The sequence below is a fragment of the Streptomyces sp. NPDC002779 genome (assembly GCF_042888685.1).
GTDB lineage: Bacteria > Actinomycetota > Actinomycetes > Streptomycetales > Streptomycetaceae > Streptomyces.
The window spans coordinates 167,015-223,420 of record NZ_JBIAQC010000010.1 but is presented as its reverse complement, the minus strand read 5'-3'; the positions used below and the strand labels follow the sequence as shown (position 1 = coordinate 223,420).

Annotated in this window: 54 protein-coding genes and 2 pseudogenes (2 of these 56 only partly in view); 25 read left to right on the top strand and 31 right to left on the bottom strand. The window is 70.9% G+C overall.

Translation table 11 applies throughout. The features are described 5' to 3' along the window. Together ACFYW5_RS27285 and ACFYW5_RS27280 are read left to right on the top strand one after the other, a co-directional pair. On the top strand, nt 1–86 hold the 3' portion of the coding sequence (locus ACFYW5_RS27285; RefSeq protein ID WP_389419727.1) for an extracellular solute-binding protein. The gene continues 1,276 nt to the left of window position 1, outside the view; 86 of the gene's 1,362 nt are visible here — the last part of the coding sequence; its start codon lies beyond the left edge, outside the window; the stop codon is at nt 84–86. A gap of 107 nt (nt 87–193) precedes the next feature. Further along, a complete protein-coding gene (locus tag ACFYW5_RS27280; protein ID WP_389419726.1) occupies nt 194–1,534 on the top strand; it encodes an ADP-ribosylglycohydrolase family protein in 1,341 nt (446 codons plus the stop codon). A gap of 11 nt (nt 1,535–1,545) precedes the next feature. Here ACFYW5_RS27280 and ACFYW5_RS27275 read toward each other — a convergent pair whose 3' ends face one another. Continuing rightward, nucleotides 1,546–2,100: a TetR family transcriptional regulator gene (locus ACFYW5_RS27275; protein ID WP_389419725.1), complete on the bottom strand. Its 555-nt coding sequence runs from the start codon at nt 2,098–2,100 to the stop codon at nt 1,546–1,548. A gap of 120 nt (nt 2,101–2,220) precedes the next feature. Next, complete coding sequence (locus ACFYW5_RS27270) at nt 2,221–3,141, bottom strand: phytanoyl-CoA dioxygenase family protein (protein WP_389419724.1); 921 nt, start codon at nt 3,139–3,141, stop codon at nt 2,221–2,223. A gap of 121 nt (nt 3,142–3,262) precedes the next feature. On the opposite strand from ACFYW5_RS27270, the gene ACFYW5_RS27265 reads away from it, so the two are divergent. Then, the gene (locus tag ACFYW5_RS27265; RefSeq protein WP_389419723.1) at nt 3,263–4,096 is read left to right on the top strand and encodes a helix-turn-helix domain-containing protein; all 834 of its coding nucleotides are present in this window, start codon (nt 3,263–3,265) and stop codon (nt 4,094–4,096) included. A gap of 263 nt (nt 4,097–4,359) precedes the next feature. Continuing rightward, nucleotides 4,360–4,908: a DUF1062 domain-containing protein gene (locus ACFYW5_RS27260; protein WP_389419722.1), complete on the top strand. Its 549-nt coding sequence runs from the start codon at nt 4,360–4,362 to the stop codon at nt 4,906–4,908. 45 nt (nt 4,909–4,953) lie between these two features. On the opposite strand, the gene ACFYW5_RS27255 is transcribed toward ACFYW5_RS27260, so the two are convergent. After that, nucleotides 4,954–5,178, bottom strand: a complete 225-nt coding sequence (locus ACFYW5_RS27255; RefSeq protein ID WP_389419721.1) for a LexA family protein — start codon at nt 5,176–5,178, stop codon at nt 4,954–4,956. A gap of 45 nt (nt 5,179–5,223) precedes the next feature. Between ACFYW5_RS27255 and ACFYW5_RS27250 the strand changes: the two genes are divergently transcribed. Next, on the top strand, nt 5,224–5,559 hold the full coding sequence (locus tag ACFYW5_RS27250; RefSeq protein WP_389419720.1) for a DUF6233 domain-containing protein: 336 nt from the start codon (nt 5,224–5,226) through the stop codon (nt 5,557–5,559). A gap of 20 nt (nt 5,560–5,579) precedes the next feature. On the opposite strand, the gene ACFYW5_RS27245 is transcribed toward ACFYW5_RS27250, so the two are convergent. Then, on the bottom strand, nt 5,580–6,203 hold the full coding sequence (locus ACFYW5_RS27245; protein WP_389419719.1) for a TetR/AcrR family transcriptional regulator: 624 nt from the start codon (nt 6,201–6,203) through the stop codon (nt 5,580–5,582). Between the two features lie 104 nt (nt 6,204–6,307). Between ACFYW5_RS27245 and ACFYW5_RS27240 the strand changes: the two genes are divergently transcribed. Next, nucleotides 6,308–7,705, top strand: coding sequence for an MFS transporter (locus ACFYW5_RS27240; RefSeq protein ID WP_389419718.1), 1,398 nt, complete (start codon nt 6,308–6,310; stop codon nt 7,703–7,705). A gap of 59 nt (nt 7,706–7,764) precedes the next feature. Then, entirely contained in the window at nt 7,765–8,217 is a 453-nt protein-coding gene (locus ACFYW5_RS27235; RefSeq protein WP_389419717.1) for a GNAT family N-acetyltransferase, read from the top strand. Between the two features lie 10 nt (nt 8,218–8,227). On the opposite strand, the gene ACFYW5_RS27230 is transcribed toward ACFYW5_RS27235, so the two are convergent. Then, complete coding sequence (locus ACFYW5_RS27230) at nt 8,228–8,713, bottom strand: Lrp/AsnC family transcriptional regulator (RefSeq protein ID WP_389419716.1); 486 nt, start codon at nt 8,711–8,713, stop codon at nt 8,228–8,230. A gap of 92 nt (nt 8,714–8,805) precedes the next feature. Between ACFYW5_RS27230 and ACFYW5_RS27225 the strand changes: the two genes are divergently transcribed. The 3 genes from ACFYW5_RS27225 to ACFYW5_RS27215 all read left to right on the top strand — a co-directional run bounded on the left by ACFYW5_RS27225 (nt 8,806) and on the right by ACFYW5_RS27215 (nt 10,843). Then, entirely contained in the window at nt 8,806–9,363 is a 558-nt protein-coding gene (locus ACFYW5_RS27225; RefSeq protein ID WP_389419715.1) for an RBBP9/YdeN family alpha/beta hydrolase, read from the top strand. A 33-nt stretch (nt 9,364–9,396) separates the two neighbouring features. Then, entirely contained in the window at nt 9,397–10,125 is a 729-nt protein-coding gene (locus ACFYW5_RS27220; RefSeq protein WP_389419714.1) for a TSUP family transporter, read from the top strand. A 91-nt stretch (nt 10,126–10,216) separates the two neighbouring features. Then, entirely contained in the window at nt 10,217–10,843 is a 627-nt protein-coding gene (locus ACFYW5_RS27215) for a class I SAM-dependent methyltransferase (protein WP_389419713.1), read from the top strand. Nucleotides 10,844–10,977: 134 nt separating this feature from the next. On the opposite strand, the gene ACFYW5_RS27210 is transcribed toward ACFYW5_RS27215, so the two are convergent. From ACFYW5_RS27210 to ACFYW5_RS27185, 6 genes are all read right to left on the bottom strand, one after another. Next, the gene (locus ACFYW5_RS27210) at nt 10,978–12,558 is read right to left on the bottom strand and encodes a cation acetate symporter (RefSeq protein WP_389419712.1); all 1,581 of its coding nucleotides are present in this window, start codon (nt 12,556–12,558) and stop codon (nt 10,978–10,980) included. 360 nt (nt 12,559–12,918) lie between these two features. Beyond that, complete coding sequence (locus ACFYW5_RS27205) at nt 12,919–14,346, bottom strand: cellulose binding domain-containing protein (RefSeq protein WP_389419711.1); 1,428 nt, start codon at nt 14,344–14,346, stop codon at nt 12,919–12,921. Between the two features lie 382 nt (nt 14,347–14,728). Continuing rightward, nucleotides 14,729–16,291, bottom strand: a complete 1,563-nt coding sequence (locus ACFYW5_RS27200; protein ID WP_389419710.1) for a beta-N-acetylhexosaminidase — start codon at nt 16,289–16,291, stop codon at nt 14,729–14,731. Between the two features lie 51 nt (nt 16,292–16,342). After that, on the bottom strand, nt 16,343–17,200 hold the full coding sequence (locus ACFYW5_RS27195; RefSeq protein WP_389419709.1) for a carbohydrate ABC transporter permease: 858 nt from the start codon (nt 17,198–17,200) through the stop codon (nt 16,343–16,345). Beyond that, a complete protein-coding gene (locus ACFYW5_RS27190) occupies nt 17,197–18,123 on the bottom strand; it encodes a carbohydrate ABC transporter permease (RefSeq protein ID WP_389419708.1) in 927 nt (308 codons plus the stop codon). Before ACFYW5_RS27190 ends, ACFYW5_RS27195 begins: the two co-directional genes overlap by 4 nt. Before the next feature lie 3 nt (nt 18,124–18,126). Further along, nucleotides 18,127–19,389, bottom strand: coding sequence for an extracellular solute-binding protein (locus tag ACFYW5_RS27185; RefSeq protein ID WP_389419707.1), 1,263 nt, complete (start codon nt 19,387–19,389; stop codon nt 18,127–18,129). A gap of 282 nt (nt 19,390–19,671) precedes the next feature. Here ACFYW5_RS27185 and ACFYW5_RS27180 point away from each other — a divergent pair, with 282 nt between their 5' ends. Then, the gene (locus ACFYW5_RS27180) at nt 19,672–20,517 is read left to right on the top strand and encodes a GntR family transcriptional regulator (RefSeq protein ID WP_389419706.1); all 846 of its coding nucleotides are present in this window, start codon (nt 19,672–19,674) and stop codon (nt 20,515–20,517) included. Nucleotides 20,518–20,543: 26 nt separating this feature from the next. On the opposite strand, the gene ACFYW5_RS27175 is transcribed toward ACFYW5_RS27180, so the two are convergent. Then, the gene (locus ACFYW5_RS27175) at nt 20,544–21,143 is read right to left on the bottom strand and encodes a TetR/AcrR family transcriptional regulator (protein WP_389419705.1); all 600 of its coding nucleotides are present in this window, start codon (nt 21,141–21,143) and stop codon (nt 20,544–20,546) included. Nucleotides 21,144–21,247: 104 nt separating this feature from the next. Here ACFYW5_RS27175 and ACFYW5_RS27170 point away from each other — a divergent pair, with 104 nt between their 5' ends. Then, nucleotides 21,248–22,129 (top strand): NAD(P)-dependent oxidoreductase, encoded by an 882-nt coding sequence (locus ACFYW5_RS27170; protein ID WP_389419704.1) that lies wholly within the window; start codon nt 21,248–21,250, stop codon nt 22,127–22,129. Between the two features lie 138 nt (nt 22,130–22,267). On the opposite strand, the gene ACFYW5_RS27165 is transcribed toward ACFYW5_RS27170, so the two are convergent. Together ACFYW5_RS27165 and ACFYW5_RS27160 are read right to left on the bottom strand one after the other, a co-directional pair. Beyond that, nucleotides 22,268–23,521, bottom strand: coding sequence for a hypothetical protein (locus ACFYW5_RS27165; RefSeq protein ID WP_389419703.1), 1,254 nt, complete (start codon nt 23,519–23,521; stop codon nt 22,268–22,270). A 505-nt stretch (nt 23,522–24,026) separates the two neighbouring features. Then, nucleotides 24,027–24,749 (bottom strand): alpha/beta fold hydrolase, encoded by a 723-nt coding sequence (locus tag ACFYW5_RS27160; protein ID WP_389419702.1) that lies wholly within the window; start codon nt 24,747–24,749, stop codon nt 24,027–24,029. 235 nt (nt 24,750–24,984) lie between these two features. Between ACFYW5_RS27160 and ligA the strand changes: the two genes are divergently transcribed. Beyond that, the gene (gene ligA / locus ACFYW5_RS27155) at nt 24,985–27,072 is read left to right on the top strand and encodes an NAD-dependent DNA ligase LigA (RefSeq protein WP_389419701.1); all 2,088 of its coding nucleotides are present in this window, start codon (nt 24,985–24,987) and stop codon (nt 27,070–27,072) included. Nucleotides 27,073–27,185: 113 nt separating this feature from the next. Here the strand turns inward: ligA and ACFYW5_RS27150 are convergent, their stop codons facing one another. Next, the gene (locus tag ACFYW5_RS27150) at nt 27,186–27,779 is read right to left on the bottom strand and encodes a hypothetical protein (protein WP_389419700.1); all 594 of its coding nucleotides are present in this window, start codon (nt 27,777–27,779) and stop codon (nt 27,186–27,188) included. A gap of 314 nt (nt 27,780–28,093) precedes the next feature. Here ACFYW5_RS27150 and ACFYW5_RS27145 point away from each other — a divergent pair, with 314 nt between their 5' ends. Further along, nucleotides 28,094–29,740 (top strand): hypothetical protein, encoded by a 1,647-nt coding sequence (locus ACFYW5_RS27145; protein WP_389419699.1) that lies wholly within the window; start codon nt 28,094–28,096, stop codon nt 29,738–29,740. 266 nt (nt 29,741–30,006) lie between these two features. Then, a complete protein-coding gene (locus ACFYW5_RS27140; protein ID WP_389419698.1) occupies nt 30,007–30,264 on the top strand; it encodes a hypothetical protein in 258 nt (85 codons plus the stop codon). 176 nt (nt 30,265–30,440) lie between these two features. Here the strand turns inward: ACFYW5_RS27140 and rph are convergent, their stop codons facing one another. Continuing rightward, nucleotides 30,441–33,083 carry a rifamycin-inactivating phosphotransferase gene (gene rph, locus ACFYW5_RS27135; protein WP_389419697.1) on the bottom strand — a complete coding sequence of 881 codons (2,643 nt, stop codon included), beginning with the start codon at nt 33,081–33,083 and terminating at the stop codon, nt 30,441–30,443. A 382-nt stretch (nt 33,084–33,465) separates the two neighbouring features. On the opposite strand from rph, the pseudogene ACFYW5_RS27130 reads away from it, so the two are divergent. The 4 genes and pseudogenes from ACFYW5_RS27130 to ACFYW5_RS27115 all read left to right on the top strand — a co-directional run. Then, nucleotides 33,466–33,897 (top strand): annotated as a pseudogene (locus tag ACFYW5_RS27130) (SRPBCC family protein); the annotation flags it as partial. Between the two features lie 114 nt (nt 33,898–34,011). Beyond that, on the top strand, nt 34,012–35,616 hold the full coding sequence (locus tag ACFYW5_RS27125; RefSeq protein ID WP_389419835.1) for a phytoene desaturase family protein: 1,605 nt from the start codon (nt 34,012–34,014) through the stop codon (nt 35,614–35,616). Nucleotides 35,617–35,673: 57 nt separating this feature from the next. After that, the gene (locus ACFYW5_RS27120) at nt 35,674–36,150 is read left to right on the top strand and encodes a hypothetical protein (protein ID WP_389419696.1); all 477 of its coding nucleotides are present in this window, start codon (nt 35,674–35,676) and stop codon (nt 36,148–36,150) included. A gap of 17 nt (nt 36,151–36,167) precedes the next feature. Then, nucleotides 36,168–36,635, top strand: coding sequence for an MSMEG_6728 family protein (locus ACFYW5_RS27115; RefSeq protein ID WP_389419695.1), 468 nt, complete (start codon nt 36,168–36,170; stop codon nt 36,633–36,635). Nucleotides 36,636–36,648: 13 nt separating this feature from the next. On the opposite strand, the gene ACFYW5_RS27110 is transcribed toward ACFYW5_RS27115, so the two are convergent. Further along, nucleotides 36,649–37,914, bottom strand: a complete 1,266-nt coding sequence (locus ACFYW5_RS27110; protein ID WP_389419694.1) for an SH3 domain-containing protein — start codon at nt 37,912–37,914, stop codon at nt 36,649–36,651. A gap of 167 nt (nt 37,915–38,081) precedes the next feature. On the opposite strand from ACFYW5_RS27110, the gene ACFYW5_RS27105 reads away from it, so the two are divergent. Next, nucleotides 38,082–38,879 (top strand): peptidoglycan DD-metalloendopeptidase family protein, encoded by a 798-nt coding sequence (locus ACFYW5_RS27105; protein ID WP_389419693.1) that lies wholly within the window; start codon nt 38,082–38,084, stop codon nt 38,877–38,879. Between the two features lie 52 nt (nt 38,880–38,931). On the opposite strand, the gene ACFYW5_RS27100 is transcribed toward ACFYW5_RS27105, so the two are convergent. From ACFYW5_RS27100 to ACFYW5_RS27090, 3 genes are all read right to left on the bottom strand, one after another. Then, complete coding sequence (locus ACFYW5_RS27100; RefSeq protein WP_389419692.1) at nt 38,932–40,296, bottom strand: serine/threonine-protein kinase; 1,365 nt, start codon at nt 40,294–40,296, stop codon at nt 38,932–38,934. 104 nt (nt 40,297–40,400) lie between these two features. Beyond that, nucleotides 40,401–41,201, bottom strand: coding sequence for a serine/threonine protein kinase (locus ACFYW5_RS27095; protein WP_389419691.1), 801 nt, complete (start codon nt 41,199–41,201; stop codon nt 40,401–40,403). A 214-nt stretch (nt 41,202–41,415) separates the two neighbouring features. Beyond that, the gene (locus ACFYW5_RS27090; protein WP_389419834.1) at nt 41,416–42,531 is read right to left on the bottom strand and encodes a hypothetical protein; all 1,116 of its coding nucleotides are present in this window, start codon (nt 42,529–42,531) and stop codon (nt 41,416–41,418) included. A gap of 562 nt (nt 42,532–43,093) precedes the next feature. On the opposite strand from ACFYW5_RS27090, the gene ACFYW5_RS27085 reads away from it, so the two are divergent. Both ACFYW5_RS27085 and ACFYW5_RS27080 read left to right on the top strand, forming a co-directional pair. Then, nucleotides 43,094–44,011 (top strand): hypothetical protein, encoded by a 918-nt coding sequence (locus ACFYW5_RS27085; RefSeq protein ID WP_389419690.1) that lies wholly within the window; start codon nt 43,094–43,096, stop codon nt 44,009–44,011. A 65-nt stretch (nt 44,012–44,076) separates the two neighbouring features. Continuing rightward, nucleotides 44,077–44,499, top strand: coding sequence for a peptidase inhibitor family I36 protein (locus tag ACFYW5_RS27080; RefSeq protein WP_389419689.1), 423 nt, complete (start codon nt 44,077–44,079; stop codon nt 44,497–44,499). A 58-nt stretch (nt 44,500–44,557) separates the two neighbouring features. Here ACFYW5_RS27080 and ACFYW5_RS27075 read toward each other — a convergent pair whose 3' ends face one another. The 3 genes and pseudogenes from ACFYW5_RS27075 to ACFYW5_RS27065 all read right to left on the bottom strand — a co-directional run bounded on the left by ACFYW5_RS27075 (nt 44,558) and on the right by ACFYW5_RS27065 (nt 47,686). Then, nucleotides 44,558–44,908, bottom strand: coding sequence for an antibiotic biosynthesis monooxygenase family protein (locus ACFYW5_RS27075; RefSeq protein WP_389419688.1), 351 nt, complete (start codon nt 44,906–44,908; stop codon nt 44,558–44,560). Between the two features lie 53 nt (nt 44,909–44,961). Continuing rightward, a pseudogene (locus ACFYW5_RS27070) lies at nt 44,962–46,424 on the bottom strand (serine hydrolase domain-containing protein). 242 nt (nt 46,425–46,666) lie between these two features. Then, nucleotides 46,667–47,686: a DUF389 domain-containing protein gene (locus ACFYW5_RS27065; protein ID WP_389419687.1), complete on the bottom strand. Its 1,020-nt coding sequence runs from the start codon at nt 47,684–47,686 to the stop codon at nt 46,667–46,669. Nucleotides 47,687–47,852: 166 nt separating this feature from the next. Between ACFYW5_RS27065 and ACFYW5_RS27060 the strand changes: the two genes are divergently transcribed. After that, a complete protein-coding gene (locus ACFYW5_RS27060; RefSeq protein ID WP_389419686.1) occupies nt 47,853–48,314 on the top strand; it encodes a contact-dependent growth inhibition system immunity protein in 462 nt (153 codons plus the stop codon). Nucleotides 48,315–48,406: 92 nt separating this feature from the next. Beyond that, the gene (locus ACFYW5_RS27055) at nt 48,407–49,816 is read left to right on the top strand and encodes a DEAD/DEAH box helicase (RefSeq protein ID WP_389419685.1); all 1,410 of its coding nucleotides are present in this window, start codon (nt 48,407–48,409) and stop codon (nt 49,814–49,816) included. 16 nt (nt 49,817–49,832) lie between these two features. Here the strand turns inward: ACFYW5_RS27055 and ACFYW5_RS27050 are convergent, their stop codons facing one another. Together ACFYW5_RS27050 and ACFYW5_RS27045 are read right to left on the bottom strand one after the other, a co-directional pair. Then, nucleotides 49,833–50,666 (bottom strand): dienelactone hydrolase family protein, encoded by an 834-nt coding sequence (locus tag ACFYW5_RS27050; protein ID WP_389419684.1) that lies wholly within the window; start codon nt 50,664–50,666, stop codon nt 49,833–49,835. A 106-nt stretch (nt 50,667–50,772) separates the two neighbouring features. Continuing rightward, nucleotides 50,773–51,183: a BlaI/MecI/CopY family transcriptional regulator gene (locus ACFYW5_RS27045; RefSeq protein WP_389419683.1), complete on the bottom strand. Its 411-nt coding sequence runs from the start codon at nt 51,181–51,183 to the stop codon at nt 50,773–50,775. Between the two features lie 133 nt (nt 51,184–51,316). Here ACFYW5_RS27045 and ACFYW5_RS27040 point away from each other — a divergent pair, with 133 nt between their 5' ends. Beyond that, the gene (locus tag ACFYW5_RS27040; RefSeq protein ID WP_383308546.1) at nt 51,317–51,892 is read left to right on the top strand and encodes a TerD family protein; all 576 of its coding nucleotides are present in this window, start codon (nt 51,317–51,319) and stop codon (nt 51,890–51,892) included. Between the two features lie 37 nt (nt 51,893–51,929). Here the strand turns inward: ACFYW5_RS27040 and ACFYW5_RS27035 are convergent, their stop codons facing one another. The 6 genes from ACFYW5_RS27035 to ACFYW5_RS27010 all read right to left on the bottom strand — a co-directional run. Beyond that, on the bottom strand, nt 51,930–53,351 hold the full coding sequence (locus ACFYW5_RS27035; RefSeq protein WP_389419833.1) for a family 43 glycosylhydrolase: 1,422 nt from the start codon (nt 53,349–53,351) through the stop codon (nt 51,930–51,932). 212 nt (nt 53,352–53,563) lie between these two features. Next, nucleotides 53,564–54,034 (bottom strand): DUF3618 domain-containing protein, encoded by a 471-nt coding sequence (locus tag ACFYW5_RS27030; protein WP_389419682.1) that lies wholly within the window; start codon nt 54,032–54,034, stop codon nt 53,564–53,566. Next, nucleotides 54,031–54,450 (bottom strand): phage holin family protein, encoded by a 420-nt coding sequence (locus tag ACFYW5_RS27025; RefSeq protein WP_389419681.1) that lies wholly within the window; start codon nt 54,448–54,450, stop codon nt 54,031–54,033. Before ACFYW5_RS27025 ends, ACFYW5_RS27030 begins: the two co-directional genes overlap by 4 nt. Before the next feature lie 134 nt (nt 54,451–54,584). Beyond that, nucleotides 54,585–55,133, bottom strand: coding sequence for a phosphatase PAP2 family protein (locus tag ACFYW5_RS27020; protein ID WP_389419680.1), 549 nt, complete (start codon nt 55,131–55,133; stop codon nt 54,585–54,587). Between the two features lie 109 nt (nt 55,134–55,242). Further along, nucleotides 55,243–56,304: a YihY/virulence factor BrkB family protein gene (locus tag ACFYW5_RS27015; RefSeq protein WP_389419679.1), complete on the bottom strand. Its 1,062-nt coding sequence runs from the start codon at nt 56,302–56,304 to the stop codon at nt 55,243–55,245. Between the two features lie 52 nt (nt 56,305–56,356). Then, on the bottom strand, nt 56,357–56,406 hold the final stretch of the coding sequence (locus ACFYW5_RS27010) for a TetR family transcriptional regulator (protein WP_389419678.1). The gene runs 499 nt beyond the window's last position; the window shows 50 of its 549 coding nt (coding positions 500–549); its start codon lies off the right edge, out of view — the gene reads right to left on this strand; the stop codon is at nt 56,357–56,359.

Sequence of the window (56,406 nt, the reverse complement as noted above, 5' to 3'; positions counted from 1 at the left end):
AGGACATCTATGCCAACGGAAAGCCCGTATCGGGCCTGGACCGTACGAACGACCAGATCAATCTGCTCTTCGAGCAGGGCGGATAGGTCCGTCCCGCGAGGCGGGAGTTCCCCCTGTCTGACGGGCCGTCCCGGCGCACATGTGCCGGCCGACGTCCGCCGCTCACCCGACACCGTTCCATGCCGGAGGGTCCATGTTCGCACCGTTCCCCGTGCTCCACCGCCAACTGCAGGCCATGCTGCGGGACAAGGAGGAACAGGGCAGGGACGTCACCGGGATCGCCGCGCGGCTGGCACACCTCCCGGACGACTACCAGGCCGTCGCGGACCTCGCGGCCGCCATCGACACGGCACCGATGCGCGAGGGGTGGCCGTACGTCGAACCGAGTGACCTGGACGGCATCCGGGCGGAGCAGGCCCCAGTCACCGAGGACCCTCCCGCACCCCTTCCGCCCGGGGCGGGTGAGCGGGCACGCGCCGGGTTCCTCGGCTCGGTGGCCGGCTGCATCCTGGGCAAGCCGGTGGAGGTCATGCCGACCCTCGACGAACTTCGCGACGCATTGCGGCGGTTGGGCGAGTGGCCGTTGCGAGACTACATCCCCTCGCGGCTGTGCTCGGAGGGAGGATTTCGCGCGTTCCATCCCGACTGGCCCGAGACGGTACGGGAGAACATCACCCGGGTCGCTCCGGATGACGACATCAACTACACCCTGCTGGGCATGATGGCGCTGGAGCGGCACGGAGCCGGCTTCACCAAATCCGACCTGTGCCGCCTGTGGCTCGACAATGTCCCGCTGGGTTACACCTGGGGCCCCGAACGCACCTTCCTGACCCGGCAGGGGCTGGCGATGGGCATGGACGACTGGCCGATGCCGGACGAGGAGGCGCTGGCGGCGGCGCGGCTCAACCCCGGCGACGAGCGATGCGGCGCCATGATCCGTGCCGACGCCTACGGGTACGCCTGCCCGGGCCGCCCCGGCCTTGCCGCCGAACTCGCCTGGCGCGACGCGTCGTTGACGCACCGGGGCAACGGCATCTACGGCGCGATGTTCGCCGCCGCCGCCATCTCCGCCGCCTTCACCGCCACCGGCCCACTGGAGATCTTCACCACCGCGTTGCGGTACGTACCGCAACGTAGCCGCTTCTTCGCCGTCGTCAGCGACTCGCTGGAACTGGTGGCCGGGGCCCCCGACTGGCTGGAGGGCTACCGCGCCATCCATGGCCGGTACGCCCAGTACGGCCACTGCCGCGTCTTCCAGGAGAGCGGAACGCTGATCAACACCCTGCGCTTCGCCACGGACGTCGGCGACGGCATCTGCAAGCAGGTCAGCCAGGGCAATGACACCGACAGCTACGGTGCCACGGCGGGCGCCATCCTGGGCGTGTACTTCGGCCCCGGCCACCTGGAGGAACGCTGGATCACCCCCTTTCGTGACGTCCTGCACACGCGACTGGCCGGCTTCCACGAGTTGTCCCTGGCCAGGACCGCCGACCGCATTGCCGCGCTCCCGGCCCGCGTCCTGGGACACAGCTGAGGAGGGGCCGTTCAGGCCTCCCCCAGGACCCTGAACGCGCTGCGGGACAGGAGGCTCGCGGCCACCTCCGGCGGCCATGCAGGCAGGACGAGATGGCTGACGACCATCCGCACCACGAGGTCGGCCGCCACGTCGACGTCCTCCTCCCCCCGCGCGGGAAAGCGACCGGCCAGCCAGGCGCGGAGCAGACTCCGGGCCGCATCGAAGAGCGGATCGGGGCGCGCCGTGAGGTAGGGCAGCAGACTGTCCGAGCCTCGGCGTGCGGCGGTGACGACGGAGCGCAGCAGAGGGTTGCGCTCGGCCGCCGTGAGAACGAGGAGCAACGCGGTCTCCAGAGCGGCCAGGGGGTGCCGGTCCGTGGCGGCCAGTGCCTCGGCGACGTCATCGAGGAGCTGCCGGGTCTCACGGGTCACCAGCGCGTGCCCGAGATGGGCGCGGCTGCCGAACTCCTTGTACACGGTGGGGCGGGACACCTGAGCCAGGAACGCAACGGCCGAAAGGCTCGCCCGGTCCCAGCCGTCAGCACAGGTCAGCTCGTGCGCCGCATCCAGAACCCGCTCGCGCATGTCCTTGCGCCATGCGACACGAGGCGGATCGGGTAACGCCTCGACCGAACCGTCAGCTTCTCGCATGCAAGGGCGGCCTTTCGAATGTCTCGGATGTCACCGGGCGCCGGGCTGCAGAGGTCACCGGGTCCTCTCGGGAACATCTCCCGCGCTGCAGAAGGACCCGGGGGTGTGGACGTCGTGCACCAGCCGCAGTTCCGTTTCCTGGTCCCCCAGCGGCCGGGGCCGCAGGGACTCCTCGATGCGCCACACGAAGCCGGATCCCCCGGGGTGAGCGGCTTGGTACTGCCGCAGGGCGAGCGGAAGCAGGCGCAGGCGCGCGTCGATCCATGCCGCGTCCCACGGGCCCTGCTCCAGGATCTGCTCCGCCGCACGGAACTCGTAGTACAAGGTGCGCCGCAACCGGTTGCCCTGGACTGGTTCGGAGCCGTGCACGAGCATCACGTCGTGGATGAGGACGTCCCCGGGCTCCATCTCCACCGTCACCGCGCCGGGGATGTCCCACCCGTGCCGCTCGGTGAGCTCGCACACGTCCGCCTTCCGGCGCTGCGAACCGGGCACGACACGCAGCGCGCCCTCGCCGTCGCGGGAGGCGTCGAGGTAGACGTCGACATTGAAGATGCGGTGGTCACGGGGGTGGACTGCGTCCTGGTGCCAGGGGACGGGGGCGCCGTCGCCCTCGTTCTTGAACACCAGCGACTCGTAGGTGGGGACGAAGTTGGGCCCGGCCAGACTCTCCGCGATCCCGAGCACTTCGGGGGAGCCGAGCAGTTCCAGGGACGCGGCGTCCCCCTTGGCGTGCACGTAGTCGACGCGGAACAGGACGCGCCCGCTGGGGCGGTCGGCGAAGTGATAGTCCTCGCTGTGCCGCATGGGCCCGTCCCCGGCGGCGATCCAGTGGTCCGCCGCTCGCTGCAGGCGGCGCAGCATGTCGCCCCGAACCCGGTCACGAAGGACGAGGTAGCCGTTCTCGTCGAAGAACGCCACTTCCTCGGACGTCAGGTGGAAAGGGGACACGGCGTTCTCGGTGAAACCGTTCACAAGTGGGTTCTCCTCAGCTCGGACAGGCGCGATCCTGCTGGCAGGATCGGACGACTTCACGGAACCACTTCCGGGAAGCCCGTTCCTCCGCCCTGCTCGCCTCTCTTTCCTGGATCGTCACTTGCTGCAGTCCCACGAACCTCGAAGCGACGACTTCGGCCTCGCCTGCTGGCAGGGCCGGGTCTCCGTGATGAACCACGCGCACCGGCACGACGACATAGAGATCAACTTCGCCGGTGACACCGACCTGGTGTACCTGTTCCGCGGGCAAAGGACCGTGCTCCGGCGCGGCGGGATCGCCGCTTTCTGGGCAGCCGTCCCGCACCAGCTGGTCTCCGCGACACCGAACAGCACGATGCGCTGGCTGACCGTGCCGTGCGAAATCTTCCTCGGCTGGCGCATGCCCGACCCGGTGGTCAGGAATCTGCTGCGGGGAGTGCCGCTGCTGGAGAGCGTGCCGGGCCCCCAGGACGCCGACCACGCGCTGTTCAGCCGGTGGTCGGAGGACCTGGCCCACCGAGACGAGGAGCCGCGCCGCATCGCCCTGCTGGAGATCGAGGCACGACTGCGCAGGCTCGCCCTGGCCACCGCAGGGGAACACCACGGGGCGCCCGCCCTGCCGAGGGACGGTGCCGTCGAGCACGCGGCCCGGATGGCGCACTTCATCACGGTGCACTTCCGCGAGCCCCTCACCGTCGAACGCGTGGCGGCCTCGGTTCCCCTGCACCCGCACTATGCGATGCGCGTGTTCAAGGAGGTCATCGGCACCACCCTGCACGCCTATCTGGCCGAGTGCCGGATGGCCGAGGCGCGGCGCCTGCTGACGGCCACGGACGTGCCCCTCACGGACGTCGCCCTCACCGCGGGGTTCGGCTCCCAGAGCAGTTTCTACTCCCGCTTCACGGCCGCGAACGCGCTGACGCCCGGCAAGTACCGTCGGCTGCACCGCGCCTAGCAGGGGCCTGCCGGGCGTGGTGCAGCGGCGGGTTCTGCCGGAGGCCGGATCCAACCTGGCCCCAACTGCTTCAGAACCCGCCGCCGAAATCCGGTGGAAGGCGCCACCGTACGCCATTACCGTCCTGCAGAACCGAGTTGCCCAGGCAAGGACGTGCCCTTGTACACCCTGTGAGACCTCCCGAGCGCTGATTCGTCGCGCGTCGCGCACCTGCGCCGCGCCCCTTTCTGCTGCGGATTTCTCACTGAAACCGGTGTATCTCTGTGCTCAACACCTGGGTGGTCATGCCCACCTGCCTGCCGCTCGTTCGCCGCCACTGCCACACATGCGGGTCCGACCGCTTCCGGGCGAGCGGCAAGTTTCGCGTCAACGCACACCACAAACTCATCGATGCCTGGCTGCTCGCCCTCTGCACCCACTGCGGGGAAACGGCGAAGCTGCCGGTCCTGGAGCGGGCGAATGTGCGCTCCGTACGACCTGAGCTGCTGGGCCTGCTGCATGACAACGACCCTGGCCTGACAGCGGAACTGCTCCAGGATCCGAACCTGCTGCGCCGTCATCGCATCGCCCTCGACTGGGACCGTGCCTGGCGCCTCGACACCGGCGGATCGGATCACCTGGACCGCAAGGTGATCGACGTATCGGTCCGCTTCGCGGCGCGTATCCCGGTCCGGCCGGTGCGACTGATCGCCGCAGGGTGCGGCCTTTCGCGTGCCGAGGTGGAGCGACTGATCACGGAAGGGAAAGTCGTCTCGGCAGCCCGGATGAGCGGAAAAGTGTCCGGCGACTTCAGCTTCATACTCAAGCGCTGACCACTCCTCGGCGCCATGGGCGCGGCCGGGACGGGCAGGCCCGCTTCAGGCGAGCCGGATCCCGCGCGCTCGGCCGGCCTCGCGCACGATGGCGCCCTTCTTCTCGATCTGCGCCAGCTGGTAGTGGACCGAAGCGCTGCTGCGGTAGCCGAACCGGTCCCGGATCTCCTTCACCGTCGGCGCCTCGCCACGGTCGGTGATGGCCTCGCGGATGCACTGCAGGATCTGCTCCTGTCGCGGTGTGAGGTAGGGGACTCCGTGATTGACCATGCCCCGACTAGAGCACGTGTTCGATTTTTGGGGCAAGCTGAGAGGGTGACCGATCTGCCGCCCGACCTGCCCCGACTCCGGATCCTGGAGACGTGGCTCGCCCTCACGCTGGACCGGGTGCGGCGGCGGATCGCCGAGGAGGAGCGGCGTGCGGCCGAACGGCAGCGGGGCATCGCGGCCCGGCCGCCGGCTCCGGACTGGCTGGTCGAGCAGAGCCTCAACCGGGACGTGCCGCCGGTGTACGTACACGTCGGCGGCTGCCATATGGCCGGCAACCGGTCCCGGGGCGTCGACCGCGGCCAGGCGATCCGGGCGCTGGCCGACGGCGTCGACGCCTGTCCCCACTGCCGGCCCGACACCGAGCTAGGGGTGCTCGACTGAGGGCTGCGTGGTCCGACGGATCACAGCCGCGGACGTTCACCGCCGGTCTCGGGTACCGGCTGGCCGGGGGGCGTGAAGGCGGCCAGCACCGTGGCCGTGATGTGGTCGGCGGCGTGCTCGGAGGCGAGTCGGCCGGCGCGGATCTCCTCGGCCGCGCTGTGCATGACGGCGTGCAGGACGTTGACCATCCAGGCGATCGGCAGGTCCGTACGGAAGACCCCCTCCGCTCGGCCGCGGGCGACCAGCGCCTCGACGCGGGCGGCGGGTCCGGCGTGCAGTTCGAGGATGCGCCCCGGCGAAAGCTCCCGTTGCGCGGCGGCGAGCAGGGCCCGCGCCTGGTCCACCAGGTGCCATCCGGCGTCGATGTACCGGGCCAGGGCGAGCCTCGGATCCCCGGTCAGGTCGATCGTGTCCAGGACCTGGTTGCCCTGGTCGATGGCGCGGCTCATCGCCGCGTCGACGACCTCCGCCCGGGAGGAGAAGTGCGCGTACAGCGTCACCCGGCCCACACCCGCGGCGCGCGCGATCTCGCTCAGGCTCGCCTCCGGGTTCTGCCCGAGGCATTCGGCGGCGGCCTGCACGATCGCCTCGATGCTGCGCAGCGCGTCGGCGCGCTTGGTGGCCGTGGAGTTCTTGCTGCCCATGCGCCCACGGTACCTCAGTAAGTCGTACAGCAGTGTTTGCCTTGCGCCCCCGAGCCGTATAACTTGAACAGCCTTGTACGACTTATCAGTGAGGGGCGTACGTCATGAGCGACACGGAGACCACCACCACCCGCGCACCCGACGCACCGCATCCGCTGCGCTGGCAGGCCTTGGGGCTGCTGGGGCTGGCCCAGCTGATGCTGATCCTCGACATCACCGTCGTCGCGATCGCCCTGCCGGACATGGGTGCCGAGCTGGGACTGGACCGCGCGGCGCTGACCTGGGTGGTCAGCGGCTACGCCCTCACCTTCGGGAGCCTGATCCTGCTCGGCGGCCGGGCCGCGGACCTGTTCGGTCCCAAGCGGGTCGTGCTGGCCGGGCTCGCCGTGTTCACCGCCGCGTCCCTGGCCGCCGGGTTTGCCAGCGGTGCCCCGTTGCTGCTCACCGCACGCATCGCCCAAGGGGCGGGTGCCGCGATGCTCTCACCCGCCGCGTTGTCGGTGGTGGTACGGCTGTTCGACGGCGACGAGCGCAACCGCGCGCTGGGCATCTGGTCGGCACTCGGCGGTGGAGGCGCCGCCCTCGGCGTCCTGCTCGGCGGACTGATCACGGCAGGCCCCGGGTGGGCCTGGGTCTTCTTCGTCAACGTCCCCGTCGGCCTGCTCGTCCTCGCCCTGCTCGCCCGGGTCCTGCCCCGCCTGCCCCGCGCGGCCACCGGCTCCCTCGACATACCCGGCGCCGTCCTGGTCGCCGCCGCCACCGGCGCCCTCATCTACGCCCTGATCCGGGCCGGCGACCACGGCTGGCTCGACCTCCTCACCCTGGCCCTGGTCGCCACCGCGGCCGCTGCCTACGCGGCGTTCGCCTTCTGGCAGCGCCGGACGGCGGCGCCGCTGATGGACCTGCGCCTGCTGGGCCGCCGCCCGGTGGTGGCGGGCGTCTTCGTCATCGCTGTCGCTACGGCGCTGATGGTGGGGGCCTTCTTCCTCGGCTCCTTCTACCTCCAGAACCAGCAGGGCCACGGTGCCCTCATGACCGGCGTACTGTTCCTGCCGGTGGCCCTGCTGACCATGGTCGCCGCCGCAGCGGCCGGCCGGGTGATCGGGCAGCTGGGAGCCCGGCTCATGGCGGTCATCGCCCTCACCGTGGCCGCCGTCGGGTTCCTCGTGCCGGTGCTGGTGTCCGGCACCGCCGCGATGGTCATCGGCCTGAGCGTGGCCGCGGCGGGCCTGGGTGCCCTGTTCGTGGTCGCCTCCGCCACCGCCCTCGCCGGTGTCGCGCCCCATGAGGCCGGCGTGACGTCGGGGATCGTGAGCACGTGCCACGAGTTCGGCGCCTCGGCCGGTGCCGCCGCCGTCTCCAGCGCCGCCGCAGCCGGCATCACCGCCCACACCGGCGCCCGGGCCGCCTCCGGCTTCGACGACGCGTTCCTCTTCGCCACGGGCCTGGCCGCGGTCTCGGTAGCCATCGTCCTGTGGCTGCTCCCCGCCAAGCAGGAGTAGGTCACGGACCGACGGGGAGAAGGCCCTGCTCGGGCATCGCACGATGGGAAGTGGACTGCATGAACAACCCGTACGAGTTGAGCGTGGGCGTGCCCTCCGTCGAGGTCTTCCGCCGCCTGCGCACCGACGCCGGACTCTCGGACAAGGACCCCGCCGCGGTGGCGCTCGCCCTCCCCCACACCTGGCACGGAGTGCTCCTCCACCACGAGGGGGAACCCATCGGCATGGGCCGGATCATCGGCGACGGCGGCACCGCGTTCCAGATCGTCGACGTGTGCGTACACCCCGCACACCAGGGCCGCGGCTTGGGCCGTCGCATCATGGCCGCGCTCACCGAGGAACTGGAGCGCCGCGCACCCGCCACCGCCTACGTCTCCCTGATCGCGGACGGCCCCGCCCGCTTCCTCTACGAGAAGTTCGGCTTCACCGACACCGCAGCCCACGACTCGATCGGCATGTACCGCGTCATGGGCGCAGACGGTGAGGTCAGCGCACCTCAGGCGCAGCCCTAGCGGTCACGGCTCAGGAGTTTGCTGACGTGGCGTCGGTCAGCGGCTTGGCGGGGTAGTCGCGGAGTACGAGTGAGGTGGTGACGGGGCCGTAGCGGGCGAGCGCGTCGACGACTTCTTCGAGGCGTCCTGCCTGGGGACAGTAGACGTCGAAGATGAGGCAGTCTTCCCCGGTGACTCTGCGGGTGGCGACGACTTCGGGGGTCCGGGCAGCGCATTCCAGGGCACGGGAGAGCTGGGCGTGCGTGGTGCGCAGCCGGATGACCGCGTGGATGTTCAGACCGAGTGCCGCGGGGTCGACCACGGCTCGGTAGCCGGTGATGACGCCGTTCTTCTCCAGCCGTTGGATGCGCGCGCCGGCCGCGGGCTGCGAGAGTCCGACGCGGCGCCCCACCTCCGCACCGCTCAACCGACCGTCGCTCTGCAGCAGCGCGAGGATGTCACGGTCCAACCGGTCGAGTGATTCCATCGTCGTCCGCACCACTTTCTTTGCGATCACTTGCACCACCCCCACCTCGCCGACGCATCCCACAGAATCTCGGCGAGGTGTCCCCCAGGATCGCAGGGGGCGACGAGTGAAACGGTGGTGCGGTGGTCGCGTACGTCATCATCCCGGGTATCGACGGCTCGGACGGACAGCACTGGCAGACCTTGTGGGAGCGAGGGTGGGGCACCTCAGCGGTGCGGATCTCCCCTGGCTCGTGGTCCGCCCCCGAGCTGGATGACTGGGTCGAGTCCGTCCAGGAGGCGTACGACGTGGCTTCCCGGCGGGACAGCCGAGTGGTGCTGGTGGCTCACAGCCTGGGTTGCTGGGCCGCGGCCACCTGGCTCAACAGGAACCCCTCGACCTCGGCGGACGGCGCGTTCCTGGTCGCGCCGCCCGACCCGGACGGGCCGGCGTTCCCACGCCGGGCGGCCGCGACGTTCATGGAGGTGTCGGCACAGCCGTTGCCGTGCCCCGCCCTGGCGGTGGGCAGCGGCGACGATCCGTACTGCGCCCCCGAGGCGGCCGTCGGCTTCGCGGAGGGGTGGGGTGCGCGATGGCATCTGACGGACGGGGGCGGGCACCTCAACTCCGCAAGCGGCTTGGGGCAGTGGCGGCAGGGCCGTGAACTCCTGGACTTGCTGATCCAGCGGCGATCACCCTGATACTGGCCCTGCGCACGACGGGCGGAGGCCGCGGTGGACTGGACGCTGGTGGGTGGGCTGGTCGCCGGGCTGCTGATCGCGACCGTGACCGCTCCCGTCGGTGTGTCCGGCGCGGTGTTCCTCCTGCCGGTCCAGCTGAGTGTCCTCGGCGTGCCGAACCCGGCGGTCACACCGACCAACCTGCTGTACAACGTGGTCGCCGGACCCGGCGCGCTGTGGCGCTACCGCCATGACGGCGCCTTGCGCGGCGGCCTCGCGCGGCGCCTGGTGCTGGGCACGCTGCCCGGCGTCGTCCTCGGCAGCGTCGTCCGCGTCTTCGTCCTCCCGGGCCCGGACGTCTTCCGGCTGCTGATCGCCACCCTGCTGCTGCCGCTGGGCGTGTGGCTGTGCCTGCGCACTGTCACTCCCGGCCGCCATCAGCCGTCGCCCGCAGGCGACTTGTCCGAACCCGCTCTCACCGGCCTCGCCCTGGCGGTCGGCGTCATCGGCGGGATCTACGGCATCGGCGGCGGCTCCATCCTCGGCCCGGTCCTCGTCGGCCGCGGCATGCCCGTCGACCGACCTGCCGGTCGAGGAGGTCGCCCGCGCAGTCGGGTACGGCAGCGCCGCCGTGCTGCGCGAGCGGTTCGTACGCCGCCGGGGAGTTCCCCCACGCTCGTACCGCCGCGCCTTCAACCGCACCGCTCCGCCCGCGGGTTGAGCCGTACAGCACGGGTGACGCCACGACCGGCCGCGTCGAGCACTTCCTCGTCCGCGGAGTGATCCATCGGTCAGGTTGCCGGAACAGCAACATTCCGTGCCAAGCCCCGCGGCGGCTCGTAAGACTGAGCGTATGCCGACACAAGGAGCCCCGATGAGCACCACCGATGCGGTCGCGTTCTGGGACGGCGTCTACGCCGCCCGGCCGGAAACCCCCGGCCCGCAGCCGAATGCTCGCCTCACCGAGACGGTGGCGGGCCTGCCGCCCGGTGACGCGCTGGACCTCGGCTGCGGCGCCGGTGGCGACGCCCTGTGGCTCGCCCGGCAGGAGTGGCGCGTCACAGCCACCGACATCTCGGCCGTGGCGGTCGCGCGACTGGCCGAGCTCGCCCGCTCACAGGGCCTGGGGGAACGCGTCACAGCGGTGCGGCACGACTTGCAGGAGTCCTTCCCGTCCGGCGCCTTCGATCTGGTCTGCGCGCACTACCTGCACACCCCCTTCGATCTGGACCGGTCGGCCGTGCTGCGCGCGGCAGCGCACGCCCTGCGCCCGGGCGGACGGCTGCTGGTCGTCGATCACGGCTCGACCGCGCCGTGGTCGTGGAACCAGGACCCCGGCCTGCGGTACCCCAGCCCGCAAGAAGTCGCCGCGGACATCGCTCTGGACCCGGCCACGTGGACGGTCGAGCGAGCCGACACACCCCGTCGGATCGCGAAGGGCCCGGACGGGCGCACCGCCGAGGTCACCGACCACGTCCTGCTCATCCGCCGCGCCGCGTGACCCCGCGGCCGGCCGCAGGCGCGCACCGCCGCGGTGCCCTCCGGCACGAACTTGCCGCTGGGCACTGACCCACATGATCGAGGAGACCGGCCGTCACGCGAGTCACGCGGAGCCAGGCGTACGACTGGCGGTGCTCAGCGGGCGCCCGTGGCCGACAGTTTCCTCCCTCGGGCGGGTCGCGCCTGGCGTGAGCGGTCTCTGCCGATCAGGCCCAGCAGGAAGCCGACCGGGATGGTGATCAAACCCGGTGTCTGCAAAGGGAACAGGTGAAAATCGCGGTCGGGGAACAGCGCGGTGGGAGCGCCCGACACGGCGGGTGAAAACACCATGAGCACCACGATCAACGAGAGCGTTCCGAACGCCGTCCACCGAACCCCCGTGGCCGTGTACCCCGGGAGGAACAGCGCGTACAACAGAATCGGTGCCAGCACGGACGCGCTGGCGGCCAGGGACAGCGAGATCAGCGTGAGGGTGCCGCGGTCGCCGAGCAGGACGGCCAGGAAGACGGCGGCGGCTCCGAACAGCACAACGCCGCTTCTGGCCCTGCGGACTTCGGAACCGGCAGGTCGGGCCGCGGCACCGCTGCCGGGCCGTTTGCTGAAGTCCCGCACCAGACCGGCCGCCGCCGCCAGTGTGATGCCCGCGACGGCCGCAAGCGTGGTGGCGAACACCGCGCAGGCGACGATCGCGAACAGCATGCTGTGCCGCGTACCGCCCGCAGCCGGGTCGAGAGCGCCCGTCACCATCAACAGGGCCGTCGCTCCGCCGGGATCGGCGGCGCGCACCGTCTCCCGGCCGAGCAGGGCACACGCCCCGAGCCCCGCCACCACCACGCCCAGGCACACCACCGCGACCGGCCCCACCGCCCAGCCGACGGCACGGCGGGCCGTGCGGGCGTCGCGCAACGGGTGCAGCCGCATGGTGAGATGCGGCAGGCACGCGGCGCCGAGCAGCAAGGTGGCGCCGAAGCTGATCAGATCGAGCCGGCCGAGGAGCGAGCCGCCGAAGTGCTGCCCGGGGACGAAGAAGGAGTTCCCGGCCCCCGACCCCTCTCGCGCCGCCCCGATGAGAGCCGAGGGCGACCAGTCGTGGCGCGCGAGGACGAGACCGGCAAGAAGCAGTACGGCGAACAGGACCACGCCGACCTTGAGGATCTGTATGTAGCCCGTTCCGCGCATCCCGCCGAACGCCGCGTAGCTGATCATCAGGGCACCGCTGCCGATGGTGCAGCCGGCGAGCGCTCCGTCGGGCAGGCCGAACATGGCCGTCATGATGTGTCCCCCGGTCGACAACTGCACCAGGAGCAGCGGGGCGAGCACCACGAGGGTCGCGACGCCGAGGGCACGGCCCGCCGAACGGTCACCGAGCCGGTCGGCGATGAAGTCCCCGAGGGTGAACACGCCCTGACTGCGCAGGCGTTCACCCAGAACGCGCATGACGAGCCACAGGGAAGCCACCGTGGCCGTAGCGAACAGCATGCCGTCGGCTCCGTCGAGCGCGACCGCGCCGGTGGTGCTGAGCAAGGTCGCCGCCGATACGTAGTCACCGGCGACGGCGAGCCCGCTGCCGACCGGCCCGAAGGCGGCGCCGCCGCCCGCGTAGAAGTGCTCGGGTTCGTCCAGGTCCGCGGCGGCCAGCCCGCACAGCAGCAAGGACACCGCGACGAAGACGAGGAAGACCATGGCGGCGAGGGACTGCCCGTCTGTGGCATTCACGGGCAACGCCTCCCCGGCGATGACACGACGGCGGGTTCCAGGCGGGCGCGAGCGTGCTGCGGGGAAGGCGATGCGGCAGACATGGCGGTCATGTCATCAGCCCTCCCCTACGCGGTCCAGCAGCCCGTGCCGTCGGGAGGCCGGTGCACAACAGGACGGACGGGAGATGTGCGCGGGCACAGGCCGGACGGGCGGGCGCGGAGCGGATATGGCGTGGTCGACTTGATCACCAACGTCGTTGTGCAGGGCGGGAGTTCGCCCGGCTGCACCCCGCCACCCGGCACTTCGTCCCTCCAGAGAACCCGCTGCCCCCGCGGTGCGCACCGCGGGGGCAGCTTGTCTTCGTGCAGGGCGCTGCGGTCAGGAGGCCGGGACCTCGTCGACGAATTTCGTGCCCGCGCTGCGCAGCGAGGCGATCTTCGTGGCGACCTGGGCCGGGGTGAGGACCTGGTCCTTGACGTGCAGGACGTAGTCGACCTGCTGGTCGTAGGCGCGCGGGGTGGTCGAGGTCTGGCCGTTGAGGTCGATCAGCCACTGGTTGAAGTTGATGGACATGGGCCGCTCGGGCAGGTAGGCGGCGTCGTGCGTGCCGAAGTGCTGGCCGTCGACGTAGTAGGTGATCTTACTGTTGTCGATGGTCACGACGAGGTCGTGCCACCCGGCGAAGCTCGTGCGGCTCTCGCTGTGCTGGTTGACCGCTTGCCACGGGTCCGGGTTGTAGGTCTCCCAGGAGGTCGTGTACAGGATGTTCGCGGGCTCGCCCCAGCCGCCGTTGGGCAGGTACTCGAAGTCGTACTCGGCGTAGTCGTCGGCCATCGGGGCCTTGAGGTCGTTGATGGTGAAGAAGGTCTGGACGATGCGGTCGCCGTCGGGGCCGTACTTGGGCGCGTCGGAGAACTTCACCCGGGACGCGTAGGTGCCGTTCTTGAACTTCGTCGCCTTGGTGAGGACTTCGGTGTGCGTGGTGCTGGAGCCGGTGCCAGCGCTGGAGGTCTCCAGGTTCATCACCGTGTTGCCGCTCTGGTTGACGAAGGTGACCTTGGAGGGGTCCCAGGTGGCGCCGGGGACGCCGGGGCCACCGGAGTTGGCGCGGACGCTCCAGCCGTGGCTGGACAGGGCGGGGTCGGTGTGCGAGGTGTAGGAGAAGTCGTCGAACAGGGTCTGGCCGCCGCCGGGCGGGTCGGTCGGGGTTGGCGGGTCGGTCGGCTCGTTCCCGGCGGGGGCGGTGCCCCACACGTTCGTACCGGCTATCTGCGCGGTGACCTTGCTCCAGTCGGCGTAGCTGGACTGGCTGCCGTTGAAGGAGTAGTCGTCGCTCTGGGTCAGCCGCTGCCAGTTGGACTGGTAGAAACGCAGCTGCATGTCGCCGGTGTCGGCGCCCGGGGCGAGGGAGCCGGCCGCGGAGGTGAAGCCGATCTCCAGGTAGCGGTCGGCGGTCGCGGTGGGGTTGGCGAGCGTACCGAAGGTGCCGGTGACCACGGAGCAGCCCTTGACCGCCCATGAGCAGGCGAAGCGGTACGTGGCGTTCGGGGAGTCGGCCTTGAAGTAGTACCGGATCTTGACCTGGCTCAGCTGGACGCTGGTGGTGCCGGTGTTGCGCACCTTGAACCACGGCTCGGTCTGGTCGGCGGTGGCGCCGCCGGCGCTGGTGCGGTACTGGACGGCCAGGCCGTCACCCGCTGCCGCGGAGGCGGTGGTGCTGGGCAGGGCGGCCAGGGCCGCGCTGCCGGCGATGGCGGTCAGGGCGAGGGCCGCGCGGATGCTGCGGCGGGTGGCACGGGTACTCATCCGACAGTGTCCTTTCGTTCGCTCCCGCCGTCCGCGGGAGGGATCGTGGGGGTGTGCGGGTGGAGCGGGTGGAGCGGGACCACGTCACGCAGGGGCGTGCGGGGCCTGGTGCTGGGGGATGTCCTGGTCACGGGGGGCATGTGCGACCGGTCCGGGGAGTCTTCGTGGTCAGGCGGGGGGCATGTGCGGCCCGGTCCGGGCAGTCGTCGTAGCCAGGCGGGGGGCATGTGCGGCCCGGTCCGGGCAGTCGTCGTGGTCAGGCGGGGGCGTGTGCGGCCCGGTCCTGGGACGCCCGGGTCACGGGTTCCTGTTGAAGGACTCCGGCCCGGAACGGCTGCTCGCCGCCGGGGGGCATGTGCGGCCGGTCCGGAGGACGTCGTGGTCAGGACGGGGCGTGTGCCGTCGGGTCCGGGAGGACGTCGTGCGGTACGCCGAGCGCGGTCAGCCGCGCGCGGTGGCCGTCCAGCCGGGTCCGGAAGTGCGGCCAGTCGTCGGTGGGGGCCCACGCCCGCTCGGCGAGAGCGCACAGGCGGGGGTAGGTGAGGTACTCGATGTGCTCGGGCGTCCGTACGAACTCCGTCCACAGCTGCCCCTGCGTGCCCAGGACCTTCTTGGCGAGCTGTGGCTCCTCGGCGGGCGGCAGCAGGTCCACGCCGTACACCGTGCGCAGGTCGAGGGCGTGCCCCGGCTGGGCGGGAGGCTCCAAGGGCCCGAGGTCACGGGCGTAGTCGAAATACGTGGAGCGGTGGTCGGCGTGGATGATGTCGTGCCCCCGGCGCGCAGCCGCCCACGCGTGCTGCGGCGTGCGCCAGCTCATCACCGTGCACGTCAGGGGCAGCGTGGTGTCGTCCTCGGCCCAGGCGACCGGCCGTCGCCCCGCCTGTACGACGTGGTCGGCCATCTCGGCCATGAACCAGCCGTGCAGCTCCCGCGGGCCGGACAGCCCTTCCCGCGCGGCCCGGTCGATCGCCGCCGGGCTGGCCTCCCATTCCTCGGTGGGGACTTCGTCGCCTCCGATGTGGATGTACGGGGAGGGGAAGAGGTCCATCACCTCGTCCAGGACCGTGCGGAAGAAGTCGAGGACGTGGTCGCCGACGCCGAGTAGGTTCGTGCAGACGCCCCAGTGGGTCCACACGTCGAGCTGTCGCTCGGGGCGGTTCCCCAGTTCGGGGTAGGCGGCGAGCGCGGACCGTACGTGCCCGGGCGCACCGATCTCCGGCACCACCGTCACGCCTCGTGCGGCCGCGTAGGCGATGAGCTCGGTGAGTTCGGCGCGGGTGTACGCGCCGCCGTGCGGGCGGCCGTCGAAGCGGGTGCTGCCGGCGGGGCCGACCATCGATTGGCTCCGTCGGCCGCCGATCTCGGTGAGCCTGGGGTAGGCGGCCACCGGCATCCGCCAGCCCTGGTCGTCGGTGAGATGGAGGTGCAGCACGTTCAGTTTGTGCAGGGCGAGGAGGTCCACGTAGCGCCGCAGGTAGGACACGGGCTGGAAGTGGCGGGCGACGTCGAGCAGCATGCCGCGCCAGGGATGCGCGGGCACGTCCGTGATCTCCACACCGGGCAGCTCGACGCCGTCGGAGGGCGTCGACAGGACGTCGTAGGGCAGGAGTTGACGGATCGTCTGGACGCCGCGCAGCAGCCCGGTGGGGTCGGCGGCCCGCAGCAGGACCCCCTGGGGGGAGACGGTGAGCCCGTACCCCTCCTCGCCCAGGCCCGTGAGGGCGGGGTTGAGGGCGAGGACGAAGGCGCCGTCCTCGGCGTGCTCCAGGCGAAGTCCGGTGGCGGGTACGAGATAGGTGCGCAGGAGGTCGGCGGCCGCTTCGGTGCCGGGGGTGAGGCGCAGCCGCGTGGTGTCGTCGAGGCGGAACCGGCCCGGGCGGTGGGACATGCTGCTGGGGCGGGGCACAAGTGCCAGATCGGGGCGTGGGAGTTCGGGTTGGTCCACGGGGATCTTCTCCGGTGCTCAGCGGGACATGGCAGGGGGCGGATGAGCCGGTCAGCCCTTGACCCCTCCGGCGGTGAGGCCTGAGGTCACATGGCGTTGCAGTACGAGGAAGACGATCAGCGCGGGCAGGGCGAAGAGTGTGGAGGCGGCCATGGTGGCCCCCCAGTCCGTGCCGAAGGTGGTCTGGAAGGAGGAGAGCCAGACCGGCAGCGTGCGGCTGTCCTGCTGCTTGATGATGAGGAAGTTGGCGTAGGTGAACTCGTTCCAGGCGGTGATGAAGCCGAAGAGCGAGGTGGCCATCAGCCCCGGGGCGAGCAGCGGGAACGCGATCCGGCGGAAGGCGCCCACCCGGGTGCAGCCGTCGACCTGCGCCGCCTCCTCCAGTTCGGGTGGGATGCCGGCGATGAAGCCTCTCAGGACCACCACCGTGAACGGCAGGGTGATCATGAAGTAGATCAGGGTGAGCGTCGGCAACCGGTCGAGCATGTTGGTGTCGCGGGAGATGATGTAGATCGGGATGATCAGTGACTCCCACGGTGCCATCTGGGCGATGAACACCGCCAGCATGAACTGGCGGCGGCCGCGCCAGCGCAGCCGGGCCACGGCGTAGGCGGCCCCGAGCGCGACGACCAGCGCGAGGAGTACGGCGCTGAGGGTGACCAGGATGCTGTTGCGCCAGAACAGGGCGAAGCCGTCGGCCTGGACCGCTGTGCGGAAGTGCTCGAACGTCCACTCCCCCGGGATCAGGCGGGGTTCGTAGGACTGGATGTCGCGGGACGGTTTGAAGGCGGTCGCGACCATCCAGTACACGGGGAAGAGGCAGACGGCCACGGTCAGGGTGGCCGCCGCGTTGAGCGGGAGCCGGCGCAGCGTGCGCCGCGGGGCGGCGGTTTTGCGGGTCCTGGTCACAGGTGCTCCCCTTCCTGGCGGAACAGTTGGCGGAAGTAGAAGATGAGGACGCCGCTCATGAGCAGGACGGTGACCATGGAGGCAGCCGCACCCAGGTCGTAGCGCTGGTTGGCGAGCGCGGTCTGCACGGCGTAGACCGGCAGGATCGTCGTCGCGTCGCCCGGTCCGCCCCGGGTCATCACCCAGATCTGGACGAACGCCTTGAAGGTCCAGATGACTTCGAGGGAGAGGACGAGCATGAAGATCGGCCGCACGAGGGGGAAGGTCACGGAGCGGAAGATCCGCATGGCGCCGGCGCCGTCGATGCGCGCGGATTCGTAGAGCTCCGCGGGCACGGTGGTCAGTGCCGAGTAGACGGTGATGGCGGCGAACGGCACCGACTGCCACACGATGAGGATGACGATGATGGCGAATGCGGCGCTGCCGTTGGCGAGCCAGGTGTAGCCCTCGAAGGAGGTGAAGCCGAGGCTGGTGAGCGTTTCGTTGACGATGCCGAACTGCGAGTGGAACAGCCACTGGAAGACGGTGGTGGCGGCCACGACCGGCACCGCCCACACCAGTACCAGCGAGCTGAGGACCATGGCCCTGCCGAACCCGCCCAGCCGTTCGATCATCAGGGCGACCAGCGTCGAGAGGATCATGATGGCGACGACGTTGATGGCCATGAACAGGAACGTGCGGCGGACGACGTCCCAGAACCTCGGGTCGCTCAGCAGGGTCTGGTAGTTGCGCAGTCCGACGAACTCGGCGTTGCCTCGGATCAGTTCGCGCAGCCGGAAGTCCTGGAGGGAGATCAGCAACGCCCGGCCGAACGGATAGAGCAGGAGGTAGAGCATGCCCAGGACGGCCGGCGCGATCAGCAGGTACGGGCCGAGAGCGAGCGGGCGTCCGCGGGGCGGCCGGCGGGAGGACCTGGCGAGCATCTGTCAGGAACCACTGTTCAGCGTGGTGGTGGTGGACTCGGACGCCTTGGCGGCCTCGGACTTGGCGTCCCGGCCGGTGAGTACGGCCGTCATGTAGTCCTTGATGGGGTTCTTGGCCTCGACCGCGGCCCACTGGGGGGTGTTGGGCGTGGCGTGTCCCTGCGCTGCGCCGACCGCCATGGCCGCGGCGCCGGGGTCGGAGGCGACGGCGTCCGCCAGGGTGGTCTTGTTCGGGACGTAACTCATCGCGAGGGCGAGCTTCTGCTGCCAGGCGTCACCGGTGAGCTCCTTGATGAAGGTGTACGCCTCCTCCTGGTGCGCGGCGACGGAAGGTACGACCAGGTCGGAGCCGCCGGTGAAAACGGCGCCCGGGGTGTCCGCGGTCTTGCCGGGGATGGGGAAAAAGCCCAGCTTGCCCTTGAGGTCGGGGTTGTTCTGCACGATGACGTTGGCTCCGCCGGGGGTGGAGATGACCTGGGCGATCTTCTCCTTGGCCACGACCTCGGCCTGGAGCGGGCGGGATTCGTCGGAGTCCTTGGGACCCTTGCCGAGCGCCTGGAGCTCCTTGTAGAACTCCATGGCCCTCAGCGCTTCGGGACTGTCCAGGCCCCCCGTCCACCGGTCGCCTTCCTGGACGGCGAGGTCGCCGCCCTCGTCCCAGACGAAGCCCGCGAATGCGAACCAATTCTGGCCGGGCAGGTAAATCCCCTGCGTCCCGCCCTTGTTGAGCTTCTCGGTGGCGGCGATCCACTGCTCACGTGTCTTGATCTTCGTGGCGTCGATGCCCGCCTTCTGGAACAGGTCGGTGCGGTAGATGACGACGCGGTTGGCGGCGTAGTACGGGATGCCGTACTGCTTGCCCTCCCAGGCGCCGGGTTCGGCGAGGCCCTTGAGCCAGGACTCGCCGCCGAGTTCGGTGACCTTGTCGGTGAAGTCGGTCAGGCCGCCGCTCTGGGCGTACTGGGCGACCTGGGTGTTGCCGACCTCTATGACGTCCGGGGCGTCATTGCTGGCCAGGGCGGCGGTGACCTTCTCGCCGATGCCCTCCCACTCCTGGATCTGGATCTTGACGTCGATATCCGGGTGCGCCTTCTCGAAACCTGCCTCGAACTCCTCCTGGAACGCCGCTGAGACGCTGTCGCGCATCAGCCAGACGTCCAGGGTGGTCGGTCCGCCGGCGCTCTGGTCGCCGTCGGAGGAGGAGCAGGCGACGAGTCCGGTACTCAGCAGCATCGCGCCGAGCAGAGCGAGGGGGCGGTGCTTCACGGTTCACCTCTGGGGAGCCTGAGAACGAGAAGGACACCCCGACCTGACCAATCTCTTACGGGGTGTTTACCAGTTGCTGGCGGCATGAAGGTGGCATAGACCAATAACGTCGTCAACCCCCTTGGCAGAGCTGCGCTTTGGCGACGGGGGCGGAGGGAAGAGGCTAGAGGGCCCCGGACCTGCCCAGATACCTGTAGCCTGACCAGTAGGCCCGCTATAGTTGACCAGCAAACTTCCCGTCTTGCCGACTTCCGACTTCCCGACGACGAACGAGAGCCCCGTATGGAGATCGACCCGGCAGCCTCCGGCGCGATGCTCAAGCGCGAGCGGGTCCGTGACGCGATCCTCGAACTCATCGAGGCACGCCGCCCCGGAGACGCCATCCCCTCCGAGCGCGCCCTCTGCGCCCAACTCGGCGTGTCCCGCCCCACTTTGCGGGCGGCGGTCGACGAACTGGTCATCGCGGGACTGCTCGTCAGGGAGCACGGCCGGGGCATGTTCGTGGCCGCCGAGAAGATCACCCAGGAACTGGTCTCCGAGCACAACGCCTTCAGCCTGCCGCGCGCCGGCGGAGCGTGGAGCAGCAGACTGCTGGAGTTCAGCACCCTCCCCGCCGGTGCCCGTATCAGCCGCAAGCTGCGCATCTCGCCCGCCGCCGAGATCCTCTACGTCGCCCGCCTCCGCCTCGTGGACGGGTCCCCCATCGCCATAGAGCACCTGCACGTCCGGACCGATCTAGCGCCGGACTTGACCAGTGACGAACTGCAGCAGGGCGACCTCTACGAGCACCTGCGCGACCGGCATGGCGTCCACGTCAGCGAGGCGGTCCAGTCCATCGAGCCCACGGTCGTCACCCGAGCCGAAGCCGAACTCCTCCAAGTCCCGGAGGTCTCCCCCGCGCTGCTCTTCGAGAGACTCACCACCGACACCGAGGGCCGTGCCGTGGAGTACGTCCACTCCGTCTACCGCGGCGACCGCTACCGCATCGTCTCCCGCCTCACCCTGAGCGCCCACGACGACCGGCCGGCAACCAAGGAGGGCCACCACCCCGGCTTCCCGCCGGGCGACTTCACCAACGGCGAACCGGTTCCGTTCTCCACTCGGGGGGTGGTCCAGCAGAACGTCTGAGCGTGGCTAGGGAGCGGTTTCTCCGATCAACGTCCGCCGCTTGTGAGCGGTGGCTGGATCTCATACGAACGTACGACGCGGGCGAGTTGTCGTCCCGCCACCTGTAGTGGCTCCTCGCTGCGGTTGACCTGGGCGGTGACTTCGGCACCTTCCAGCGTGCAGATGACCGTGGTCGCCAGCTCTTGGGCGCTCTGGTTGGCGAAGCCGCATCTCACCAGCTTGTCGTGAACCAACTGCTCCCAGGCACGCAATGCGTCGGCGCATGCCTGCTGGATCTCCGAGTCGGTGCCGAGCGTCTCGAGAGCCGCTGCCGTGACAGGGCAGCCGTCGGTCCAGCCCGACTCGCGCAGTTCACCGGCAAGTTGCTGGGCACAGGCCATCAAGGCCTCCGCCGCGTCTTCCTCACTGTCCAGCGCCTTCCGCAGGAGCGTCGCGAATTCCTCGGTGCTGTGCTTGATCGCGGCGACGGCGACGGCCTCTTTGCCACCCGGGAAGAAGTGGTAGACGGAGCCGAGGGTGGCCTGCGCCTCCTGGGCGATCTGTTTGATTCCCGTGCCTACGTAGCCCTGCCGCTGCAGGAGGCGCGATGCGGCGACGACGATCCGGTCCCGTGTGCTGGTCTGCATGCAACTACAGTAGCGGCCCATTAATTAGAGCGCTCGCTCTAGACCTGTGTTACGTTCCATCACCCACTAAATAGAGCGCTCGTTTTAGAAGCAAGGAGATCCTCATGAACAGCACCAAGCAGTCGGTCACCGTCATCGGCCTCGGCCCCATGGGGCATGCCATGGCCGGCGCCTTCCTCGACCGCGGCTACGAGGTCACCGTCTGGAACCGGACCGCGTCGCGCGCGGACGCCTTGGTCGAGCGCGGGGCGATCTTGGCGCCGAATGTGGAGAAGGCCCTGGCCTCCAACGAGTTGGTGATCCTCAGCCTCACGGACTACGACGCCGTGTACGCCACGCTCGAGCCCGCCACGGCCGCGCTGGCCGGCCGGACCCTGGTGAATCTCAGCTCGGACACCCCCGACAAAGCCAGGGCCGCGGCCCGTTGGGCGGCTGAGTGGGGCGCCGTCCAGCTGACCGGCGGCGTCACCGTCCCGCCCGCCGGGATCGGTGAGGCCGAATCGTCGACCTTCTACAGCGGCCCGCGCCATGTCTTCGACCGGCACCGGCCCGCGCTCGAAGTCATCACGGGGCGAACCGACCACCGGGGAGAGGACCCCGGGCTCGCCGCGCTCATGTACCAGATCGGCATGGTCATGTTCTGGACCTCCATGCTGAGCTACTGGCAGGCCATCGCCCTCGCCGACGCCAACGGCCTGACGGCAGCGGACATCCTGCCGCACGCCGTGGAGACCGCGAACTCGCTGCCGGGATTCTTCTCCTTCTACGCCGACCGCATCGACGCCGGCCGCCACATCGGTGACGTGGACCGCCTCGCCATGGGGATGGCCAGCGTCGAGCACGTCCTGCACACCAACGCCGATGCGGGAGTCGACACCACGCTTCCGGCCGCCGTCGTCGAGCTCTTCCGACGCGGCATGGACGCCGGCCGTGCCGGGGCCAGCTTCTCCACGCTGGTGGAGTTGATGAAGAAGGCCGAGGCATAACCGCGCTGCTCGACGGGCGGGTTGCCGCACTGACCCAGGTGGTCAGCTGGCCACGGCCAGTTGAGCGGTGACGATGCAGGGGCGGGGCCCGGTCGCCCGGAGGGCCACCGGCGTTGGCCGCCGGTGGCCGTGCCTTGCTTACCAGTTCTTGTACTGCGTCTCGCCGAGGCCGCAGAAGGTGCAGCCGGAGCGCAGGAAGTCCTGCGTGCGGCGGAACTCCTCGTCGGCCAGGTGCCACCGCAGCCAGGCGGTGATGATGTGCTGTCCGTTGCGGGTGGCGGCGATGTGGTCGGTGCCGTTCAGGATGTTGAACCACACCGGCACGTCGGTGTTGGCGTAGTCACGCTCCACGTTGGCGGTCGCGAAGTCGTCGTCGCCGCCGATGTAGAGGGCGGGGTTGCGGAGGTTGTCCGGCCCGTTGCCGTCGAAGGAGCCGCCGGCCACGTGGATCGTGGTCTCCAGCCGCGGCTCGTCCGCCACGTCGAAGGTGCCGATCGAACCGCGGGAGTGGCCGCCGAAGGCCACCTCGGAGGTGTCGATGTCCTGGTACAGCGGATTGCTGGGGCTCGCGTTCTGGTCCTCGATCCAGTCCAGGGCGTCGACCATGTAGTCGCCGCTGCTGGAGGAGACCTCGCTGTAGACGATGAACCCGTGCGAGGCCCACTGGCGGAGCATGTCCTCGTAGGCGGCCGGGTCGGAACCCGCGCCGGGGCCCCAGACGAGGACCGGGTGGTTCACGCCGTTCTGGCCGGCGTTCGACGGGTACACCAGCCACCCGTCGTTGCCGGGACCGGCGGTCGTGTCGATGGTCACCGCGTACGGTCCCGGCGCGGTCACGTTGGTCACCGGGGGCAGTGTTCCGCCCGGCGGATCGGTCGGTCCGCCGCCCCCGCCGCCCGCCGCCTGGACGAGGACGTCGTCGACGGTCAGCGTCTCCAGCGCGCTGCTGGCGTCCAGCGAGAAGCGGAGCCGCACGGTGCGGCCGTCGACCGACGAGGGCAGTTGGAACGACGCCGCGCCCGAGGCGGCGCGGGAGGACTCGAGCGTGGTGAACGTGCCGCCGTCGACGGAGTAGGCGACCGTGAACGCCTCACCGAGGTCGAGACCGGTCGCCGTGCGGGTGTACGACACCGAGATGCCGCTGTAGCCGGTCAGGGCGATGGGCGCGGAGGTGAGGGACGGGTCGGTGAGCAGGGAGGCGCTCAGCCGCGCCGCCCCGGTGGCGGTGCTGACGGAACCGGTGGAGGTGAAGGTCCCGAGCCCGGAGGAGAAGTTCTCGCTGTAGACCTGGGTGGCGGCGGAGGCGGGGCCGGAGAGTGCGCCGGTGACCCCTAGGGCGATGACGCCTGCGGTGGCCGCGCCGAGCAGCCGCAGACTGAGGCGAGATGACATGACTGATCCCTTCTGGCCGCGCCGCCCGCCCTCGGCGGTGGCGGCGCGTCGTCGTGCCGGGCGCACGGGGGCGTCCCGTGCTTCCGGCGCCGGAGATCGTGCGGGAGTCGAACCATGCCGATTCAAGCGGTGCCCTTCGGCAACGCGGATCCGTCAAATCACCGGTGCCGGGCCGGTGCGGGCACAGTGGTGGGATCGTCAGCCATGGGCGGCGCCATCGGGGGCATGTGGGTTGTGGGGTACGGCTGCTCAAGGCTTGCGAAGGCCGGGGACGAGGACGTTAGGAGCTCTCCATGTACGTGGCGCGATCGGGAGCGGCAGTCGGCCTGAGCTGGCAGTTGGGCCTCGCGGTCCTGTTGGTGGGGCTGACGATCGGCGTGATCATGATCACCCGCGGACGCGGTAAGAAGTAGGCACCGCCGCGACTCGTACTTCCCTGCAGTGCGGGAGTCCGATGGGCGGGGACGAAGTACCCGGGCCCTCACGATCCGCGAACCGAAGTCCCCTATTGGGCCAGACCCTCGAGGAAGTCCGAGAGCGCGGTATGGAGGATCTCCGGCTGTTCCAAGTGCAGGTCGTGGCCGGTGCCCGGGATGCTCATGGCCGTGGTGGCGGGTCGTTGCCGGAGCATTTCGTCGGCTTCTGGTGCCGGGATGAAGCTGGATTGGGCCAGGACGACCAGCGTGGGGCAGGCTACCTGCCTCCACTCGGGCAGGAAGGAGCGCTGCGCGTTGTCCGCCAGTGAGCGGACCATCACGTCCCGCTCGAAACGAGGCCACCATCCGTCCTCCCGTTCTTCCAGTCCCGCCGCCCATCCCGCGCCGACTGGTCCGCCGCCGAAGAATGCGGCTGCCGCTTCGGGCGAGGGAAACGGTGTCGGCCACGAGTCGAGCCAACCGCCGACGTTCGCGGGCGCCTGTGCGTCTGGGCCGCCGGGGCCGGCCTCGACCAGCACGAGCGCGCGGACGAGTCCGGGGTGTGCTGCGGTGGTGAGCATGGCCGTGTGCCCGCCCAGCGACTGGCCGACCAGAACGGGCCGCCGCAGCGTCAGCTGATCCACTACGGCGATGACGTCGGCGACGTAGGCGGCGCGGGAGACGTCCCGCGGGTGGCGCTCGCTGCTGCCGTGTCCGCGCTGGTCGACCGCGACGACCCGGTACCGGGAGCTCAAGCGCCGTGCCAGCGCGTCCCATTCGCCTGCATGACCGGCCAGGCCGTGCAGCATCACGATGGGTTGTCCATGCCCGCCCCAGTCCCGGCAGGCAAGCCGGACACCGTCTCGCGCTACCACGTGCTCAGACCAACCCACGGCGCCCCCAAAGAATCGGCTGTCCCTGATCATGGCGTACGCGCCTCGGGCCGATGTTACGCAGCGCGCATCCGGTCGCCGTACTGCTGCATGTGCCGTCTCGCCCGTCCCGCCGCACCGGGCATTGTCAGTGGTGGGAGGCAGGATGAGGGGTATGACAACACCTGCTGCTGTGATCATGGATGCCGCCGGCTACGCGCAGGCGGTCGAGGACGCGGTGAAGGCGTCGGCCGCCTATTACGGGGGCGGGACGTCGGCACTGGACGACGACGCCTACGACCGGCTGGTGCGAGGCATCGCCGCGTGGGAGACCGAGCATCCTGATCAGGTGCTGCCCGACTCGCCGACGGGGAAGGTCGCAGGGGGCGCCGTCGTGGGCGATGTCCCGCACACGGTGGCGATGCTGAGTCTGGACAATGTCTTCTCGCCGGAGGAGTTCACCGCCTGGACCGCATCCCTGGCCCGGCGTATCGGCCATGACGTCGAGCGGTTCAGCGTGGAGCCGAAGCTGGATGGGCTCGCGGTCGCCGCCCGTTACACCGACGGCCGTCTGAGACAGCTGATCACCCGCGGGGACGGGACGGCCGGGGAGGACGTCTCGCACGCCATAGGCACCATCGAGGGCCTGCCGGACGAACTCGCCGAGCCGGTCACCGTGGAGGTCCGGGGCGAAATCCTCATGACCACCGCTCAGTTCGAGCACGCCAACGAGGTCCGCACCGCGCACGGCGGACAGCCGTTCGCCAACCCCCGCGGCGCCTCGGCGGGCACCCTGCGCGCCAAGGAGCGGGCGTACACCGTGCCGATGACGTTCTTCGGCTACGCGCTGCTGCCCCTGCCCCAAACCGAGCCGGCCCTCGCCGCGCGGCTGGGCGAACTCGCGCACAGTGAGCTGATGGCGCAGGCCGCCGAGTTCGGGGTCAACACCACCGCCACCACCGCGGTGCCCGGCATCACCGCCGACACCGTCGAGCGGGTGCTGGTCCGGGTGCAGGAGATCGCCGCTCTGCGGGCCGAGCTGCCGTTCGGGATCGACGGGGTCGTCATCAAGGCCGACCTGGCCGCCGACCAGCAGACGGCAGGTTCGGGTTCACGCGCTCCGCGGTGGGCGATCGCCTACAAGCTGCCGGCCGTCGAGAAGATCACCCGGCTGCTCGAGGTGGAGTGGAACGTCGGGCGTACGGGCATCATCGCCCCGCGCGCCGTCCTGGAACCGGTCGAGATCGACGGCGCCACCATCACCTACGCCACCCTCCACAACCCGGCCGACATCACCCGCCGCGATCTGCGTCTGGGCGACCAGGTCATGGTGCACCGGGCCGGTGACGTCATCCCCCGCATCGAGGCCCCCGTCGCCCACCTGCGCACCGGCGACGAGCGGCCCATCGTCTTCCCCGAGGCGTGCCCCCGCTGCGGAGCCGGCATCGACACCAGCGAACAGCGCTGGCGCTGCGAGAACGGACGCAACTGCCATCTGGTGGCCGCCCTGTCCTACGCGGCCGGCCGCGACCAGCTCGACATCGAGGGCCTGGGCCACACGCGTGTCGTCCAGCTCGTCGGCGCCGGCCTCGTGGCCGATCTCGCCGACCTGTTCACCCTCACCCGCGAGCAGCTATTGGGCCTCGATCGGATGGGCGCCACCAGCACCGACAACCTCCTCGCCGCCCTCGCCGCGGCCAAGGGCCAGCCCCTGTCGCGGGTACTGTGCGCGCTCGGGGTCCGCGGCACCGGCCGCTCCATGTCCCGCCGTATCGCCCGGCACTTCGCCACCATGGACCACATCCGAGCCGCGGACGCCGAAGCGATGCAGCAGGTCGAGGGCATCGGCACCGAGAAGGCCCCGTCGATCGTCGCCGAACTCGCCCAGTTGGCCCCGCTGATCGAGAAGCTCGCCGCCGCCGGGGTGAACATGACCGAGCCCGGCGCCACCCCGCCCGTGCCGCAGGGCAGTGGCGCCGACGACGCCGAGGAGAGCCCCGATCGTGCGGGCGGGCCGCTGGCCGGGATGACCGTGGTCGTCACCGGTGCGATGACCGGCCCTCTGGAGAAGCTCAGCCGCAACCAGATGAACGAGCTCATCGAGCGCGCCGGCGGCCGTTCCTCCTCCAGCGTCTCCAAGAAGACCACGCTCGTCGTCGCGGGAGAGGGTGCGGGGTCCAAGCGGGCCAAGGCCGAAGATCTCGGTATCCGCCTGGCCGCTCCGGACGAGTTCGCCGACCTCGTCGCCGACTACCTCGACTGAGCCGCGCGCGGCGAGTGTTCTCCAGCTCAGCGAAGGGTGGCGGCGATCCACCCACCCCGCATTGGCCATGAGGTTCCGGGGCGAGGAGTCTGCGGCGGATGCCGATCAGTGGGTCAGACGGTGGCGAGGGCGGTGCGTGCGGCGTCGAGGAAGGCCGTATGCGCGGGCTGGTGCTGGTTCACGGGCGTGCTCGCGTCGAGGGCGCGTTCCAGGGCTTCGGCGGCGGAGACGACCGGGCCGGGGCCTTCGAGTCGGACCAGGGTGAGCGCTTCAGTGACCGAGAGCAGGGCTGTCCGGTAGAGATCACGGCAGTCGGCTGCTTGTGGCCTTCCCAGGGCCTGTTGCCATTCGCGGCGGCGTTGGTGCGCGGTGTCGGTGGCGACGAGGAAAGCGGCGTACGCGGTCCGGCGCACCTCCCGTTGGGCGGCGAGGTGTTGGGCGGTCAGCGTCTGTCGGGCGACGTCGAGTTGGGCGTCGGCCTGGAGGCGTCCGGCCTCCCAGGCGGCATCCGCTTGGCGGCGTCCCGCCTCCCAGGCAGCGTCCGCCTGACGCTGGCCGGCCGCCCAGGCCGCGTCCGCCTGACGGGCCGCGGCGTCGACCGCACCCTGCGCCTGCTTCCGGGCGGCCGCCAGGGTGAACCACCCGGTCATCAGGCCGCCGGCGAGGGCTCCGGCCACCGCAGAACCGGCCGCGATCCAGGCCGTCATCGTCTCCCCCGCCCCCTTGCTCCCACCGCTGTACGCTCCGCCCACCGGAACAACAGTGTGCCAGTCGGCGCAGGGCGCACGGCCCGTCACCCGCCAGCTGCCGAGCCGCTCTGCGTACGCCTCGCGCGAGGCGCCGGATGCGTGACGGCCGACCCTGCTTTTCCTGCTGAACGCTGCTCCTCACCGGCGCGAAGAGACATGATGGACGGATGAGGAACGGGGGAAGCGAGCCGCAGCCGTCGCGTGTCATGCAGGCACCCCAGATGGGCCCAGGCACCTTGCGCGACTTCCAATGCGCTCTGTACGAGGCGTACTTGGCGGCCGGTAGCCCGACCTTCCAGGACCTGGCCGCGGACGCGGCGCGTATCAGCGACCTCGACCCGGCGCCCGGCGCTGAGGTCATCCGGGCATGCCTGGGCGAAGCGCAGTTGCCCGCTCAGCAGGCCGACGCCGCCGCGATCGCCGTCATCCTGGCGCGCCGCGCCGCGTGGAACGCGGACGACTTCACGCTGCTGATCCGCGGCCTGTGGCTCAAGGCACGGCTGACGGCGCCGCTGGGACAGCCCCTGCGCCTCGTCACCGATCCGTTCGCCCTGGAGGTGCACAGGGCCATCGACCACAGCGCGGGCCAGTTCCCGCACGATCTGCCGCCGTTGCCCGCCTACGTCGAGCGCCCCCACGACGAGCAGTTACGCCAGTACGTCACGCAAGCCCTCAAGGGCACCAGCACGATGGCCGTGCTGATCGGCCCTTCCTCCACCGGCAAGACCCGCGCCTGCTGGGAGGCCGTCCAGGAGCTGCCCGACACCTGGCGGCTCTGGCATCCCATCGTGCCCGGCCGGGCCGACGCCGCCCTGACCGGGCTCGGCGGCATCGGCCCGCACACCGTGGTCTGGCTCAACGACACCCACCACTACCTCACAACTCCCGGCACGGGACTGGGAGAACGGGTGGCCGCCGCACTGCGCGCGCTGCTGCGCGAGCCGTCGCAGGCGCCGGTGTTGGTGCTGGGCACCATCTGGCCGGAACACTGGGCCCAACTCGTCCAGGAACCCGGCCCGCAGGAAGGCGGGGAAGACCCGCACGCGCAGGCCCGCTACCTCCTGGCCGGCACCGGCGTCACCGTCCCGGCCGCCTTCACCACCGCTGATCTCGCCCGGTTGCTCGGCCAGGCGGGCCGTGATCCGCGGCTGCTGCACGCCGCTCAGCATGCCGAGGACGGGCGCATCACCCAGTACCTGGCCGGAGCCCCGGCCCTGCTGGAGCGCTATCGCACCGCGCCACCGGCCGCCCGAGCGCTGATCGAGGCGGCCATGGACGCGCGTGCGGCCGGGCACACCGTCGCCCTGCCGCACGCTCTCCTGGAAGCCGCCGCCGAGAGCTACCTCACCGACGCCGAGTGGGACACCCTGGGCGAGGACTGGTTCGAGCAGGCCCTGGCCTACTGCGCGGCCCCCTTGCGCGGCGCACGCGGCCCCCTCACCCGTATCCGGCCCCGCCGCGGTGCCTCCGCGCCACCGCAACCGCACTACCGGCTGGCGGACTTCCTCGAGGAGCACGGGCGCGCCACCCGCCGCCTCGTCCACGCCCCCACGGGCTTCTGGGACGCCCTGGTCGATCACGCCCGCCGTCCGGATCTGACCGACCTCGCCCAGTCGGCCGGTGAGCGCGGCCTGCTCGCACCTGCCCTGCGGCTGTTCACCGCGGCCTACGAAGCGGGGCAGGGCGACAGCCTGCGGGCCGCCGGCACCCTCCTGCACAGCGCCGGGCGCATCGACGAGGCGATCACCTGGTACCAACGCGCCAACGAGGTCGGCGACACCGCCTCCCTCGGACTCGCCGTCACCCTCCTCTACGACACCGGGCGCACCGAACAGGCCCTCGCCTGGCTCACCGAACGCGCCCACCAGGGCGACCCGGCCGCACCCAGCTGGCTCGCCCAGCTCCAACCCGCCCAGTGACCATCGGCCGTGCTCGATGTGTACTCGATGTGTAACGGCGTACACCGTCTTGACAACATGTGTTTGCCATGGGCGCGAGGGGCAACGCGAAGGACATGAATCAGTCGAACAGCGCCACGAATCAAGACTCCGCGAACAAGCGGAACGCATCTGCCAAGGCCCGGCAGGCCACGGCGAAGGCGACTGCTCCCGCGTCGGAGGCGGCTGGCAAGGCAGCCGAGAAGTCCGGTGACGCGGCCTCAACAGCCGCAAAGGGGGCCGAGCGTGTGGCCGGAACCGGCACCGCGGTCGTGCAGAGCGCGGCCGCCGGTGTCCAGGCCGGGCGCAAGGCCGTCGTCACCGCGTCGGGACAGGCCGTGGCCCTCGCCACGACGGCGTGGACGTTGATCGCCAATCGGAAGCTCGTCGCCGCCGGTGTGGGGGCGGGCTTGTCGGCGGTGACTGCCACGTCCTATCTGGCCGGTCGCCGCGCCGGACGCCGTACGCTCGGCCCGATCACTCGTATGACCGGCGGGCGAATCTGACCGGCTGCTCCATCCGCTCGCAGGGGCGGTGGGCCGAACAGCGTGCCTGCGCGCACGATGTGACCGGCCCCGGACAGGGACACAGGGCCTCTTGGCTGCTTGCGGGCATCGAACCCGCGAAGACCAAGAGGCCCTGTCGTGCGACGGTTACTCAGCCGGAGCCGGGTGGCTTCCGCTCACGGCAGCACCTCGACGTACCCGTCGGTGCCGTGGACGCGGATCCGCTGTCCGTCCCGGATCAGGCGGGTGGCCTGCTCCACGCCCACCACGGCCGGCAAGCCGTACTCCCGGGCGATCACGGCGCCATGGGTCATCAGGCCGCCCACCTCCGTGACCAGGCCCGCGATTCCGGCGAACAGCGGCGACCAGCTGGGGTCGGTGAAGGCCGTGACCAGGATGTCGCCCGCTTCGAGATCGGCCTGTGCCATGTCGAGGACGACGCGGGCCCTGCCCTCGATCGTCCCCGCGGAGACCGGAACGCCGACCAAGGCGCCGGGCGGCACGTCGTCGCGCCGGTACGACCCTGTGACCACCTCGCCGTCCGAGGTGAGCACGCGGGGCGGGGTGAGCGCGTGGTACGACCGGAACGCCTCCTTGCGCTGCTCGATGAGTTGCTCGTCCACCTGCTTCGAGCGCACGACGTCACGCAGTTCCTGGAAGGTGAGGTAGAAGATGTCCTCCTTCTCCGCGAGCACACCGGTGTGCACCAGGCGCTCGGCCTCTCCCAACAGGGCCTGCTTGTAAAGGAAGTAGCGGCTGACGATGCCGTACTTCGGGTACTCCCGGTACCCGATGAAGGTCCGCAGCCGGTCGATCATCCGCTTGGTCTCGTCGGCTTTCCGGTCCCCGTCCGGCAGGGCGCGCAGGCGTGAGAGCACGTCCTGTTCCTTCTCCAGCGCCTTGAGCCGGCCTTCCTCGAACCGCCGCTCGGCGGCGCCCGGCTCGCAGTTCCTGACGTGGTCGAGGATCGGGGGCACCAGCGTGGTGGGGCGCTCGCGCCAACGCGGCCTCGTGATGTCGATCTCGCCGACGCAGCGCATGCCGTAGCGGTCGAGGTAGGCCTCGATGGCGTCGCGTGCGTCGGCGCCGCCTTCCACCTTCGGCAGTTCGTCCAGGAAGCTCTCGTCCTCGGCGCCCTCCAGGAACGCCACCACCTTCGGATGCGGGCGGATCACATCCGCGACGTCGAGCAGTGCCAGTCCCATCTCGGACGTGATGTTGCCGGGCGCGGAGAGGGTGAGCGTGTCAGCCGCGTTCCTCTCGCCCAGCCACTCCCCCAGCTTGTCGTTGAGCCACCAGGTGGCCTCCATCCCCGCCATGATCGCCTGCATGCTCAGCGGATCACTCAGGACTCGCTTGTGCTCCTCGACCGCCTCCAGCAGGAAGTCGAACAACGCCGGTCCGCTCTTCGTCCGGATGTCGCGCTCCAGGGCGTCGATGGACATCTGGCTGCGCTCGATCAGCTCGGTGACGAGGGCGGGGTCGGTCTCGATCGGGGTGGGCGCGGCGGCCCTGGCCGGGGACTCGACGGGGCCGGTGTCCGGGAGAGTGGCGATGAAGTCGTCGCGTTCGAGGACCGTCTCCACGGCGTCCCGGATCAGCGGATCGGCTTTCCCCAAAGCGTCCAGGAGGCCGGCGCGGGTCGTGGGCGAGGCCAGGCGCGGGGTGACGTCGACGAACAACCGACCCCCGGCTTCCTGCATCGGCACCATCGCCGTCAGCTGCCACATGGACAGTCCCAACGGTTTCATGGGGTCGGTCATCATCTGTCCGTGGCCGACGGAGACGTAGACGTGGTTCTCCTGGGAGCGAGCCTCGGGGACGGGGAACAGCGTCGTGATGGGCCGGCTCTGAACGATCCGGAAGTCATCGTCGAGCAGGCACCATTCGATGTCCTGCGGGCGGCCGAACCGTGCTTCGATGCGCCGGCCGAGCTCCACCAGCCGCACGGCCTGCTCATCGGTCAGCGCCGGCTGCTGTTGCCGCTGCGGGTCGATCGCCACTTCCTGGGTGCCGCCGGACGGCAGGGCCTGAACGGCCCGCTGTTTGGCGGCGATTGTCCTGGCGACGACCTCCCCGTCCCGCACCTTGAAGACGTCCGGGTTCACCAGGCCGGAGACAAGGGCCTCGCCGAGGCCGAAGCCGGCGTCCACGGTGGCGACCTTGCGGTTGCCCGTGACGGGGTCGGCCGTGAACAGGATGCCGGCCGCCTGCGGGAGGACCATCTGCTGCACGACCACGGCCATGTGGACCGTACGGTGGTCAATGCCGTTGCGGCGGCGGTAGATCACGGCCCGCTCGGTGAACAGCGAGGCCCAACACCGGCTGATGTGCTGGAGGATGGCCGTCGGTCCCATGACGTTCAGGTACGTGTCCTGCTGGCCGGCGAAGGAAGCCGTCGGCAGGTCCTCCGCCGTCGCGCTGGACCGGACGGCGTAGGCGGCGTCCTCCCCGGAGCGGCTGAGCGCGTCAGTGATCGCCGCCGCGAGATCGCCCGGCATGGCGATCCCTTCGATGATCCCGCGCACCTGCGCGCTGAGCGTCCGGATGCCCTCCCGGTCGTCCGGGTCCAGGCGCGACAGCTCATCGAGCCGATCGCCGACCGCCGGTTCTTCCGCCATGACCCGCCGGAAGGCATCCGTCGTCACGCAGAAGCCGTCCGGCACGCGAACGCCTTCGATCCGCGCCAGCGCGCCGAGCTGGGCACCCTTGCCGCCGACGACCGCGACCCGGGTCTCGTCGACCTCGCGGAGCGCAAGCACGTACGGCCCCACCGGCGCCTCCAGCTCGGTCGGACCTTCAAACAACTGCTCACGCACCGCGCGCCCTCATCTCTGCAGGTTGTAGCCTCGGCGGACGATTTTGCGCCCTCACCGGGGCCTTGCCGCAAGCCCCCCGGTGCGCTATATGTTGAGCATGGCAAGGAGCCGGAACTCCTTGCCTTTACTTGTGCCCCTGCGCCCCTGTGCCCTCCAGCTGTCCCTTGGTTGCCCGCCGGCGCTGCGCGAAGCGGTGCGTGCCGTAACTGGTGTGTTGGGCATCGGCCCCATGGCGCGCCACGGCCCTCGCCCGAAAGCCGCTCTGACCGGCAGGCGCACGCGATCCGCACTGTGACGACCCCGCCCCGCGCCGTCACCCTGGCGGCCCGGTTGGATCTGTGGCGGGTGGGGCACTCGGGGCGCGGTCGGCGGCCGGTCGGCCATGGCGCCTTGGGAGGACTTCGTGGCTGTTCGTCATCAACTGATCCGCGTCCCTCCGAGCCGGGTGTGGGCCGTCCTCTCCGACGGCACGCGGTACGGGGAGTGGGTGGTGGGGACCTCCCGGTCCTGGCCCGCCCGCGGGCAGTGGCCGCAGACCGGCGCGGCGATCCGCTACGAGATCCGCCTCGGACCCCGGAAACTGGTCAACGAGACCGTGGTGCGCCACTGCGAGGAAGGCGCCTGCCTGGAGCTGGAGGCCGACGCGGGGCCCCTGGGCACGGCCCGTATCGCGATCGAGCTGCGGCCGTGGGGCGAGGACTGCCTGGTGATCGTCGACGAGCATCCCCTGCGCGGCACGGGAGGCCGGCTGCACAACGCAGCCATCGAGCCCCTGATCCAGCTGCGCCATCGCGCGATGCTCGCCCGGCTCGCACGGTTGTGCGAGAACTCCACCCCCGATGCGTCGCCGAGGGCCCGGAAGCCCCGGGCCAGGCCGCGGAAAGCGCACGCCGCGCCGCAGGGAGCCGATCCGGAGGCGCCGGACGCGGTGGTGATCGGCGCGGGCCCGAACGGCCTGGTGGCCGCCAACCTGCTCGCCGACGCCGGGTGGAGCGTAGAGGTACTGGAGGAGCAGCCGGAACCCGGCGGCGCCGTACGCCACGACCGGGAAGTGGACCCCGAATTCGTCAGCGACCTCTGCAGTTCGTTCTATCCCCTGGCCGCCGCTTCGCCGGTGCTGGCCGGGCTCCGCCTGGAGGATCACGGCCTGCGGTGGAGCCACGCCCCCAGCGTGCTCGCGCACCCCCTCACCGACGGCAGCTGCGCGGTCCTGGACCGGGACGTCGACGTCACCGCCCAGTCCCTCGACGCCTTCGCGAAGGGCGACGGGGATGCCTGGAGGCGGCTGCACGACATGTGGCAGGACCTGGGTCCCGACATCGTGGACGCGCTGTTCACCCCTTTCCCTCCCGTACGCGCCACGGCGCGGCTCGCGCGGCGGCTACGGGCCGCGGGCGGCCTGCGGATGGCCCGCTCCCTGGCCCTGCCGGTCCGCCGCATGGGTGAGGAGGAGTTCAGCGGGGACGGCGGACGGCTGCTCCTGGCCGGCAACGCCCTGCACGCCGACCTCGCCCCCGAGTCGGCGGGCAGCGGCGGATTCGGCTGGCTCATGTCCATGCTGGGACAGACCAATGGCTTTCCCGTCCCCGTGGGCGGAGCGGGCGCGCTGATCCAGGCCCTGACGCGGCGGCTGGAGGCCCGTGGCGGGCGGGTGCGCTGCGGGCAGCGCGTGACCCAGGTCGTGGTCGCGGGCGGGCGGGCCGTCGGCGTGCGCACCGCGTCGGGTGACATGGTGGGGGCGCGCCGGGCGGTCCTCGCCGACGTGTCGGTGCCCTCTCTGTACGGCGAACTCGTGGACGCCGACCATCTGCCCAGCCAGCTCATGGACGACCTGCGCCGCTTCCAGTGGGACTTCGCCACGTTCAAGGTGGACTGGGCGCTCGACGCCCCCGTGCCCTGGCAGGCGTCGCAGGCGGCCAGGGCCGGCACCGTGCACCTCGCCGACGGCATGGACGAACTCACCCGCTTCGCCGCGCAGATCGCCATGCGGCAGGTCCCGGACCGCCCCTTCCTGCTGTTCGGCCAGATGACCACCGCCGACGCCTCCCGCTCGCCACAGGGCACCGAATCGGCCTGGGCGTACACCCATGTCCCCCACGAGGTCGGCTCCGACGCGGGCGAAGAGGGCATCACCGGCCGCTGGGAAGCCGCGGAGCAGGAACGCATGGCCGACCGGATCGAACGGCAAGTCGAACGGTTCGCGCCCGGTTTCCGCTCCCAGATCCGCGCCCGCCGCATCCTGGCGCCCCCGACCCTGCAAGCCCTCGACGACAACCTGCGCAACGGCGCCATCAACGGAGGCACGACCGCGCTGCACCAGCAGCTCTTCTTCCGCCCCGTGCCCGGCACCGGTCGCCCGGAGACCCCCGTGGCGGGCCTTTTCCTCGCCTCCGCCAGCGCCCACCCGGGCGGCGGGGTGCACGGCGCTCCGGGGGCCAACGCCGCTCGCGCCGCCCTGCGCCGTCACTCACCCGGCCTGTCCCGCGCCCAGCGGCTGCTGATGCACCGCGACCGCACGGGAAGCAAGCGCTGACCGCCCGACAGCGCCGACGCACCACCGCACATCCGCACATCCGCGAGGAAGGAACCCATGAACGACGTCGCCGAAGCCTCCGGCTCCCTCGACCCCAGCCACGAGCGTCCCGCCGACCTCGGCAGCCTCGACCTCGACGACAAGACCGTCGAGGCGCTCGGAGCGCTCTCCAAGGCGTGGGAGACCACCGAGCGGGCCCGGGGTCGCCTGTACGACTTCCACCAGCTGACCGGGACCGCCGACCTGCAACTGGACGACGCCGTACGACTGTTGAAGGAGGCCGGTCATCCCGAGTGGGCGGAGAAGGTCCGCACGGAGATCCTGGGCCGCAATGTCATCCCCGGGCACTGGACGTTCCAGATCATCGAGGCGTACAACGCCACCTACTACCAGCCCTTCCAGGAGCTGGAGACGAGTGCCGTCCAGGAACTCGCCGGGGGCCGTGACCACCTGTACGAGGCGCAGCTCAAGGAGAAGCGCCGTACACCCGGCCACCCGGACCACACGCAGGGCCCGATGAGACGGCAGACCTGACCGAAGCGAGCCGGCCGATGCAGACCTTCCTGCCAGAATCCGACTTCCACCGCACCGCCCTGCTGCTGGACCGGCGACGACTGGGCAAGCAGCGCGTCGAAGCACTCCAGGTGCTGCGCGGCCTGATCATCCCCGGCTACGGGTGGCGCCGGCACCCGGCCGTACGCATGTGGACGGGGTACGAGGAGGCACTCGTGCGGTACGGCCTGGAGATCTGCCGGGTCTGGCGGGACCAAGGACACCAGGACAGCTGCGCGGCATCCCTCGTCTCCCAGCTGGCCGCGCACCGGCCCGGTACCGCGGTGCGCGACCAGCCCGCCCTGGCGGCCGCGGGTGAGCTGCCGCCCTGGCTGGGCGACGAGCCCTTCCACGAGAGCCACCGCTCCGCCCTGGTCCGCAAGGACCCGGACACCTACGCCGCCCTCTTCCCCGGCGTCCCCGACGACCTGCCCTACGTGTGGCCGGCCTCGGACCGCGAGCGCTGACGGAGCGGCCGGTTCAGCACCTGGTGGTGACGCCTCCGGTCTCGTCGCCCTTGAGGTAGATACCGCTGACATAGCCGACCCCGCCCGCGTTGAGCGGCAGACGGATCCATTTGTCGTTGGTGATGCCCTCCGCGGTCACGCTCTGACCCACGGTCCAGCAATGCGCGGGGTACGACTGACCCGCGTACACCTTGCTGACGGCGTTGCACGAAGTCGACGCGCAGGAACGGACGTTGGCCTCGGCCCACGCCGTCACCGTCGACCCACCACCGCCACTGTCCGGCATGAAGGTGACGTCGACCCAGTCGTTGTCGGTCATGCCGAGGCCGTCCCAGAAGGTGCCGTCCGCGACGTCGATGCCGGCCGGGTTGGCGACCCGTCGGCCGAACTCGTCGAGCCCGCCGTTGTAGCCGCTCTGGTACGCGGCCTGGGCCTCGGGGGTGCCCTGCGGCAGGTCACGCCACATCTCGCGCTGCGCGGGCGGGTTCCAGTAGTCGTCGCGGGTGTTCCACGGGCCGACGTCCCACACGGGCGCGGTCTCGCACCGCCCCTTGTAGCAGAGGCGTACCTGGTACTCGTGTCCGCCGTTGCCGGCCAGCATCCGGCGTGAGGGCAGGGCCACGAAGTGGTCGCGGGGCTTGATGACATGGCCGTTGGCGGTGGTGTGCCCGGTGAGGCCCTCCCGGGTGGCGAAGAGCCGGTAGGTGGGCCCGGACGCGGCCGCCGCCCTGCCGTCACGCGGAAGCCGCGGCGCGGGCTGCTCGGCCGCGGCGGTGACGGTGACGGCACGGACGGTGGGTGACGCTCCACCGGGGACGCCGAGCAGGGTGAGCCGGACCTGGAGGAGGGAGACCGCCTGCGGCAGCCTGACCTCGTCCGCGCCGCCCGTGGTCCGCCACTGCGTCCAGGTGCCGGGGTGGTTGCTGCCCCGGATCTCGGTCAGCACCTTCGTGCCGGCGGGGACGTCCGCCCGGGTGCGTACGGTGAACGCCGTGAGCTGGCGCCCGAGGCTCTTGCCGGGCGAGGTGTACACGGCGTGGGAGGCGCCGGGTTCCGACGGTGTCCGGTGCCGGCTGTCCTTGACGGTGAGCCCGGCCGCACGGCGGGCGACATTGCCCCGGTCGGCCTCCGGTCCCGCCAGATCGATGCGCCAAGTGTCCTGCTGGGCGCGCGCGGAGGCGGGCGACGCCGCCAGGCCCGTCAGGACGAGCAGCAGACTCAGCAACGGCGTTACCCACAGCGGCGTACGCCACTGGGCACGCACGGATGTGACAGACACGGTTTCCCCCTCGGTGGGTGCGACGAACGGTCCAGGACTACCGCCCGCCGCGGGCGCCGTCTCTCCGCAAACTTCCGGATGCCCCGCGGGGCCGCCGCGCGCCTAAGGTCCGGGACCACTGCATCCCACGGCTCGTCAGAAGCCGTCATCTCAGGGGAGGAACCCACGTGCGTCTTGGTCTGCGCGGCATGAACCTGCGGGCCGGTCTGCTGGCCGCGGCGGCCCTGCTGCTGCCCCTCGCGGCGGCCGCACCCGGTCACGCGGCGACGAACGGCTCCACCGCCGCCACCGCCTTCGCCGGCTCCTGCCCGGCCTCCGGCGTGATCACCCAGGGCTACAGCAGCACCCACGACGGTGTCGACATAGCGAGTTCGCTCGGCACCCCGATCCACGCCGTCGGCGCCGGCGAGGTCATCGCCTCCGGCCCGGCCCAGGGCTACGGCCAGTGGATCCGCATCCTGCACCCGGATGGCACGGTGACCGAGTACGGGCACATGTACCAGCGGGACGTCTCCGTCGGCCAGCAGGTGTCGGCCGGTCAGCGCATCGCCCTGATGGGCTCCGAGGGCGAATCCACCGGCGTCCATCTGCATCTGCGAGTGCGGGTCGGCACCTCCACCACGGTCCGCGGCATCGACCCGGTGCCGTACCTGCGCGACCGCGGAGTCACGCTGCCGTGCACGCCCGGCGGGGGCGGCGGCGGTGGCGGTGGTGGGTCGACGGTGACGGCGTGGGCCGAGGCCAACGTCCGTTCCTGCGCCTCGACTTCGTGCAACGCCGTCAGCAAGGTGTACGCGGGTCAGTCGTACCCCGCGCATTGCTGGACCGTGGGTCAGAGCGTGACCGCGGAGGGCATCACCAACGACAAATGGATACGCCTGCCGCTCAACGCGGGCGGAGTCGGCTATGTCAGCGGTATCTACCTCAAGGGCGACGAGACCGGAGGCGTCACCACCAGGTGCTGAGACGGGTCGCGGCGGCCGGTGCTTGCGAGTGCCGGCCGCCGCCGTCCCTGTCTCAGCCGGCGCAGGCCGGGACCGCCGGGTGACTTCTGGTCCGCACCTCGGGCAGCCAGGCGGTGGTGCGCTCGGACTTCGGGCCCTTCTCCGCCGCGGGCAGCCGGATGCGGTACCACCGGGAGGACCGCACACCCACCTCGTCGGTGATGGGCACGCCCCGCTCCTGCGCGCACTCGACGGCGAGGGCGTCGCCGTGCCACACCCGGGTCTGCACCACGTTGTCCAGGACGTACGGCGCGGTGGGGTCGATGGCCAGGCCGAGGCTGCACGTGGGGTGCCGGTCGGTGCGGGCACGGCACTTGGTGTCGGCGTTGTACACGCTCAGCCGGGCCAGCTGCCCCGTTCGCCCGACGCCGCCCTCGGAGTAGCCCCACTGCCACCAGGCGGCGCCTCCCGCGCCGAGCAGGGCGACCGCGGCGCCCGCGGCCAGCGCCGCGGCCCGCCGGCCGGACCGCTGCCGGGCGACGGGGTGGTCGTCGCCGTGTCCGGCGGCCCGGACGCGCTCCAGCAGACTCTCCGACGTGTGCGCCGCGCGTTCGGTGTGGGCGGGCAGGAGACAGTCGGCGGCCAGCGCCCGCCAGAACTCCGGCACCACGACGTGCAGCCGCAGCGGGGCCCTGCCCTCGGCGTACTCCTGGACGGCGGAGGCCCGGGAGGTGAAGGTGGCCCCCGGGAAGGGCGAGGTGCCCCCGGTGAACACCTGATGGATCATCACGCCCAGCGCCCACACATCGGCGGTGGGCCGCACCTGTACCCCGCGTTCGTCGAGCGGAGCTCTCCAGCGCTCGGGAGGAAGGTAGTCGGGTGATCCGAGCGGTGGGATGTACCCGTGGGTGCCGCGCGTTCCCTCCAGTTCGGCGGTGAGCCCGAAGTCGGAGAGCCGTAGCGAACCGTCCGCCATGATCAGCACGTTGTCCGGCTTCAGGTCGCCGTGCACCCAGCCGAGCCGGTGCAGATGGGCCAGCCCTTCCAGGATCTCGGTCAGCAGCCGGTCCGCTTCCGGCAGCGGCTTGCCGCCCGCGGCATCCAGCAGGTCCTGGAGGCTGCTCTCGGCCCGCTCCATGACCAGCACGACGGCCCCGTCCAGCCCGGGCACCTCCGAGTCACCGAGCACCGCCGAGTCCAGCAGCCGCATCAGCCGGGGATGGTGCGCCCGGCTGCCGAACTCGATCTCCCGCCGCGCCGTCTCCGCCAGCCGCTCGGCCTGCCGGGGAGCGAGCCCCGAGGTCGGCAGGAACTTGAGCGCCACCCGGCCGCCCGCGGCGCCGTCCTCCCCCTCCGGGGCCTCCGCGGTGTCCCGGCCCTCGTAGACGCGACCCCAACCGCCGTCGGCGATCGGCTCGGTGACCTCCCAGCGGCCCACGCGAAAACCCCGGGGTATCCGGCCCAGCCTCTCCCCGGTCCCGCCGCGGCCCGTGGTGTCCGTTCTCCCGTCGACGTGCTCGTCGCACGTCTCCCCCGCACTGTTCACCGGTGCTCCCCCGCCCGTGCGAGTTCCGCGAGCGGAAGGTCCGGGGCTCGGGGCGGCAGCAGCGCCAGGTGCTCCTCGCGGACCAGCCCGAAGCGCAGCGCGACACCGACCACGGCCTCGCGCTTGCCGGTGCGCCGCGCACCGCTGCCCGCGTCGGCGGGGTCCTGCGGCCCGCGCACGCGCAGCTTCTGCTCCGCCAGGTAGTCGATGTGGGAACTGACCGCCCGCGCGGTCAGCCTGGCCAGCGCCGGATGCGTGCGGATGCGGTCCACGACCTGCGGGGTGGTGGGCACCGAGACGGCCGATTCGTCCCGCAGCCGCGGTTCGCACAGCGCCACCAGGACGAGGAAGTACGTGGCGGTCTCGTCCAAGGAGTAGGCGTTGAGGGTACGGGTGCCCATGACACCGCCGGGACCGTCCGTGTCGAGGTAGACATGGTCGGGTGCGAACACCTGGAAGCTCACCGAGGAGCCGCGGGTGGGCAGGACGACCCGGGCGAACTCGAACGGGATCGGCGCACCCGACCGGCGCGGCGGGACGCGAAGGTACTCTCCCGCGCCTTCCGGGTTCTCGACCAGATAGCTGTGCGTGGTGGAGTAGTTGGTGAGCTGCCAGTGGTCCTCGGTGACCCGCACCTCCCCGGCGAGCCGGGAGACGGCCGGGTCGGCCAGCAGCAGCTCGACGGGATGCGCTTTCGAGCCCCGGCCGAAGCGCGCAGCCTCCCCCGGTCCCAGGCGCAGCGTGGTTGCCGGTTCCGTGCGGTGTGCTGACGGCAAATGAATCAGTATGCCGCTCATCGACAGATTGTCCTTCCCCGAGTTCGGCCTGGTCAGTGGCCGGCAGGCATCGTAGCCCTGGGGGATCCCGTGCGAGCCCGCGCGGGGGGACCGTTGGCTGAATTCTGCCGGTGGGCGGGAGCGGCCGCCCGAGGCCGATACACGCAGAGCAGGACGCGGGCCCGGGTGGATTCCGTTCCACGCCGGGCCCTTCGCCGCTCGTCTCCCCGTGCTTCTACGGGGAGCAGACGGGCACACCGGGGAGTTGGTTGCCCGGTGAGCTGATGTAGATGTTCGTCATGTAGCCGCCGTACTGGGGAAGATAGGCCCACCAGTCGTTCGTGTATGGCGGAATGCTGACCTCCTGTCCCCGCTTCTGGCAGCTGACCAGGACCTCCACGCCGGCCGGCAGCGTCGTCAGCGGGGTGGTGTCGACGGTGGTCGGCCGCAGCCGTACGTTCGCGCCCGGGCCCCAGGTGCCGAACCAGCTGCCCGCCGGACGGACGGCGCCGGGCACGTCGAGGGAGCGGGTGAGCCGGTTGACGGCCGTGTAGGCCGTGCCGTACGGGGTGCCGTCGGGGTGGAGGGTGAACACGGCCACGATGCTGCGGTCCTGGGGCCCGGCCGTGCCGGTGGTGTGCAGCGCCTCCTGGGTCAGGTCGACCCCGGCTGCGGCACGCGGCGTGGACCGCTGCGCCGGGGTGGCTGATGCGGTGGTCGGGGGCTTGGGGGCGCAGTTGCCGGAGCTGCCGAAACCGGACCAGCCCTGCTTGACCGCCCACGGCCGCTCGAAGGAGCCCGCGACGCCGAACTGCTGGTCGAACCCGTCCGTGCCGCAGCGCGTCGACTGCCGCAGGTTGCCCATCACGTAGTCGCGCACCGGCGCGGAGGCGGTGTCCAGGATGTGGCGGTAGATCCGCACCGTGTCGGCGGCCGACAAAGCCACGTAGCCCCAGTAGGCCTCAAGTCCCGCGGGCGGGTTGGCGGTGTCGGTGAGCCCGAGCTGCGTCACCGTACGGTCGATGATCGCCGTCCGTCCGCCGAGGTCCCAGTAGTAGCCGGCCGCCTTGTCGTCGCTGCTGCGCAGCATCGAGTCGAGGCGGGTGCGGTCGGCGGCGGGCAGGGTGCGGGGGTCGCGGGTGCGCAAGTAGTCGAGGGCGATGAGGAGTTTCACCACCGACGCCGACCGGAATTGCTGGTTCTCGTTGAGTCGTTCGGTGAAGGTTCCGGTCGTACGGTCGAAGACCGCCACGCCCGCGGTCACGCCCGCCGGTACCTCGGCCTGCGTGGCGCGGGCCGGTGCGGCGGTGGCCTGCGGCGTCCCGGTCAGGCCCAGCACCGTCGCGGCCAGGGCGAGGGCTGCGCCGGCGGCGGCGAGGCGCCGCGGGCGTCTGCCGCTCCGGTGCGGCGGGCGGCCGGCGACTGAACCGCGGTGGTGGGTGGTCGGACTGTTCACAGTGGGTTCCCCTTTTTCGCTCGGGCCACCGCGGCGTCGTGCCACGGGCACGGGTGCGGGCCGGACAAGGCAGGGCCTGTACCGGCGCGGCGCCCCTCGGTGCGCACCCGGCGGCGGGTGTGGGACACCTGCTTGCCGGGCGGGTTCCGCGTACGGGTCGCAGGCGGCGGGGGCACGCTACGGCGCACACCGGGCCGCCGGTATCCGGAAGTTGACGGAGTGACCGTGCCGCCGGGAAGGGGGTGGCCCAGGACCAGGAGCGCGCCCCGCCCGCCCCTACCCCACTCGCCCTCAGGGCGTCATTCCGCGAACTTCCGGATGACGCGCCCGGCCGCGCCCCGGATACGTTCCGCAGCGTCCGGTCGAGCCGCACACCGTCGGCCGACAGCACACGCTCCGTCCCGACCGGGGACCGTTACCCGGCCGGGGACCACCATCGACGACACGAGGAGTTCCGATGAGCGGAAAGGATCTGCTCCGGACGCTCGCCGTGACGGGCCTGCTGCTCGTCACGGCCTGCTCCAGCGCCGACCAGCCGTCCGACGACACCGCCGACCCCCTGCGCACCGGCCTGACCGACGAGGAGCGCAAGCTCCTCAGCGAGGCCGAACAGCGGCTGATCACCGACTGTATGCGGGACAAGGGCTTCAAGTACGGCCTCGACCCGGCGGGCCCGCGCAGCGACGCACCCGAACGCCGCTTCGGCCTGGACGACGTCACCTGGGCCCGCCGACACGGCTACGGCCTGGCCGAGGCGGCCCGCTCCGGCGACCGGGAAGGGAAGGCCGCGGCCGAGCAGGGTCCCCAGGCCCGCTATCTCGCCTCCCTCTCACCGCGACGCAGGGCCGAGTTCGACCGCGCCCTCAACGGCACCGACCGGGCCGCGATCGTCGTCCCGGCGCCCGGCCGCGGCCAGATCTTCACCAGCGCCGACGGCTGCCAGGCCGACGCCCGCACAGAGCTCTATGGCGATCTGCGCCAGTGGACCGAGGCCAAGGCGGCCGTGGTGAACCTGGAGTACGTCACCTTCGACGATGTGGTCGCACAGAAGCCGTACACCAAGGCGGAGGCCGACTGGCGCGCCTGCATGAAGGGACGCGGGCTGTCCTACGCGAGCTCGTCGGAGGCCATAGGCGCGGTGGCGAAGGAGAACGAGTCACGCACCGCCCAGAAGGCGTGGAAGCGCGAAGTGACCGTCGCCGTCGCCGACGCAGAGTGCAACCGCGCGGCCGGACTGGCCCGGACGGGCAGCCGCCTGCAACGGCAGCACGTGCGGGACGCCGCGCACCACGAGTTCGCGCGCCAGACCCGCTACTACACCCAGGCGGTCACGACCGCGCTCGGCCGAGCCCGCACTGTCGTCGGCTCCGCCTGAGCGCGCACCGCCCCACCGAACCCCCCGGCGCTCAGCCGGAGGAAACCCACCACAAGGAGAACACCATGCGCACCACCAAGCGCGCCCTGCTGGGGCTGGCCCTGGCCGGCGCCCTGCTCCCGCTCGCCGCCACCACCGCCCAGGCCGGCGGCACGACCCCCACCTACAGCACGAAGGACCCCGGCAACTGCCCGGCGGGCAACCTGTGCGTCTACGCGGACATCAACTACGGCCAGGGCGACGTCGGCATCGCCATGTTCAAGTACGACAACCCCATCTGGTCGAACACCGTCAACAAGTACATGGCCCACGAGGACTCGTCCTGGTTCAACAACGGCACCGGCACCTCGTACAGCTCCGTGGAGGTCTTCGCGGACAACGGCTACGGCGGCAACTCCTTCTGCCTGGACAGCGGTTGGGGAAACACCTGGGACAAGGTGGCCAACGACCAGGGCGAGGCCAACCGCTGGAAGAACGGCCCCTGCTGACCTGAGTTCGCGGAGCACACCACCCCCGGGTCCACGGCCCGGGGGTTTCTCCTTGCCGTCAGGCGGTGAACCCGCTGCTGCGCTCCACCTTCGCCACGTGCAAGGAGTAGCTCTGGTACCACTCGGCTCGTCCGCGCTTCTGTGCCGCGCGGTGCTCGAGGTTGTTCCGCCACTCGGTGAGGGCGTCGGCGTCACGGAAGTATGCGACGGTGATGCCGAGCCCGCCCGGATTCTGCGCGTGGTCCAGGCCCAGGTAGCCGGGGACGTTCTTCACGAGCTCTTCCATGCGTGCGTTGGTCTCGCGGTATCCGCCCTGCTCCTGGGTCCGCACCGTGGTGAAGACCACCGCGTAGTAAGGGGGTTCCAGTGCCTCGAAGGGCATGACAGGCGCTTCCGGCTCGATGCTCATGACGTCACCGTAACCCGGAGGCGAGCGTTCCCCTCCCCTCAACTTTCCTGAGCTCACTGGGTTGTTGACTCGAAGGTGCCCAGCCCTTCGGCGTCCAGGTACTCGACGGTGAAGGATCTCTCGTCCGGGTCGAAGGTGACTCCGGTGCGGCCGACGGCGTTCTCGCCCCTGGTCAGCAAGCTGAACCTGTCGCCGTCGTAGTGCGTGAGCCGGTAGGACTGGGGGGCCGGTCCCAGCCGGAGGGTCAGGGTGCCGTCCTTGCGGGCGGGTCGGCGTAGTCGGTCTTCGACCGGCCCTCGTCCTCCTGCTGCTGGTACACCGCGTCCACGAGGGGAATCCAGTCGCGGCTGACCTCGCCGTCCTGCGCGATGTCGAAGAAGTCCAGCGCGACGGCGTCCGCGACCCCGGCGGGCGCGCTGTTGGTCAGTACGACGATGCCGAGCTGCTCGCCGGGCAGCATGGTGACGTTGGTGTGCGCGCCCAGCGCGAACGCTCCGGTGTGCGAGAGTCTCAGTCGGCCTTCGTCGTCGTAACTCACGTTCCAGCCAAGGCCGTAGAAGCCGGTCCGGCCTGCCGGGGCATGGGGCGGGTTGGCCACCGACTCGGGCCAGTGGGTGCGCTCCAGGGCCTCGGCGTCGATGATCTGCTTGCCGTCGAGTGTGCCGTCGGCGAGTTGGAGGTTCAGCCACTTCGTCATGTCCCGGGCGGTGGAACTGACGCCGCCGGCGGGTGACTGCGCGTCGGGGTCCCGTACGTACTGGGCCTTCCAGGTGCCGTCGGCGGTTTTGACGTGCCCCCAGGCCCGGTTGGCGGCCTTGGCGCAGTCCTCGAAGCGTGAGCTGGTGGCGTCCATGCCGGCCGGCTTGTAGAGGGTGTCGACGGCGAGTTTCTCCCAGGGCACGCCTTCTTCGTCGGCTACGGACTGGGCGGCGGCCGTCAGCCCGAAGTTGGTGTATGCGTAGCTGGCGCGGAACGGGGCGAGGGGCTCGTGGCGCAGGTGCGACAGGATGTACTCGCGGTCGTAGCCGAGGTCTTCGAGCAGGTCCCCGGCGTGGTCGGGCAGGCCGCTGCGGTGCGAGAAGAGATCGGCGACCGTCACGTGGGAGGTCACCCACGGGTCCTTGAGGCGGAAGTCCGGCACATGGGGGGCCACTGGCTTGGTCCAGCCTTCGACGCCCACCGCTCCGGCGACGACCGTCGACGCGATGGGCTTGGAGACGGAGGCCAGCTGGAAGACGGTATCGGCGTCGACGGTGGCCTTCTCGCCGGCCTTCCGCACGCCGTATCCCTTCAGGTGCAGCACCTTGCCGTCGTGGACGACGGCGACGGCCACGCCCGGTGTGCCGGTGCGCTTCATGGCCGCTTCCACCACGCCGTCGAGCCGGTCGACGGCCCGCCGCACCTCCGCCCCGTCCAACTGGGGCGGCGGCTGGGGCGGGGGCGGGGACGGCCCCGGCGCGGCGGCGCCCAGGAGCGCTGTCAGCCCGGCCACGGCAACCCATCCGAACCTGCTCACTCCTCCATTGAAAGTCCCGCGACGAGGTCTGTCGCGCCCAGCCGGACCCACCCCGGAGCCGAGCCAAAGGTCCCGCTCGGCAACGATCTCGCCATCCACCACCCCGTACGCGTACGCCTCGGCGAGCGAGAGGGCGACCGGATCGACGAAGCGCTCCTGATCGTGCCGCACCCGCAGGCGGGATGCGATCTGCCAATACCCACGCCTGCCGGCAAACCGTCGATCACGCCCACCAGTTGGGCTCAGCTGCGTCTGCTCGCGCGGATCGTGCAGGTGTCCGTCCGCGTGGGGCACCACAGGGTGCGGCCGCCCACCAGATGCAGCTCCAGGTCGGCGTCCCGCATGCCGTTGGTGTCGAGCGCGGCGCGCAGTTCGCTCGGGGCGGGCTGCGGGGGCAGGCCGAGGATGCCGATGACGACGATGCCGTTGCGTGCCTCGACGGAGGCGACCTCCCAGGTGCCGGAGGCGGCCCACTGCTCGGCGACCGGCCGGGCGTCGGCGGCGAGCAGGCGGTCCCGGGCGACGCTGATGGTGCCGGCGGTGAGCGGGGCCGCGACGAGCACGAGCACGCAGGCCACCGCGGCGAGGGTCCGCCCGCGGAAGCGGCCGACGCGCAGAGCGGCCCGCTCCGCGCCCGCCCGGACGCCGTAGCAGAGGAACACCACGGTTCCGGTGGCCACGATCGCGGCCACATTGGTGGCGAACAGCAGCGCCGACTGGCCGGCGTCGTGGTAGCGGTGCACGGTGAGCAGCAGCCCGGTGACGGCCAGGGGCGGCACCAGGGAGATGGCGATCGCGACGCCGGGCAGCGTGTCGGAGATGTCGGAGCGCACCAGCGCGAACGCGCCGACCGTGCCAGTGGCCAGTGCGGCGAGCAGGTCGATCAGGCGGGGGCTGATGCGCGAGGACACCTGGCTGTTGGAGGCGAAGCCATCGGGCGGCGCGGCGATCCAGCCGAGCAGCATGCCGATCGCCACCACGGCCAGCGCGCCGCCGAGCACCAGCAGCACACAGCGGACCACCTGGTGCCGGTCGGCCAGGACGAGCGCCAGAGCGCAGCCCAGGATCGGCGTCATGAGCGGGGCGACGATCATCGCGCCGATCACCGTCGCCGTGGAGTCGCCCACCACACCGGCGCTCGCGATGACGGCGGCGAGCACGAGCAGGCTCCAAAAACGCGTCGAGCCCGGGCTCCGCAGCCCGCGCTCGATGAACAGGGTGTCGGTCATGCGCCGGGCGGCGACCGCGTCGACCTCTGCCACTGCCGGTTCCTTCCGGGTTCAGGCGGCCTCGTGAGCGGGCGCCGGACCCACCACGGTCCAGCCGGTCGGGGTGATCACAGTACGGGCCACCAGCACGAAGGGGCTCCAGGCGCGCGGGGTGTCACGGGCGGGAGGCGGCGTCGATGCGAGGGCTGAGAATGAGCGCGTGGACCATCTGCTGCACCTCGACCGCACGCTCGACGAACTGGACCCGCCCCGCTGGTGCCCTCCTGGTGCCGAGGCGACCGACTTGGTCCGCAAGGTGCACGGCCTGCGGCGCATTCCTCTCGGTGACATGAGTCCGGCGGATCTCCGCACGCTCGTCTCCCAGCAGGTGGCCCTGCCCTTCGTCCTTCCCCGCTCCGTGTGCCTGCTGCTGAAGAATCCGCTGCTGGACTCGTACTTCTACGAGGGAGACCTGCTGCTTGCCGCCGTCCGTGCCCCGTCTTCGGCCTGGGCCCTGATGCCGGACCTGCACGCGTGCCTGCGCACCGTGATCGCGGCACTGCCGGAGGCGGCGATCGCCGAGCTGCCGCGCGGCGCTGCCGAGGACCTCACCCGCTTCGTCACCCGGCCCGAAGCATCCAGCCCTGGGCCCCGGGGCAAACGGCGTCCGGGCGCCCGCTGATAAAATGAGGGCACGCTTCGACCTCGCCGGGGCCCGTACCAGGGAGTACGGGCCCCGCAGCGTTCCGGGGCGCCAGATCAGGAAGGTCCCGTATGAACCCGAAGCCGCCCGCCCCTGGGCTCTCCCCTGCCGGTGCACCGCAGCGGGCGACAGGACCGCAGGGCGAGCCTTCGATGCCGCTGACCGTGTCCCCGGGCCTGCCTCCGGCCGCGTCCTTCGCCGTCCTCGACATGCCGTCGAAGCTGACGCAGAAGATGACCGGCCTCGGCGTGACGGAGCCCTTCCCGATCCAGACGGCCACCCTGCCCAACGCGCTGGCCGGCCGCGATGTGCTGGGCCGCGCGCGGACCGGCTCCGGCAAGACGCTGGCTTTCGGGCTCGCGCTCCTCGTCCGGACGGCCGGCCTGCGAGCGGAGCCGAAGCGGCCGCTCGCGCTGGTCCTGGTGCCGACCCGGGAACTCGCACAGCAGGTGAGCGACGCGCTGACCCCGTACGCGCAGACCCTGAACGTGCGGCTGGCGACGGTGGTCGGCGGGCTGTCGATCAACCGGCAGCAGGCGCTGCTGCGCACGGGAGCCGAGGTCGTCATCGCGACGCCGGGGCGGCTGACCGACCTGGTGTCGCGCCGCGACTGCCACCTGAACCAGGTGCGGATCACCGTGCTGGACGAGGCGGACCAGATGTGCGACCTGGGGTTCCTGCCGCAGGTCTCGGAGATCCTGGACCAGGTCCGCCCCGACGGGCAGCGGCTGCTGTTCTCGGCCACCCTCGACCGCAACGTCGACCAGCTGGTGCGGGACTACCTGCACGACCCGGTCCTCGCCTCGGTCGACCCGGCTGCGGGCTCCGTCACCACGATGGAGCACCATGTGCTGAACATCCACGCCGCCGACAAGTACGCGACCGCGACCGAGATCGCCGCGCGCGACGGCCGGGTCCTGATGTTCCTGGACACCAAGGCCGGCGTGGACCAGTTCACCCGCCACCTGCGGGCCAGTGGCGTCCGGGCCGGTGCCCTGCACAGCGGGAAGTCGCAGCCTCAGCGCACGCATACGCTCGGCCAGTTCAAGGACGGTGAGATCACCGTGCTGGTGGCCACCAACGTCGCCGCACGGGGCATCCACATCGACACCCTCGACCTCGTCGTCAACGTCGACCCGCCGGCCGACGCCAAGGACTACCTGCACCGTGGCGGGCGCACGGGACGCGCCGGGGAGTCCGGGACCGTGGTCACCCTGGTCACCCCCAACCAGCGGCGCGAGGTGAACCGGATGATGTCCGAGGCGAGGATCCGGCCGACGGTCACGCAGGTGCGTTCCGGCGAGGCGACGCTGACCGCCATCACCGGCGCCAAGCGCCCGCCGACCCCGGCCGGGAAGAGCGGCGGCAACGCCCCCTTCCGCGGTCTCGGCTCCCGCCCCGCGAAGGAGTCCCGCAAAGCCGCCGAGGCCCGCAAGGCCGCGGAAGCCCGCGCGGCGGCCAGGGTACGCAAGGGCCGCTGACGGCGGTCCTTGACTCCTACGTCGGATCAGGCGACGCGAGCAGCCGGGTGCGGAAGTGGTCGAGGACCTGGTCCAGCGCCTGGCGGGTGGGCTGGCCCGGTTCGTCGATCAGATGCTCGGTGAGCACCGAGTGCGGGGGCAGCAGCCCCTCGGGGTTCGCCGCCTTGTCATCGAGTTCGATCGCCACGAACGCCTCGCCGAGCTTCTCCCGCAGCAGCGCGAACCGCTCGGCGGGGGCCACCCGGTCACCGCGGAAGCGCAGGCCGAGCACGGTCAGGCCGCCCGCCGCGCAGCGCTGCTGGACGGTGCGCAGGTCGCCCGGGGAGATGTCCAGGGAGCGGCGCTTGCGCGCGGTGACGGGCAGCGGGAGAGAGGGCTGGCAGAGCACGGGTGCGAGGAGGCGTTCATCGGTGGCCATGGCGAGGGCGTAGCCGCCGGTGAAGCACATGCCGAGCGCGCCGACGCCCGGACCGCCGCACCGCTTGTGCTCGCGGACCGCCAAGGCCCGCAGCCAGGTGACCACGGGTGACGTGCGGCCCGCCGCGAGGGCGGTGAACTCGCGGCTCACGCAGATGTGGGCCGCGGCGCGCAGGCCGGTCATCGCGGTTCCGGTCCAGCCGTGGGCGCGTGGGTGGGGATCGCGTCCGGCGACGCCGAACAGGTCCGGCAGAACCACGGTGCAGCCGATGTCGCGGACGCACCGCGCGAAGCGGGCGACCTTGGGAGTGATGCCCGGGATCTCGGCGATGACGATCACGGCCGGGCCGGTGCCGGAGCGCAGCACGACATGGGACCGGCCTTCGTGGGTGAACGGCTCCCGGGTGAAATCCGTCAACGGGTCGTCGGCCACGCGTCCTCCTGGCTCCAGGGCGGTGCTGAGGTCCTGACAACGGATCAGGATCCTACGCGCCAGCAGCTGTCACCGCACCGGTGCGGCTTCAGCCATGCCCGACGCTTCAGCCACGCCCTTCACCTTCGGCCTCATCCTGGTCCTGCTGCTTCGGCCGCCCCAGCAGTGCCCGCAGGATGGATTCGCCCTCGGGGTCGAGTGCGGAGACGAAGCTGGTCAGTACCGCCTCGCGGTCCTGCTCGGCGTCCAGCACCTTGCGCATCCTCCACGCGGCCAGCCCCGCCTCGTCCGAGGCCGGCGTCCAGACGAAGGCCCGGCCGGAGCGCTCCCGGGTCACCGCACCCTTGGTCAGCAGCCGGGTCAGGATCGTGATCACCGTCGTATAGGCGAGGTCACCGCCGAGCCGCTCCTGCACCCAGCCCGCGGTCGCCGGTCCGTCCGCCGCGCGCAGGGCCGCGAGAATCTGCCCCTCCAGCTCACCCTGCCCCCGCCGCCGACGGCGCCGGTGGTCCGTCACGCCCTGGCTCCCTTCCGCTGCCGCGCACTTGACGGCGGTCCGCCGCCCCGGAGTACCCCTTCCATGATTTCTACAATGCTGTAGATTCGGCAGCGGCGGAACCTCGATCGGGATCTCAACCAGGAGGAAAACAGTGGGTGTTTCCCTGTCCAAGGGCGGCAACGTCTCGCTCAGCAAAGAGGCCCCGGGCCTGACCGCCGTACTGGTCGGCCTCGGCTGGGACGTGCGCACCACGACGGGCACCGACTACGACCTGGACGCCTCCGCCCTGCTGCTCGACGCCGCCGGAAAGGTGCTGTCCGACCGGCACTTCATCTTCTACAACAACCTCACCAGCCCGGACGGCTCCGTCGAGCACACCGGCGACAACCTCACCGGTGAGGGCGAGGGCGACGACGAGGTCGTCAAGGTGAACCTGGCGGGCGTACCCGCGGAGGTCGACCGGATCGTCTTCCCGGTCTCCATCCACGACGCCGAGAACCGCGGCCAGAGCTTCGGCCAGGTCCGGGGCGCCTTCATCCGCGTGGTCAACCAGGCCGGCGGCGCCGAGATCGCCCGTTACGACCTCTCCGAGGACGCCGCCACCGAGACCGCGATGGTCTTCGGCGAGCTCTACCGCAACGGCGCCGAGTGGAAGTTCCGCGCGGTCGGCCAGGGTTACGCCTCCGGCCTGGCCGGGATCGCCGCCGACTTCGGCGTCAACGTCTGACCCGGACGACTCCACAGGCGAGGCCGAGGGCCGGGCGCTACTGCGTATAGAACGTGGCGTCCGCCCGGTCGGTCGCCGTGCTCAGCGCCTGGACGTGCAGCAGGTAGTTGTAGTGCCGAAGGTAGCGGCCCGGGGTGTTGTACGACTCGTAGGAGACGCCCGCCGGGTCCGCCAGGCCGGCCCGGGCGGTGAAGGAGGCGTCTCCGCGGAACTGGGCCGTTCCGTCGTTCTTCTCCACCCACACCTCGTAGTTCCGGTGCCGCAGGTAGTAGCCGGGGAAGTTGGCCGACTCCAGGGAGACCGTGCCGCTGCCGGCGAGACCGGTGACCGTGCGGAACTGCGAGTCGGCCAGCGGGGCGACGTTCGCCTCGATCCTGGCGCGGTACTCCCAGTGCCGGATGAACCGGTCGGGGGCGTTGTACGAGGAGAGCCGGATCGGCGTGAGGCCGTCGGCGACCGGGATGCCGAAGTCGGGTGTGCCGTCGGCCTTCCAGTAGATCTTCTGCACGCGGGTGCGGCGGTTGGGGTCGTTGAGCGGGTCGCCGCTGATGTCCTTGTAGCTGCGGTCGTGGTAGACGAGGATGTCCGACCTGCCGTCCTCGGAGACCGTGAACTGGTTGTGGCCCGGGCCGTATTGGCTGGTCGCCGTGTTGCTGGCGAAGACGGGGTCGGCGGTCTTCACCCAGGACGAGGCGTTCAGCAGGTCGGCGGAGGCGGAGGCGGTCAGCAGGCCCATGCAGTAGTTGGCGTCGGTGGCGCTGGCCGAGAAGGTCATGAAGACCTTGCCGTTGCGCTGGATCACGGCAGGACCCTCGTTGACCCGGTGGCCGATGGTCTCCCAGGCAGCGGTCGGTGTGCTGATCCGGACCGGGGTGCCGGTGATGGCCCAGGGGCTGGACATTCTCGCCAGGTAGAGATTGGTGCCGCTGCCGACGGCGGGGTCGTTCTGCGCCCAGCTGAGGTAGCGGACGCCGTTCACCACGAAGGTCGTCGCGTCGAGCGAGAAGGTGTCCAGCGGCAGTGCGATACGGCCCTTCTCCGTCCAGGTGCCCGTGAGCGGATTGGCGGCGGCGCATTCCAGGACGTAGGGCCGGATCTTCCAGATGTCGTCCGTGGCGCCGGCGGCGAAGTAGACGTACCACTTGCCATTGATGAAGTGGATCTCCGGGGCCCAGATGTGGGCACCCAGCTCGCCGCTGGAGTGCTTGGTCCAGATGGTCGTCTCGGCGGCGGACGCGAGCCCCTGGATCGTGGTGGCGCGGCGCAGGACGATGCGGTCGTACGCCGGCACGGTGGCGGTGAAGTAGTAGAAGCCGTCGGTGTGTTTGAAGATGTGCGGGTCGGCCCGCTGTGCGGCGAGGGTGTTCGTGTACGTGACCCCGGGTGACGCGGGCACGGCGGCGTGGGCCGTCCCGGCCGAGACACCGGCGACGGTGGCGGTGGCCGAGCCGGCGATCATGCCGAGGACCGTTCGACGGGCGAGCTCAGGTCGCACGAGGCACTCCTTCTGGTCGATATCTCGAACGTCATTCGACTGTTCGGCCAGAAGATAGGATCCCCACCCCCCTCCGTCAACGCTTCTGTCAGATCCCGCCACGGCTGTCTGCACGCAGAGGACCGGCAGGCCGGTTCACCTGCCGGTCACGACTGCTCCGCCCTGCGCCCGAACCGTCAGCGGCGCCTGCGAGCGCGACGGATCAGCAACAGCGCCACGAGCGCGCCCGCGGCGGCAAGCAGCGGAGTCCGCTGGTCCCGCGCCACCTGCATGCCCTGTCCGGCCTTCTCGCGGACCGGCTCGGGGGCCTTGTCCCGGGCCAGCTCCGCCATGTGCGCGGCCTTGTCGCGGACCTGCCCGGAGGCCGCCACCGCCTTGGCCCGTACCGGCTCCGGGGTCTTGTCCTGCACCGTGTGGGCCGCGTGTGCGGCCTTGTCCCGCAGCTGAGCCGTGACCTGGGTGGTCTTCTCGGCGACCTGCTGCTTGACGGCGGTGGTCTTCTCCTGGGCCCGGGTCTTGACGTCGGTCTTCGCCGCGAGGGCCTCGACGGTCTCGCCCAGTTCCGCGCGGGTCGCTTCGACCTGCTCGCGCAGCTCGGCCGGGGAAGGTGCCTTCTCGTCGCCCGTGTGCGGCTTGTCTGGAGTCATCGTTGTGCCTTCTCCTTGATCTCGGCCACATCCGCCTTGATGCTGTCCATGGCCTGTTCGGGCTTCGCCGGGGTCGCCTTGTCGATCTGCTTCTTGCCGAGCACCGCCATCACCGCGGTGATGACGGCCAGGACGCCGGTGACGATCAGAGCCGCCAGCCACACATCCATGGCCTGCGACAGCGCGGCGATCGCGGTGGCCACCAGTGCCTGGAGGGTGAGCACCCCCATCAGCCCGGCGCCGCCGAACAGGCCGCCGCCCTTGCCGAACCGCTTGCCCTTCTGGCTCATCTCCGCCTGTGCCAGGCGCATTTCGTCGCGGACCAGTTGCGACAGCTGCTGCGAGGCGCGCTGGACCAGCTCACCCACTGGTTCCTGCGTCTCGGCACCTGGGCGGTGGGCGCTGTCTGCTGTCATGGCTGCTCACCTGTCCTTCGTCGGCTTGCCCGGCAGGCCCGGTGCGCGCCGTGGTCCGTACTCGTACGGCTGCGGCCTGCCCGCTGGTCTGATCGGACGTCCGGGTACCCCAGCGGGACACACGTCACCGCTTCTCAGCGGACGGATCGCCACAGCAGCCGCGGAGCGCTCCGGACCAGGGCGGCCGCACCCAGTCCGATCAGGCCCCCGGCCACCACGTCGGAGGGGTAGTGCGCTCCGCTGTACACGCGCTGCGCGGACACCAGCACCGCCATCACCCCGCAGGCGGCGCCGGCGGCCGGCCACGGCGGCGCGACGGCGCCCGCGAAGCCGACGGCCGCCGCGGTGTGCCCGGAGGGGAAGGAGGAGCTGTCCGGGCGGTCCTCGAGTTCCTCCGGCGGCACCCACTCCCGCGGGGGGCGGCGCCGTTCGTACAGCTGCTTGGCGACCGCATTGGAGAGCACCTCTGCCGTCGCCATGGCGGTGATTCCCGCTACGGCCGCCGTACGGCCGCGCCACCCGCCGAAGGCGGCCAGCGCCGCGGCCGTCGCCCACCACAGCTTGGTGTGCTCGGCCGCCTCCTGCACCGCGGGCGAGGCCCGCCGCAACCAGGGCGGCCCGCACCCGATCACCCTCCTGGCCAGCAGATGATCCCCGTCGCGCAGATCCGTCATCGTCACCATGACCAGCCGACTTCCCTCCAAAGGCGTCGTCATACGGCTCGGCCGCCGCCGGACCTGTCCAGAACCCCGCGCCGGGTCCGGGACGAGGCCCGCGGCGGCGGCCGCGACCTCAGGTTTCGAGACGGCGGCGGTCCTCCTCGTCCCACTTGCGGGTGTCACGCGGTTCGACATACGGCTCGTCCCCGGCGTCGTGACCACCTGCCACAGCACGCTGGCGGGCCATCTCCGCGTCGAACTCCAGGCCCAGCAGGATCGCCAGATTCGTGATCCACAGCCACACCAGGAAGATGATCACGCCGGCGAAGGTGCCGTACGTCTTGTTGTACGAGCCGAAGTTCGCCACGTAGAACGCGAACCCCGCCGAGGCGACCAGCCAGATCAGTACCGCGAGGAGACTGCCCGGCGTGACCCAGCGGAAGCCGCGCACCTTGGCGTTCGGCGTCGCCCAGTACAGGATCGCGATCATGGTGGTGACCAGGATCACCAGCACCGGCCACTTCGCGATCGACCACACGGTCAGCGCCGTGTCCCCGACACCGAGGACGGAGCCGACCTCCTTGGCCAGGCTGCCGGTGAACACGACGATCACCGCGCTGAGCACGGCAATGACCATCAGGACCACGGTCACGCCGAGGCGGACGGGCAGCACCTTCCACACCGGCCGCCCCTCGGGGACGTCGTAGACCGCGTTGGCCGTCCTGATGAACGCGGCGACATAGCCGGAAGCCGACCACACCGCCAGCGCCAGACCCACGATCGCCATGATCGAGCCGAGCCCCGCGTTGCCCTGCATCTGCGTCACCGCATTGGTCAGGACATCTCGCGCCGCGCCCGGGGCCAGCTTCTGGATGTTGTCCAGCACCTGCTGCGACGCCGACTGCCCGACGACTCCGAGCAGTGAGATCAGCGCCAGCAGCGCCGGGAACAGCGCCAGGATCCCGTAATAGGTCAGGGCCGCGGCCCGGTCGGTCAGCTCGTCCTTTTTGAACTCCTTCAGGGTGCCTTTCAGCACAGCCATCCAGGAGCGCTTGGGCAGGTCGGTCGGAGTGTCCGGCGCCTGCTCTTCCACCTGATCGTTCGGCCCGGCCTGGGGTGCCTGCGCGGTGTCGGCCGTCTGGTCGGTCGTCCCGTGCTCGCCGTGCCTTCCATGCCGTCTGAGAGTCCGTGCCATGCGGCCCCGAGTAACCCCTCGGGCACCACCCCACACACGACGTCCCAGCTGGTCAGCTCAGCACCTTCAGCACCGCCAGGGAGATCCGAGCCACCGTCGGCC

Bases quoted from the DNA above. Each gene is read 5' to 3' on its own strand.
- ACFYW5_RS27280 (WP_389419726.1), top strand. From the start codon at position 194: ATGTTCGCACCGTTCCCCGTGCTCCACCGCCAACTGCAGGCCATGCTG.
- ACFYW5_RS27275 (WP_389419725.1), bottom strand. From the start codon at position 2,100: ATGCGCGAGCGGGTTCTGGATGCGGCGCACGAGCTGACCTGTGCTGAC.
- ACFYW5_RS27255 (WP_389419721.1), bottom strand. From the start codon at position 5,178: ATGGTCAATCACGGAGTCCCCTACCTCACACCGCGACAGGAGCAGATC.
- ACFYW5_RS27245 (WP_389419719.1), bottom strand. From the start codon at position 6,203: ATGGGCAGCAAGAACTCCACGGCCACCAAGCGCGCCGACGCGCTGCGC.
- ACFYW5_RS27240 (WP_389419718.1), top strand. From the start codon at position 6,308: ATGAGCGACACGGAGACCACCACCACCCGCGCACCCGACGCACCGCAT.
- ACFYW5_RS27235 (WP_389419717.1), top strand. From the start codon at position 7,765: ATGAACAACCCGTACGAGTTGAGCGTGGGCGTGCCCTCCGTCGAGGTC.
- ACFYW5_RS27215 (WP_389419713.1), top strand. From the start codon at position 10,217: ATGAGCACCACCGATGCGGTCGCGTTCTGGGACGGCGTCTACGCCGCC.
- ACFYW5_RS27205 (WP_389419711.1), bottom strand. From the start codon at position 14,346: ATGAGTACCCGTGCCACCCGCCGCAGCATCCGCGCGGCCCTCGCCCTG.
- ACFYW5_RS27190 (WP_389419708.1), bottom strand. From the start codon at position 18,123: ATGCTCGCCAGGTCCTCCCGCCGGCCGCCCCGCGGACGCCCGCTCGCT.
- ACFYW5_RS27180 (WP_389419706.1), top strand. From the start codon at position 19,672: ATGGAGATCGACCCGGCAGCCTCCGGCGCGATGCTCAAGCGCGAGCGG.
- ACFYW5_RS27175 (WP_389419705.1), bottom strand. From the start codon at position 21,143: ATGCAGACCAGCACACGGGACCGGATCGTCGTCGCCGCATCGCGCCTC.
- ACFYW5_RS27170 (WP_389419704.1), top strand. From the start codon at position 21,248: ATGAACAGCACCAAGCAGTCGGTCACCGTCATCGGCCTCGGCCCCATG.
- ACFYW5_RS27165 (WP_389419703.1), bottom strand. From the start codon at position 23,521: ATGTCATCTCGCCTCAGTCTGCGGCTGCTCGGCGCGGCCACCGCAGGC.
- ligA (WP_389419701.1), top strand. From the start codon at position 24,985: ATGACAACACCTGCTGCTGTGATCATGGATGCCGCCGGCTACGCGCAG.
- ACFYW5_RS27150 (WP_389419700.1), bottom strand. From the start codon at position 27,779: ATGACGGCCTGGATCGCGGCCGGTTCTGCGGTGGCCGGAGCCCTCGCC.
- ACFYW5_RS27120 (WP_389419696.1), top strand. From the start codon at position 35,674: ATGAACGACGTCGCCGAAGCCTCCGGCTCCCTCGACCCCAGCCACGAG.
- ACFYW5_RS27115 (WP_389419695.1), top strand. From the start codon at position 36,168: ATGCAGACCTTCCTGCCAGAATCCGACTTCCACCGCACCGCCCTGCTG.
- ACFYW5_RS27095 (WP_389419691.1), bottom strand. From the start codon at position 41,201: ATGAGCGGCATACTGATTCATTTGCCGTCAGCACACCGCACGGAACCG.
- ACFYW5_RS27085 (WP_389419690.1), top strand. From the start codon at position 43,094: ATGAGCGGAAAGGATCTGCTCCGGACGCTCGCCGTGACGGGCCTGCTG.
- ACFYW5_RS27080 (WP_389419689.1), top strand. From the start codon at position 44,077: ATGCGCACCACCAAGCGCGCCCTGCTGGGGCTGGCCCTGGCCGGCGCC.
- ACFYW5_RS27075 (WP_389419688.1), bottom strand. From the start codon at position 44,908: ATGAGCATCGAGCCGGAAGCGCCTGTCATGCCCTTCGAGGCACTGGAA.
- ACFYW5_RS27055 (WP_389419685.1), top strand. From the start codon at position 48,407: ATGAACCCGAAGCCGCCCGCCCCTGGGCTCTCCCCTGCCGGTGCACCG.
- ACFYW5_RS27035 (WP_389419833.1), bottom strand. From the start codon at position 53,351: ATGATCGCCGGCTCGGCCACCGCCACCGTCGCCGGTGTCTCGGCCGGG.
- ACFYW5_RS27030 (WP_389419682.1), bottom strand. From the start codon at position 54,034: ATGACTCCAGACAAGCCGCACACGGGCGACGAGAAGGCACCTTCCCCG.
- ACFYW5_RS27025 (WP_389419681.1), bottom strand. From the start codon at position 54,450: ATGACAGCAGACAGCGCCCACCGCCCAGGTGCCGAGACGCAGGAACCA.
- ACFYW5_RS27020 (WP_389419680.1), bottom strand. From the start codon at position 55,133: ATGGTGACGATGACGGATCTGCGCGACGGGGATCATCTGCTGGCCAGG.
- ACFYW5_RS27015 (WP_389419679.1), bottom strand. From the start codon at position 56,304: ATGGCACGGACTCTCAGACGGCATGGAAGGCACGGCGAGCACGGGACG.